This window comes from Halomonas sp. C10-5, from assembly GCF_057169305.1.
In genome coordinates this window covers 3,360,389-3,416,061 of sequence record NZ_CP175665.1, presented here as the reverse complement: position 1 = coordinate 3,416,061, position 55,673 = coordinate 3,360,389, and the positions used below count along the sequence as shown (strand labels likewise).

At 68.1% G+C, this 55,673-nt stretch carries 52 protein-coding genes and 1 tRNA gene (2 of these 53 running past the window's edge); 28 read left to right on the top strand and 25 right to left on the bottom strand.

Translation table 11 applies throughout. The features are described 5' to 3' along the window. Together ACJ7IV_RS16070 and ACJ7IV_RS16065 are read left to right on the top strand one after the other, a co-directional pair. On the top strand, positions 1-261 hold the 3' end of the coding sequence (locus ACJ7IV_RS16070; protein ID WP_483865216.1) for a DUF72 domain-containing protein. The gene continues 567 nt to the left of window position 1, outside the view; the window shows 261 of its 828 coding nt (coding positions 568-828); its start codon lies beyond the left edge, outside the window; it ends in the stop codon at positions 259-261. Positions 262-474: 213 nt separating this feature from the next. Continuing rightward, a complete protein-coding gene (locus ACJ7IV_RS16065) occupies positions 475-1,818 on the top strand; it encodes a sodium-dependent transporter (protein ID WP_232912181.1) in 1,344 nt (447 codons plus the stop codon). A 71-nt stretch (positions 1,819-1,889) separates the two neighbouring features. On the opposite strand, the gene ACJ7IV_RS16060 is transcribed toward ACJ7IV_RS16065, so the two are convergent. Beyond that, positions 1,890-2,105: a PA3496 family putative envelope integrity protein gene (locus tag ACJ7IV_RS16060; protein WP_161431901.1), complete on the bottom strand. Its 216-nt coding sequence runs from the start codon at positions 2,103-2,105 to the stop codon at positions 1,890-1,892. 214 nt (positions 2,106-2,319) lie between these two features. Between ACJ7IV_RS16060 and hexR the strand changes: the two genes are divergently transcribed. The 3 genes from hexR to ACJ7IV_RS16045 all read left to right on the top strand — a co-directional run bounded on the left by hexR (position 2,320) and on the right by ACJ7IV_RS16045 (position 6,829). Continuing rightward, entirely contained in the window at positions 2,320-3,183 is an 864-nt protein-coding gene (hexR, locus tag ACJ7IV_RS16055; RefSeq protein ID WP_483865215.1) for a transcriptional regulator HexR, read from the top strand. A gap of 202 nt (positions 3,184-3,385) precedes the next feature. Next, on the top strand, positions 3,386-5,587 hold the full coding sequence (uvrD, locus tag ACJ7IV_RS16050) for a DNA helicase II (protein ID WP_232912183.1): 2,202 nt from the start codon (positions 3,386-3,388) through the stop codon (positions 5,585-5,587). A gap of 153 nt (positions 5,588-5,740) precedes the next feature. Then, complete coding sequence (locus tag ACJ7IV_RS16045; RefSeq protein ID WP_483865214.1) at positions 5,741-6,829, top strand: TRAP transporter substrate-binding protein; 1,089 nt, start codon at positions 5,741-5,743, stop codon at positions 6,827-6,829. Between the two features lie 92 nt (positions 6,830-6,921). Here the strand turns inward: ACJ7IV_RS16045 and ACJ7IV_RS16040 are convergent, their stop codons facing one another. Continuing rightward, on the bottom strand, positions 6,922-7,329 hold the full coding sequence (locus ACJ7IV_RS16040; RefSeq protein WP_161431894.1) for an acyl-CoA thioesterase: 408 nt from the start codon (positions 7,327-7,329) through the stop codon (positions 6,922-6,924). Between the two features lie 193 nt (positions 7,330-7,522). Here ACJ7IV_RS16040 and ACJ7IV_RS16035 point away from each other — a divergent pair, with 193 nt between their 5' ends. From ACJ7IV_RS16035 to cysZ, 6 genes are all read left to right on the top strand, one after another. Beyond that, positions 7,523-8,446, top strand: coding sequence for a PstS family phosphate ABC transporter substrate-binding protein (locus tag ACJ7IV_RS16035; RefSeq protein WP_483865213.1), 924 nt, complete (start codon positions 7,523-7,525; stop codon positions 8,444-8,446). Between the two features lie 74 nt (positions 8,447-8,520). Then, entirely contained in the window at positions 8,521-9,735 is a 1,215-nt protein-coding gene (locus ACJ7IV_RS16030) for an ABC transporter permease subunit (protein WP_483865212.1), read from the top strand. Further along, on the top strand, positions 9,732-11,276 hold the full coding sequence (gene pstA, locus ACJ7IV_RS16025; RefSeq protein ID WP_483865211.1) for a phosphate ABC transporter permease PstA: 1,545 nt from the start codon (positions 9,732-9,734) through the stop codon (positions 11,274-11,276). The genes ACJ7IV_RS16030 and pstA overlap by 4 nt, the downstream gene beginning before the upstream one ends. Positions 11,277-11,341: 65 nt before the next feature. Beyond that, a complete protein-coding gene (gene pstB / locus ACJ7IV_RS16020) occupies positions 11,342-12,115 on the top strand; it encodes a phosphate ABC transporter ATP-binding protein PstB (protein ID WP_483866608.1) in 774 nt (257 codons plus the stop codon). 25 nt (positions 12,116-12,140) lie between these two features. After that, positions 12,141-12,869 (top strand): phosphate signaling complex protein PhoU, encoded by a 729-nt coding sequence (gene phoU, locus ACJ7IV_RS16015; RefSeq protein WP_161431889.1) that lies wholly within the window; start codon positions 12,141-12,143, stop codon positions 12,867-12,869. Between the two features lie 91 nt (positions 12,870-12,960). Then, the gene (cysZ, locus tag ACJ7IV_RS16010) at positions 12,961-13,689 is read left to right on the top strand and encodes a sulfate transporter CysZ (RefSeq protein WP_483865210.1); all 729 of its coding nucleotides are present in this window, start codon (positions 12,961-12,963) and stop codon (positions 13,687-13,689) included. Positions 13,690-13,693: 4 nt separating this feature from the next. Here the strand turns inward: cysZ and phoR are convergent, their stop codons facing one another. From phoR to ACJ7IV_RS15990, 4 genes are all read right to left on the bottom strand, one after another. Beyond that, the gene (gene phoR, locus ACJ7IV_RS16005; RefSeq protein ID WP_483865209.1) at positions 13,694-14,998 is read right to left on the bottom strand and encodes a phosphate regulon sensor histidine kinase PhoR; all 1,305 of its coding nucleotides are present in this window, start codon (positions 14,996-14,998) and stop codon (positions 13,694-13,696) included. 1 nt (position 14,999) lies between these two features. Beyond that, positions 15,000-15,689, bottom strand: a complete 690-nt coding sequence (gene phoB / locus ACJ7IV_RS16000) for a phosphate regulon transcriptional regulator PhoB (RefSeq protein ID WP_161431886.1) — start codon at positions 15,687-15,689, stop codon at positions 15,000-15,002. 75 nt (positions 15,690-15,764) lie between these two features. Further along, positions 15,765-16,655 (bottom strand): 4-hydroxybenzoate octaprenyltransferase, encoded by an 891-nt coding sequence (gene ubiA / locus ACJ7IV_RS15995; protein WP_483865208.1) that lies wholly within the window; start codon positions 16,653-16,655, stop codon positions 15,765-15,767. Positions 16,656-16,690: 35 nt separating this feature from the next. Further along, a complete protein-coding gene (locus ACJ7IV_RS15990) occupies positions 16,691-17,167 on the bottom strand; it encodes a chorismate--pyruvate lyase family protein (protein WP_483866607.1) in 477 nt (158 codons plus the stop codon). A gap of 148 nt (positions 17,168-17,315) precedes the next feature. Between ACJ7IV_RS15990 and ACJ7IV_RS15985 the strand changes: the two genes are divergently transcribed. The 4 genes from ACJ7IV_RS15985 (at position 17,316) to yccS (ending at position 21,483) form a co-directional block, all read left to right on the top strand. Then, positions 17,316-18,476 carry an FAD-dependent oxidoreductase gene (locus ACJ7IV_RS15985; RefSeq protein WP_483865207.1) on the top strand — a complete coding sequence of 387 codons (1,161 nt, stop codon included), beginning with the start codon at positions 17,316-17,318 and terminating at the stop codon, positions 18,474-18,476. Positions 18,477-18,634: 158 nt separating this feature from the next. Beyond that, positions 18,635-18,910 carry an HU family DNA-binding protein gene (locus tag ACJ7IV_RS15980; RefSeq protein WP_213311644.1) on the top strand — a complete coding sequence of 92 codons (276 nt, stop codon included), beginning with the start codon at positions 18,635-18,637 and terminating at the stop codon, positions 18,908-18,910. Positions 18,911-18,983: 73 nt separating this feature from the next. Beyond that, positions 18,984-19,340 carry a hypothetical protein gene (locus tag ACJ7IV_RS15975; protein WP_213311642.1) on the top strand — a complete coding sequence of 119 codons (357 nt, stop codon included), beginning with the start codon at positions 18,984-18,986 and terminating at the stop codon, positions 19,338-19,340. A gap of 22 nt (positions 19,341-19,362) precedes the next feature. Further along, positions 19,363-21,483, top strand: a complete 2,121-nt coding sequence (gene yccS / locus ACJ7IV_RS15970) for a YccS family putative transporter (RefSeq protein WP_483865206.1) — start codon at positions 19,363-19,365, stop codon at positions 21,481-21,483. Between the two features lie 107 nt (positions 21,484-21,590). Here yccS and recG read toward each other — a convergent pair whose 3' ends face one another. Both recG and ACJ7IV_RS15960 read right to left on the bottom strand, forming a co-directional pair. Then, the gene (gene recG, locus ACJ7IV_RS15965; protein WP_483865205.1) at positions 21,591-23,684 is read right to left on the bottom strand and encodes an ATP-dependent DNA helicase RecG; all 2,094 of its coding nucleotides are present in this window, start codon (positions 23,682-23,684) and stop codon (positions 21,591-21,593) included. Next, a complete protein-coding gene (locus tag ACJ7IV_RS15960; RefSeq protein WP_483865204.1) occupies positions 23,681-24,601 on the bottom strand; it encodes a LysR substrate-binding domain-containing protein in 921 nt (306 codons plus the stop codon). Before ACJ7IV_RS15960 ends, recG begins: the two co-directional genes overlap by 4 nt. A gap of 67 nt (positions 24,602-24,668) precedes the next feature. Here ACJ7IV_RS15960 and ACJ7IV_RS15955 point away from each other — a divergent pair, with 67 nt between their 5' ends. Next, the gene (locus ACJ7IV_RS15955; protein ID WP_483865203.1) at positions 24,669-25,541 is read left to right on the top strand and encodes an SDR family oxidoreductase; all 873 of its coding nucleotides are present in this window, start codon (positions 24,669-24,671) and stop codon (positions 25,539-25,541) included. Positions 25,542-25,561: 20 nt separating this feature from the next. On the opposite strand, the gene thpR is transcribed toward ACJ7IV_RS15955, so the two are convergent. From thpR to ACJ7IV_RS15925, 6 genes are all read right to left on the bottom strand, one after another. Continuing rightward, positions 25,562-26,059, bottom strand: coding sequence for an RNA 2',3'-cyclic phosphodiesterase (gene thpR / locus ACJ7IV_RS15950; protein WP_483865202.1), 498 nt, complete (start codon positions 26,057-26,059; stop codon positions 25,562-25,564). Positions 26,060-26,066: 7 nt separating this feature from the next. After that, positions 26,067-26,456 (bottom strand): RidA family protein, encoded by a 390-nt coding sequence (locus tag ACJ7IV_RS15945; protein ID WP_132044703.1) that lies wholly within the window; start codon positions 26,454-26,456, stop codon positions 26,067-26,069. Between the two features lie 99 nt (positions 26,457-26,555). Further along, on the bottom strand, positions 26,556-28,694 hold the full coding sequence (locus ACJ7IV_RS15940) for a RelA/SpoT family protein (protein WP_483865201.1): 2,139 nt from the start codon (positions 28,692-28,694) through the stop codon (positions 26,556-26,558). A gap of 66 nt (positions 28,695-28,760) precedes the next feature. Further along, positions 28,761-29,018, bottom strand: coding sequence for a DNA-directed RNA polymerase subunit omega (gene rpoZ, locus ACJ7IV_RS15935; protein ID WP_232912199.1), 258 nt, complete (start codon positions 29,016-29,018; stop codon positions 28,761-28,763). 217 nt (positions 29,019-29,235) lie between these two features. After that, positions 29,236-29,850 carry a guanylate kinase gene (gene gmk / locus ACJ7IV_RS15930; protein WP_483865200.1) on the bottom strand — a complete coding sequence of 205 codons (615 nt, stop codon included), beginning with the start codon at positions 29,848-29,850 and terminating at the stop codon, positions 29,236-29,238. 50 nt (positions 29,851-29,900) lie between these two features. Next, positions 29,901-30,764: a YicC/YloC family endoribonuclease gene (locus ACJ7IV_RS15925; protein ID WP_483865199.1), complete on the bottom strand. Its 864-nt coding sequence runs from the start codon at positions 30,762-30,764 to the stop codon at positions 29,901-29,903. A 155-nt stretch (positions 30,765-30,919) separates the two neighbouring features. Here ACJ7IV_RS15925 and rph point away from each other — a divergent pair, with 155 nt between their 5' ends. Beyond that, positions 30,920-31,657: a ribonuclease PH gene (gene rph / locus ACJ7IV_RS15920; protein WP_483865198.1), complete on the top strand. Its 738-nt coding sequence runs from the start codon at positions 30,920-30,922 to the stop codon at positions 31,655-31,657. Between the two features lie 103 nt (positions 31,658-31,760). On the opposite strand, the gene ACJ7IV_RS15915 is transcribed toward rph, so the two are convergent. After that, positions 31,761-32,528 (bottom strand): exodeoxyribonuclease III, encoded by a 768-nt coding sequence (locus ACJ7IV_RS15915; RefSeq protein WP_161431870.1) that lies wholly within the window; start codon positions 32,526-32,528, stop codon positions 31,761-31,763. Positions 32,529-32,634: 106 nt separating this feature from the next. Between ACJ7IV_RS15915 and pyrE the strand changes: the two genes are divergently transcribed. The 4 genes from pyrE to rep all read left to right on the top strand — a co-directional run bounded on the left by pyrE (position 32,635) and on the right by rep (position 36,565). Further along, a complete protein-coding gene (gene pyrE, locus ACJ7IV_RS15910) occupies positions 32,635-33,309 on the top strand; it encodes an orotate phosphoribosyltransferase (protein WP_483866606.1) in 675 nt (224 codons plus the stop codon). 66 nt (positions 33,310-33,375) lie between these two features. Next, a complete protein-coding gene (locus ACJ7IV_RS15905) occupies positions 33,376-33,933 on the top strand; it encodes a YfaZ family outer membrane protein (RefSeq protein ID WP_483865197.1) in 558 nt (185 codons plus the stop codon). A 77-nt stretch (positions 33,934-34,010) separates the two neighbouring features. Beyond that, positions 34,011-34,490, top strand: a complete 480-nt coding sequence (gene trmL / locus ACJ7IV_RS15900; RefSeq protein WP_483865196.1) for a tRNA (uridine(34)/cytosine(34)/5-carboxymethylaminomethyluridine(34)-2'-O)-methyltransferase TrmL — start codon at positions 34,011-34,013, stop codon at positions 34,488-34,490. Continuing rightward, positions 34,487-36,565, top strand: a complete 2,079-nt coding sequence (gene rep / locus ACJ7IV_RS15895) for a DNA helicase Rep (RefSeq protein WP_483865195.1) — start codon at positions 34,487-34,489, stop codon at positions 36,563-36,565. Before trmL ends, rep begins: the two co-directional genes overlap by 4 nt. Positions 36,566-36,691: 126 nt before the next feature. On the opposite strand, the gene ACJ7IV_RS15890 is transcribed toward rep, so the two are convergent. After that, complete coding sequence (locus ACJ7IV_RS15890; protein ID WP_483865194.1) at positions 36,692-37,930, bottom strand: c-type cytochrome; 1,239 nt, start codon at positions 37,928-37,930, stop codon at positions 36,692-36,694. Between the two features lie 247 nt (positions 37,931-38,177). On the opposite strand from ACJ7IV_RS15890, the gene ACJ7IV_RS15885 reads away from it, so the two are divergent. Continuing rightward, a tRNA-Arg gene (locus ACJ7IV_RS15885) sits at positions 38,178-38,254 on the top strand. Between the two features lie 102 nt (positions 38,255-38,356). On the opposite strand, the gene putA is transcribed toward ACJ7IV_RS15885, so the two are convergent. After that, entirely contained in the window at positions 38,357-42,022 is a 3,666-nt protein-coding gene (gene putA, locus ACJ7IV_RS15880; protein ID WP_483865193.1) for a bifunctional proline dehydrogenase/L-glutamate gamma-semialdehyde dehydrogenase PutA, read from the bottom strand. A gap of 438 nt (positions 42,023-42,460) precedes the next feature. On the opposite strand from putA, the gene ACJ7IV_RS15875 reads away from it, so the two are divergent. From ACJ7IV_RS15875 to ahpF, 6 genes are all read left to right on the top strand, one after another. Then, positions 42,461-42,988, top strand: a complete 528-nt coding sequence (locus ACJ7IV_RS15875; RefSeq protein WP_483866605.1) for an HPP family protein — start codon at positions 42,461-42,463, stop codon at positions 42,986-42,988. Between the two features lie 175 nt (positions 42,989-43,163). Beyond that, positions 43,164-44,354 (top strand): alcohol dehydrogenase catalytic domain-containing protein, encoded by a 1,191-nt coding sequence (locus ACJ7IV_RS15870; RefSeq protein WP_483865192.1) that lies wholly within the window; start codon positions 43,164-43,166, stop codon positions 44,352-44,354. After that, positions 44,351-45,391 (top strand): proline racemase family protein, encoded by a 1,041-nt coding sequence (locus ACJ7IV_RS15865; protein WP_483865191.1) that lies wholly within the window; start codon positions 44,351-44,353, stop codon positions 45,389-45,391. The genes ACJ7IV_RS15870 and ACJ7IV_RS15865 overlap by 4 nt, the downstream gene beginning before the upstream one ends. Before the next feature lie 129 nt (positions 45,392-45,520). Next, complete coding sequence (locus ACJ7IV_RS15860) at positions 45,521-45,925, top strand: ribonucleotide reductase subunit alpha (RefSeq protein WP_483865190.1); 405 nt, start codon at positions 45,521-45,523, stop codon at positions 45,923-45,925. 135 nt (positions 45,926-46,060) lie between these two features. Continuing rightward, positions 46,061-46,624 (top strand): alkyl hydroperoxide reductase subunit C, encoded by a 564-nt coding sequence (ahpC, locus tag ACJ7IV_RS15855; RefSeq protein WP_161431864.1) that lies wholly within the window; start codon positions 46,061-46,063, stop codon positions 46,622-46,624. Positions 46,625-46,794: 170 nt separating this feature from the next. Continuing rightward, a complete protein-coding gene (ahpF, locus tag ACJ7IV_RS15850; protein WP_483865189.1) occupies positions 46,795-48,348 on the top strand; it encodes an alkyl hydroperoxide reductase subunit F in 1,554 nt (517 codons plus the stop codon). Positions 48,349-48,437: 89 nt separating this feature from the next. On the opposite strand, the gene ACJ7IV_RS15845 is transcribed toward ahpF, so the two are convergent. The 8 genes from ACJ7IV_RS15845 to nosZ form a co-directional block, all read right to left on the bottom strand. Further along, entirely contained in the window at positions 48,438-48,803 is a 366-nt protein-coding gene (locus tag ACJ7IV_RS15845) for a DUF6164 family protein (protein WP_483865188.1), read from the bottom strand. A gap of 47 nt (positions 48,804-48,850) precedes the next feature. Continuing rightward, positions 48,851-49,444 carry a peptidylprolyl isomerase gene (locus ACJ7IV_RS15840; RefSeq protein ID WP_483865187.1) on the bottom strand — a complete coding sequence of 198 codons (594 nt, stop codon included), beginning with the start codon at positions 49,442-49,444 and terminating at the stop codon, positions 48,851-48,853. 78 nt (positions 49,445-49,522) lie between these two features. Continuing rightward, entirely contained in the window at positions 49,523-50,074 is a 552-nt protein-coding gene (locus ACJ7IV_RS15835; protein ID WP_483865186.1) for a hypothetical protein, read from the bottom strand. A 65-nt stretch (positions 50,075-50,139) separates the two neighbouring features. After that, positions 50,140-50,715, bottom strand: coding sequence for a nitrous oxide reductase accessory protein NosL (locus ACJ7IV_RS15830; RefSeq protein ID WP_483865185.1), 576 nt, complete (start codon positions 50,713-50,715; stop codon positions 50,140-50,142). A gap of 41 nt (positions 50,716-50,756) precedes the next feature. Beyond that, on the bottom strand, positions 50,757-51,581 hold the full coding sequence (locus ACJ7IV_RS15825; protein ID WP_483865184.1) for an ABC transporter permease: 825 nt from the start codon (positions 51,579-51,581) through the stop codon (positions 50,757-50,759). Next, on the bottom strand, positions 51,578-52,522 hold the full coding sequence (locus tag ACJ7IV_RS15820) for an ABC transporter ATP-binding protein (protein ID WP_483865183.1): 945 nt from the start codon (positions 52,520-52,522) through the stop codon (positions 51,578-51,580). The genes ACJ7IV_RS15825 and ACJ7IV_RS15820 overlap by 4 nt, the downstream gene beginning before the upstream one ends. Then, the gene (locus ACJ7IV_RS15815) at positions 52,519-53,850 is read right to left on the bottom strand and encodes a nitrous oxide reductase family maturation protein NosD (protein WP_483865182.1); all 1,332 of its coding nucleotides are present in this window, start codon (positions 53,848-53,850) and stop codon (positions 52,519-52,521) included. The genes ACJ7IV_RS15820 and ACJ7IV_RS15815 overlap by 4 nt, the downstream gene beginning before the upstream one ends. Before the next feature lie 55 nt (positions 53,851-53,905). Continuing rightward, positions 53,906-55,673, bottom strand: partial view of a TAT-dependent nitrous-oxide reductase gene (gene nosZ, locus ACJ7IV_RS15810; protein ID WP_483865181.1) — the 3' portion only. 128 nt of this gene lie beyond the right edge of the window; the window shows 1,768 of its 1,896 coding nt (coding positions 129-1,896); the start codon falls outside the window, past its right edge — the gene reads right to left on this strand; its stop codon occupies positions 53,906-53,908.

Genomic DNA, 55,673 nt, shown 5'->3' with positions numbered 1-55,673 from the left:
TCCACGGGAAATCGACCGCTGGTGCGCTTCATCGGCCATCTCGATGGGGAGATCAACGCGCGCTATTTTGAGGCCTGGATCGAGCGGCTCTGCCTGTGGATAGATCAGGGGAAAACCCCTTTCCTGTTTGTGCATACTCCCGATAATCGCCAGGCTCCCCAGCTGGCCAGGCGCCTCCATGGACGGCTGGCGGCTAGGCTGTCACTGCCGCCGTTGGCCGCCTTTCCCGGCGAGGCCCAGGCCAGCCTGTTCGACCCCTAGGCCGGCTCCCCGGGGGCAAGCGTTGCGCCCCAAAAGACGCTGGCCATCGAGCGTTTGATCGGATAGTTTTAGGCCGCGGCAGCGATCCTGCCTGGATCCCTGCCACTCTTGACGGTGTCCCGTGACCCGGGGCGCCCTGGACGTGGCAATGACAAGCACAAGCCGCCATCGCGCCGGACCGGCCGTTGGCGACACGTACACTCAGGGTGAAACATGTCGAAACTCTCCCACGCACAGTGGTCATCGAAGATGGCCTTCATTCTGGCAGCCACCGGTTCGGCGGTGGGGCTGGGCAATATCTGGCGCTTCTCCTACATGGTGGGCGACAGCGGGGGCGCGGCCTTCGTGCTCGTCTACCTGGCCTGTGTGGCCCTGGTGGGCCTGCCGATCCTGGTCGCCGAGTGGCTGATCGGCCGCCGTGGCCAGGAGAACCCGATCAACTCCATGCTGGACCTGGCCCGCAAGAGTGGTCGAATGCCGGCCTGGGCGGTGGTCGGCGCCAGCGGCGTGCTCGCCGCCTTCCTGATCCTCTCCTTCTACAGCGTCATTGGTGGCTGGTCGCTCTCCTATACCCTGGGCTCGATCACCGGCCAGTTCAGCGGCCAGGATTCCGACGGCATCGGCGCCCTGTTCAGCGGCCTGCTGGCCAACCCCACCGCCCTGACCCTGTGGCACACCGCCTTCATGGCGCTGGTGATCTTCATCGTCGCCCGCGGCGTGACCAAGGGCCTGGAGGGCGCCGTACGCACCCTGATGCCGGCGCTGGTGATCCTGATGGTGATCCTGGTGATCTACGGCATGACCACCGGGCATTTCGGCGAGGCCATGGCCTTCATGTTCAGCCCCGACTGGAGCGCCATCAGCGGCGAGGTGGTGCTGGCCGCCATGGGCCAGGCCTTCTTCACCCTGTCGCTGGGCATGGGCATCATGATGGCCTACGGCTCCTACCTGGGCGAGGACGTCAGCCTGATCGGCACCGCCCGCACCGTGATCATCTTCGATACCGTCATCGCGCTGCTTGCCGGCATGGCGATCTTCCCCATCGTCTTCGCCAACGGCCTGAGCCCGGGCGAGGGGCCGGGATTGATCTTCGTCACCCTGCCGCTGGCCTTCGGCAACATGGCAGGCGGCACCATCCTCGGCCTGATGTTCTTCCTGCTGTTGACCTTCGCCGCCCTGACCTCGGCCATCTCGCTGCTGGAACCGACGGTGGAACTGCTCGAGGAGCGCACCCCGCTCTCCCGCGTGGCCGCCACCCTGGTGGCCGGCGTGGCGGTCTGGGCGCTGGGCATCGCCGCGCTGATGTCATTCAACGTCTGGAGCGAACTGTCGATCGTGGGCCTGAACATCTTCGACTTCCTGGATACCCTGACCAGCAAGTTCATGCTGCCGCTGACCGGCCTGGGAGCGATCCTGTTCGTGGCCTGGCGCCTCGATCGTGACAGCGTGCTGGGTGAACTGGGTCTCTCCGGTGTACAGGCCCAGCTGTGGCAGGTCGTCGCCCGTGTGGTGGCGCCGATCGGCGTGATCGCGGTATTCGTCTACGGCCTGATCTAGCGCGCCGCAGCGATACACGGGTGAATGCCCCGACGAGCCCCGCCCTGGCGGGGCTCGTCGCGTACCGGGGCTCAGTGCATGGCATCCTCGGCGAGTTCGTCTTCGGGCAATTCGGCGATGTCACGCGACAGCCGCTTGAACTCGTCATGCAATTCGATGCCGCGCCGGGCACGCAGGTGGCGCTGGGCGGCGGTGCGGCTGCGCTGTTCGTGTTCCTGGACTTCCATGCTCATGAAGATATCGAGGAGTTCGCTCTTCAGGGAGGTCAACCGTTCGGCCTTGTGCATGATAAACACTCTCCTTGGACGCTACGCGACACTGCATTTATTACTATACCTCACTTGACAGAATGATGACGGTGTGGGCGTTCTTCCACAACGCTGTGCCAACGCTCCCCGCGAAAGGCCGCGCTGCCCATCCTGCATCGCCTTCGGGCATACTGTAGGCAGATACCATGATTGCCCCGTCGCCGCCTTGCGGTGGCCAGCCAAGGAGTTCCGCGTGAGTCGTGCCCTGTTCGATGAGATGAGACGCCGCATGGAGCATTTCCGCCGCTCCGAGCAGAAGGTGGCCCGCTTCGTGCTGCGCAACCCCGAGGAAGTGATCCATATGCGCATCGTCGACCTGGCCACCGAGGCCAAGGTCAGCGAGCCCACGGTGGTGCGTTTCTGCCGGGCACTGGGCTGCAACGGATTCCAGGACTTCAAGCTCCAGCTGGCACAGATGCTGGCCACCGGCAGCCAGTTCGCCCAGTTCTCGATGAACGACAGCGACTCGGTGGCGGAATTTTCCCACAGCATCTTCGACTCCACCGTGGGCACCCTGTTGTCGGTGCGCGATCGCCTCGACAACGAGGCGTTGAGCCGGGCCATCAACGCCCTGGCCATGGCCAACCGGGTGGAGTTCTACGGCTTCGGGGCCTCGGGTGCGGTGGCCTTCGATGCCCAGCACAAGTTCTTCCGTCTGCAGATCTCCACCGCCGCTCATGCCGACCCGCACATGCAGAACATGTCGGCGGTGACCCTCAAGGAGGGTGACGTGGTGGTAGCCATCTCCCAGACCGGCCGTACCCGGGCGCTGGTGGCCAGCGTGCGTCTGGCGAAGGAGGCCGGCGCCACCGTGATCGGGCTCTGCCCCAGCGGCTCGCCGCTGGCCGAGGAGGTCACCCTGCCGCTGTATATCGATGTCCACGAGGACACCGAGATCTACACTCCCATGAGTTCGCGCATCGCCCACCTGGTGTTGATCGATGTGCTCGCCGTGGGTGTGGCCAAGACCCGCGGACCCAAGCTGGCCGAGCAGCTCCGCGAAGTGAAGAAGAGCCTGACTCCGCTGCGCTTCCCGGAGCAGGAAGGGAAGCCCTAGAACAAGGGGCGCCGGGGACAAGCCGAAGAGGAGGTCCTACGCCAGGGATGGCGTCGGTAGCGCCCAGGGATGGGTTCACAGCGCCTCCTCGCAGGCTTGTCGACGGATCAGCCCCGACTCCCTCCGGTTTGTTACGGCTCCGGCTCTGAATGGGCCAGTATGCTAAGCTATCCGCCCATTTTCCGAGCAGCGATGCCTTCCCATGGACGACGTCACGGCGATCCTCGACCACCTGAATGCCGCCCAGCGAGAGGCGGTCAGTGCCCCCCAGGGCAACATGCTGGTACTGGCCGGGGCCGGCTCCGGCAAGACCCGGGTGCTGGTGCATCGCATCGCCTGGCTGATGCAGGCCGAAGGGCTCTCCCCCTACGCGGTGCTGGCCGTGACCTTCACCAACAAGGCGGCCCGCGAGATGCGCACTCGCTTGGAAGCGCTGCTGGGCCTCTCGCTGCGCCACGTCTGGGTGGGCACCTTCCACTCCATCGCCCATCGCCTGCTGCGCACCCACTGGCAGGATGCCCGCCTGCCCCAGCATTTCCAGATCATCGACTCCGATGACCAGCTGCGTCTGGTCAAGCGGCTGATCAAGGAGAACGACGTCGACGACGAGCGCTTCCCGCCGCGGCAGGTGCAGTCGTTCATCTCCGGCTGCAAGGAGGAGGGGCTGCGTCCCCACCAGGTGGACGTCCACGGCGATGCCTACCTGAGTCAGATGGTCGAGCTCTACGAGCGCTACCAGCTCACCTGCGAGCGCGGTGGCCTGGTGGACTTCGGCGAGCTGCTGCTGCGCAGCCTGGAGCTGCTGCGCGACAATCCCGCCCTGCTGGCCCACTACCAGGAACGCTTCGCCCACGTACTGGTGGACGAGTTCCAGGACACCAACACCCTGCAGTACGCCTGGCTCAAGCTGCTCACCGGCATGACCACGCCGATGACGGTGGTGGGGGATGATGACCAGTCGATCTATGGCTGGCGCGGCGCCCGGGTGGAGAATATCCGCCGCTTCGAGCGTGAGTTCACCGCCACGAAGACCGTGCGTCTGGAGCAGAACTACCGCTCCACCAGCGCCATTCTCGAGGCCGCCAACGCCCTGATCAGCCACAACGCCGAGCGCATGGGCAAGACGCTATGGACCGCCGGCGAGCGCGGCGAGCCGATCTCGGTCTACAGCGGCTTCAATGACCTCGACGAGGCGCGCTTCATCGTCGATACCCTGCGTGAACGGGTCGAGGAGGGAACCAATCGCCGCGAGATCGCCATCCTCTACCGCTCCAACGCCCAGTCGCGGGTGATCGAGGAGACCCTGATCCGTCAGGGCGTGCCCTATCGCATCTACGGCGGCCATCGCTTCTACGAGCGCCTGGAGATCAAGAACGCCTTGGCCTACCTGCGCCTGCTGCTCAACCGCGACGACGACGCCTCCCTGGAGCGGGTGATCAACGTGCCGGCCCGGGGTATCGGCACCCGTACCGTGGAGCTGCTGCGCCAGCGTGCCCGGGAGGCCGGCGTCTCGCTGTGGCAGGCGCTTCACGATGGCCTGGCCGATGGCTCCCTCAAGGGGCGTGCCGGCAGCGCCCTGCAGGTCTTCGCCGACCTGATCGACGCCCTGGATAACGACAGCGCAGGGCTCGCCCTGCACGAGATCATCGACCATGTCATCGCCCGTACCGGCCTGCTCGAGCACCACCGCAACGAGCGGGGCGAGAAGGGCCAGGCCCGGGTCGAGAACCTCGAGGAGTTGGTCACCGCGGCCAAGGCCTTCACGCAGGGCGAATCCTTCGACCCGCCCGAGGCCGGCGAGGGCGCGGTGGCGCTGGAGGCCTTCCTCTCCGAGGCGGCGCTCAACGCCGGCGAGCACGAGGCCGACGAGTTCGAGGACAGCGTCCAGCTGATGACCCTGCACTCCGCCAAGGGGCTCGAGTTCCCGGTGGTGTTCATCGCCGGAGTGGAGGAGGGGCTCTTTCCCCATCGCATGTCTGTCGAGGAGCCGGGGCGCCTCGAGGAGGAGCGCCGCCTCTGCTACGTGGGCCTGACCCGCGCCATGCACAAGCTCTACCTGACCCACGCCGAGATTCGCCGGCTGCACGGCAAGGAGACCTTCCAGCGCGCCTCGCGCTTCCTGCGCGAGATTCCCGAGGAGTACCTGGAGGAGGTGCGCCTGCGCGGTCAGGTGTCGCGGCCGGTGACCGCCTCGCGCCCCGCCGGACTGCGCCAGAGCGAGGTCAACGGCGGTGACGACCTGCCTTCCCTCTCCCTGGGCCAGCGGGTGCGCCATCCGGTGTTCGGCGAGGGGGTGATCCTCAACGCCGAGGGCGAGGGGCCCCGAGCGCGGGTGCAGGTCAGCTTCGAGGGCGAGGGGGACAAGTGGCTGGTGCTGGGCTTCGCCAAGCTGACGCCACTCTGATCGCCGCGGCGCCATGACCTTCCGTTGACGTCCACGGCAGGCGGGCAGCTTGTGAGCGGGTTCCGCCCTGGAGCATACTGTCCGACGGACACTACCGCGCGTGCTTTGCGTCCGCGCGGCCTTATATAACAATCCGCACGGAGTCATGCCCGCATGCAACGCCGCAACTTCATCAAGACGCTCGGCGCCGGCGCCGCCGGTATCGCCGCCGCCCCCTTCGTTTCTACCGCCAATGCCCAGGAGACCATCACCTGGGACATGGTCACCTCATGGCCCAAGAACTTCCCGGCCCTGGGCACCGGTGCCAACGACTTCGCCCAACGCATCGAGACGCTGTCGGGCGGACGCATGCGCATTCGTGTGCACGGCGCCGGTGAGCTGGTGCCGCCGCTGGAGGTGTTCGATGCCGTGGCCGCCGGTACCGCCGAGATGGGCCACTCCGCCTCCTACTACTGGCGCGGCAAGGTGGCCGCGGCGCAGTTCTTCACCGCCGTGCCTTTCGGCATGAACACCCAGGAGACCAACGCCTGGCTCTATCACGGTGGCGGCCAGGAGCTGTGGGACGAGGTCTATGCCAAGCACAACCTCAAGCCCTTCCCGGTGGGCAACACCACCACCCAGCCCGGCGGCTGGTTCAAGAAGGAGATCAACTCCCTGGAGGACCTGCAGGGGATCAAGCTGCGCCTGCCCGGCCTGGCCGGCGAGGCGATGAACCGCATCGGCGTCACCACCGTCAACATGCCGGGCTCGGAGATCTTCACCTCCATGCAGACCGGCGTGCTCGACGCCGCTGACTGGGTCAGCCCCTACAACGACCTGGCCTTCGGCCTGCACCAGGTGGCCGACTACTACTACACCTCGGCCTGGAACGAGCCCAGTGCGATCCTCGAGGGCACCGTCAACCTGGACGCCTGGAACGCCCTGCCGGACGATCTCAAGGCGGTGGTCACCGAGGCGGCCCGTGCCGCCAACCTGGCGATGATCAGCGAGTTCACCTTCCGCAACGCCCAGGCCCTGGATACCCTGGTCAACGAGCATGGGGTCGAGCTGCGCACCTTCCCCGAGGATGTGATGAAGGCGTTGTACGAGGCCTCCCAGGAGGTGATCGCTGAGCAGGTCGAGAACGATGCGGACTCGAAGAAGGTCCATGACTCCTACGTCGCCTTCCAGAAGCTGGTGCGGCCCTCCAACGACGCCGGCGAGTTCGCCTACCTCAAGGCTCGCGAGGCGGTCGGTGCCTGAGCGAGTCGTTCATCGCGACCGGGCCGGTCAGGTAACACTCAGCGGGGGCGCCGAATGGCGCCCCCGCTGGTTTGTGATCGTGGCCGGCTGGCTTATGTCTCGCGCCGCACCGCGCGGATGCGCCCCTTGTCATCCATGGCCACCATCACGAAGCGCGCCTCGGTGACCTTGTGAAGCTCGTCGGAGTTGCGTTCATGAGGTTGGCGGATCCACACCTCGACGTCGATCCTTATTGAGCTGTGGCCGATCTCCACCAGGCGGGTGAAGATGTTCACCATGGAACCGACCCGCACCGGGCACAGGAAGTCCATGGCCTCGATGGCCACGGTGGCGGTGCGGCCATTGGCCTCCCGGTCGGCGGCCAGCTCGGCGGCCTGATCCATGCGGGCGACCAGCCATCCGCCGGCGATATCGCCGTGGAGGTTGGTGTCCTGGCGACTGGCCAGCAGCTTGAGGGTGAGCTCGCCCCGCGGGCGGGGGCTGTCGTCGAGGTCTGTCATGAAGGTGTCATCATCCTGGCTTGTTATTGGGGGGCGAGACCGCGGCCCATGGTAAACCCAGCCCGGCTTGCCCTCCAGCCCCGTCCGACCCGTCGGGTGGGGTGGGGTATCATGGGCCGGGAGAGCAACGATCGGCGGAGGTAGCATGGCGGTAAAGGGCAGACCCAGGCGAGAGCACAGGCGAGGGCGCTGGATGGCGCTGCTGCTGGGCGGGCTGCTGACCCTGCTGGCGGTGCGCCTGCCGGCGGATGACGTCGTCGGCCCCCTGGGTGCGGTGGGCTCGGATACCCTGGCGGGGCTGATGCTGCGCTGGGGCGAGCTGCTCACCGAGCGTCACCCGGGCGTGCGCCTGCAGCTCCAGGCCAGCGGTTCGGCCAGTGCCCCCGCGGCCCTGACGGCGGGCACCACGCGCCTGGGGCCCATGTCGCGCCCCATGAACGAGGTCGAACGCGAGGCCTTCAGCGAACGCCATGGCTACCCCCCCATGGAGCTGGAGATCGCCCGCGATGCCCTGGCGGTCATCGTGCATCGCCACAATCCGCTGGCGAGCCTCACCCGGCGGGAGCTGGATGCCATCTTCTCCGAGTCGCGCCGCTGCGGTGCCGAGGAGAGCATCGAGCGCTGGTCGCAGCTGGGAGTCGAGCTGCCGGGCGATCGCATCGTGCTGCATGGGCGCAACGTCGCCTCGGGCACCCATGACCTGTTCCGCCTGCGGGCGCTGTGCGGTGGCAGCTATCGGGTGCATCTCAACGAGCACCCCGGCTCGGCGGCCGTGGTGGCCGCGGTGGCCGCCGAGCCCTCGGCCATCGGCTTCGCCGGTCTCAATCACCTGACCGCAGGCGTCAAGGCGCTGCCGCGTGGCGACGCCGCAGGTGAAGTCGCTGCCCCCACGCCGCAGGCGGTTCGGCGCGGCGACTATTCGCTGTCGCGTTCCCTCTATCTCTACCTGAACCTGCCCCCCGGCGGTGCGCTGCCGGCTCCGGAGCAAGCCTTCCTCGAACTGGTGTTCTCCCCGCTCGGCCAGGCGGTAGTCGAGGAGCAGGGCTTCGTCGTCCTGAGCGAGGAGCGGCTGGCCGAGCAGCGAGAATGGCTGGCCTCGCTGCCGCCTGCCGAATAGCAGTGTCACGCGATTGTCACCCCAGTGTCGTAAAGTGGTGCTCTCGCCCTTTTCCTCAACGCCCATGAGTGGCCATGAACGACCCACGCCCCCACCTCACCCTGCGCCTGCGCCGCCGCCGCGTTCGTGACCGCCTGGCGACCCTGCTGATCACCGCGGGGGGCGTCGGCGTGGTGGTCTCGGTGCTGGCCATCGGGGTGTTCCTGGCCCTGGAAGTGGTGCCGCTGTTCCTGGGGGCAGATGCCCTGGATGCCCGAGAGCTGTGGCGTCCCCAGCCCGTGGAGGGTTTCGCCGAGCCCCAGTATCGCTGGCGGCCCGAACCGCTGGTCGAGGGGGATACCACCCACTTCGGCATGGCGCCGCTCGCCTGGGGCACCCTCAAGGCCGCGCTCTGGGCGATGCTGTTTGCGGTGCCCCTGGCGCTGGGCGCCGCCATTCATTCGGCGCTATACATGCCGCGTCGCCTGCGCGCCCGGCTGAAGCCCACCCTGGAGCTGATGGAGGCGCTGCCCGGGGTGGTGATCGGTTTCGTCGCCGGCATGCTGCTGGCGCCCTGGGTGGAGCGTCATCTGGCCGCCGCCGTGCTGCTGCTGGTGATGATGCCCCTCGGGGCACTGCTGGCAGGAGGAGGCAGGGCACTGCTGCCGGTTCCCCTGAGGGAGCGTTTGCCCCTCGGCTGGGCGGGGCTGTGGCTGATGCCCTGGCTGGTGCTGGTAGGAATCGCCACCCTGTGGCTGGCCCCGGTGGCCGAGGCCACGCTGGTCGGCGGCGACCTGCGCGGCTGGCTCGCCACTACCCTGGGCCTCGACTATGCGGCGCGCAATGCCATGGTCGTCGGCCTGGCCATGGGCTTCGCGGTGATTCCCGGCATCTATGCCCTGGCCGAGGATGCCCTGGCCGGAGTGCCCGACAGCCTCGGTGAGGGGGCCCAGGCGCTGGGGGCCACTCGCTGGCAGACGCTCTGGAAGGTGATGCTGCCCGCCGCGGCGCCGGGTATCTTCAGTGCGATAATGATCGGCGCCGGCCGTGCGGTGGGCGAGACCATGATCGTGCTGATGGCCAGCGGCAACACCGCCCTGATGAGCCTCAACCCGCTGGAGGGATTGCGCTCACTGTCGGCCACCATCGCCATCGAGCTGCCCGAGGCCGCCGCCGGCGGTACCCACTATCGGCTGCTGTTCCTGGCGGCGTTGTTGCTGTTCGCCTTCACCTTCCTGGTCAATACACTCGCCGAGGGGGTACGCACCCGACTGCGTCGTCGCTACCGGCGCCTGGAGGGCGGCGCATGAGGAGCCTGTGGCACCGGCGAGGCGAAGGCCCCTGGCCCTGGCTGGCCGCCGGCAGCGTAGCGCTGTCGCTGCTGATGCTGCTGTCACTGCTGTTGCTGCTGGCCGTCCGTGGCCTGGGCCACTTCTGGCCTGCCGAGGTGGTCCTGGTGACACCCCAGGATGGCCAGCCCTTCGCCGGGGTGGCGGTGCGCGAAGAGCGGCTCCCGGGCGACGAGGCGCGTGAACGGCTCTACTTCACCGGCAACCGCGACCTGGACAGCGATCGCTGGCGCTGGATCGCCCTGGACACCATCGCGGCGGTAGAGGCGCCTGCCGAGCTGGTGATGCTGGAGCGCAGCCGTTGGGGCGAGTTCCTCGGTCGACTGGTTGCCCTCGAAGGCAACGGCGAGCGCCACACCGGCGAAGCCGCCTGGCCCGCCCTGCAGGCGCGACTGGCCGAGCTCGATACCCTGCGCGACGAGCGCGATCGGCTGCGCGACGACGTGGTGGTACCCCTGGTCCGTCGCCTCGAGCATGCCGATGGCAGAGGCGACGCCGAGTCCCGTGCGGCGCTGACCCGGGCCAATGGGCGGATCCGTGAGCTCCAGTCGGCCATGGGCGGTGATACCCTGATAGTGGAGAGCATCGACGGGCGTCGTGTCGAGCAGCCGCTGGATCTCGTGCTGCGTGCCTGGCGCCCCAATGCCATGTCGCCGTTAGACAAGCTCGGCGCCTGGGCAGGGGGCGTATGGCGCTTCCTCTCCGAGGGGCCGCGGGCCGCCAACAGCGCCGGCGGGGTATGGCCGGCGATCTTCGGCACCGTGCTGATGGTGCTGCTGATGTCGCTGGTGGTGACCCCCTTCGGGGTGCTGGCGGGGATCTACCTGAACGAGGTGGCCCATCAGGGGCCTCTCACCCGACTGGTGCGCATCGGGGTGCACAACCTGGCCGGGGTACCCGCCATCGTCTACGGGGTGTTCGGGCTCGGGGTGTTCGTCTATGGCATCGGCGGCACCCTGGACGAGTGGTTCTTCGACGACCGCCTGCCGTCGCCCACCTTCGGCACCGGGGGGCTGCTGTGGGCCTCCCTGACCCTCGCCCTGCTGACCCTGCCGGTGGTGATCGTGGCCACCGAGGAGGGGCTGGCCCGGGTGCCCGACCACCAGCGGGAGGGCGCCCTGGCCCTGGGCGCCACGCGCATGGAGATGCTGACCCGGGTGGTGCTGCCGATGACCCTGCCCGCCATGCTGACCGGGATGATCCTGGCCGTGGCCCGGGCCGCCGGCGAGGTGGCGCCGCTGATGCTGGTGGGGGTGGCCAAGCTGGCACCCCAGGTGCCGGTGGACGGCGACTTTCCCTTCCTGCATCTTGAGCGCAAGTTCATGCATCTGGGCTACCACATCTATGACGCGGCCTTCCACGGCGATGACGTCCAGGCCGCCATGCCGCTGGTCTTCGCCACGGCGTTGCTGCTGGTGCTGGTGATCCTGGTGCTTAACCTGACTGCAATATTCCTGCGTCATCATCTGAGGGCGCGTCATGGGGCGCCGTCGCGCTGGTAGCGCCGGCCCCAGGGAGAGCCTGTTTCGTGTCCGTTTTCACCTCGTCATCCGCCGCCGGCGGGCCGATCATCGATTTCGCGGCCGCCGAGAGCAGCCTGGAGATCGCTGGCCTGAGCCTCGCCTATGGCGAGAAGCCGGCGCTGCGCGATCTCACGCTGCGTATTCCGCGGCATCGGGTGACGGCCTTCATCGGGCCCTCGGGGTGCGGCAAGTCGACCCTGCTGCGCGCCCTCAATCGGCTCCACGACCTCAACGAGGAGGTGGTGCGGCGCGGCGAGATCCGTCTCGAAGGGCAGGATATCCACGCCCCTCAGGTGGACGTGGCGGAGTTGCGGCGTCGGGTGGGCATGGTGTTCCAGGCACCCAACCCCTTCCCCATGTCGATCTATGACAACGTGGCCTTCGGTCTGCGCCTGCAGGGCGGCATGCGCAAGCGCGAGATGGACGATACGGTCGAGTGGGCCCTGCAGTCGGCGGCGCTGTGGGAGGAGGTAAAGGATCGCCTGCGCGCCTCGGCGTGGACCCTCTCCGGCGGCCAGCAGCAGCGCCTGGTCATCGCCCGTACCCTGGCCGTGCAGCCCGAGGTGCTGCTGCTCGACGAGCCGGCCTCGGCGCTGGATCCGATCTCGACCCTGAAGATCGAGGAGCTGATCCGTAACCTGAAGTCGCGGCTCAGCCTGGTACTGGTCACCCACAACATGCAGCAGGCGGCGCGGGTCTCCGACTACACCGCCTTCCTGCAGCAGGGCGAACTGGTGGAGTACGGCCCCACCCGGACGCTGTTCACCAATCCGCGCCTGCGGCGCACCGAGAACTACATCACCGGGCGCATGATCTGAATGGTCCGGCCCCAAGGAGAGTCCCATGGACATCAGCAGCGATATCCACAGCCAGCATATTTCCCGGCAGTTCAACCAGGAGCTCGAGGAGCTCAAGACCCACCTGATGGCGATGGGGGGGCTGGTCGAGAAGCAGGTTCAGGACGCCGTCACTGCCCTGCTCGAGGGCGATTCCGCGCTGGGCCGCCAGGTGGTCGAGAATGACCGCGCGGTCAACGACATGCAGATCAAGATCGACGCGGAGTGCACCCAGGTGCTGGCGCGCCGCCAGCCCACCGCCTCCGACCTGCGCCTGGTGCTGGCGGTGATCCGTGCCGGCTCCGACCTGGAGCGCATCGGCGACGAGGCGAGCAAGATCGCTCGCAACGCCTGTGAGCTGATCGACGGCGACAACGGCAGCCGCGGTTTCGTCGAGGTTCGCATGATCAGCGAGCATGTGCGGCGCATGGTGCGTGACGCCCTGACCTCCTTTGCCCGCTTCGACACCGAGCTGGCGCTCAAGCTGGTCCACGAGGATGAGCAGGTCGACAACGAGTACCAGAGCGCCATGCGTTCGCTGATGACCTTCATGATGGAGGATGCGCGCTCGATCTCGCCGGTGCTCAGCCTGATGTGGATCCTGCGTGCCCTGGAGCGTATCGGTGACCACGCCAACAACCTGGCCGAGTACGTGGTCTACCTGGTCAAGGGCATGGACATCCGCCACACCGACCCCGAGGACCTCGACGCCGAGGCGATCTCGCGCAGGGATTGACCTCGGGCGGCGATTCATCGTCAATAGCGCAGGCCATCGCCACAGGGTGATGGCCTGCTTTCATTGGTCGTCGCTCTCGCAAGGAACTGCAATGCTTGATGCCTTCACGGCCCTGGCCCGTGGCACCCGTCTGGTCTACGGGGCCGGCCTGCGCCGCTACGTGTTTGCTCCCATCGTCGTGAACCTGCTGGTCTATGTCGCCATGCTGTGGTTCGTTCTGGCCAACTTCGGCAGCTGGCTGGATCACTGGATAGCCATGGTGCCCGGCTGGCTCGCCTGGCTGGAGTGGCTGATCTGGCCGCTGTTCGTGCTCAGCCTGGTGCTGGCGGTGTTCTTCACCTTCACCCTGGTGACCCATATCATCGCCGCGCCCTTCTACGGCTTCCTGGCCGAGAAGGTGGAGATCGCCGCCACCGGCAGGGCGCCCCTCGACGACCGTGGCCTGGCCAAGACCGCGGTGGATGCGCTGGGCCGCGAGATGGTCAAGCTCGCCTACATCCTGCCGCGCATGGCGGCGCTGTTCGTGATCAGCTGGATCCCGGTGGTCAACCTGGCAGCACCGCTGCTGTGGGCACTGTTCTCGGCCTGGATGATGGCGATCACCTACCTCGATTACCCCATGGACAACAACAAGGTGAGCTTCGCCGACATGCGGCGCCGCCTGAAGTCCCGCTGGTGGCCGACGCTGAGCTACGGTGGCGGCGTCACCCTGATTACCTGGCTGCCACTGGCCAACCTCTTCCTGCTGCCCGGGGCGGTGGCTGCTGGGGTGCTGATGTGGGATGGCCACTATCGCGACCTGCCGGCGCGCCGCGGCTGAGGCGTCAGCCGGCGTGGGTGCCGGTTGCCAGCCGGGTGGCGGGGAAGACGCAGCGGAAGGTGGCCCCCTGGTGGGGCAGGGAATCGATCTCCAGGCGGGCATCATGGCGCAGCAGCACATGCTTGACGATGGCCAGGCCTAGGCCGGTACCGCCGGTGGCCGCGCTGCGCCCCTTGTCGACCCGGTAGAAGCGCTCGGTAAGGCGCGGGATATGCACCGGATCGATGCCCTCGCCGTCGTCGATCACCTCCAGGCAGGCGCCGTGGTCGGGGCCTGGGCGCCAGCTCAGGGTGACATGGCTGCCTTCGGGGGTATAGCGCACGGCGTTGAAGGCCAGGTTGGAGAGGGCGCTGCGGACCTCCTGCTCGCTGCCCGTCAGGGCCCGTGGCTCCTTGAGCTCCACCGTGATGACATGGCGCCCGCCGGAGAGCGCCTCGGCGTCGCGTCTGACGCTCTCCAGCAGTGCGGCCATGTCCAGTGGTACATGGTCGGCGCCGCCGCGGTCGATCTCTAGCCGCGACAGCAGCAGCAGGTCCTGGACCAGGTTCTGCATGCGCGTGGTCTGCTCCTGCATGCTGGCGAGGCCGCGCCCCAGGCGGGGGGGTAGCAGCTCGGCCTGGTCGGCATAGGTCTCCAGGTAGCCGGCGAGCACCGTGAGCGGCGTGCGCAGCTCATGGGAGACGTTGGCCACGAAGTCGCGGCGCATCTCCTCCAGGCGGTGCAGGCGGGTGATGTCGCGGGCCATCAGCAGGCGCTCGTCGTCGCCGTAGAGGGTGATCTGGAATTGCAGGATCATGCGCTCGTCGATGGGCGAGGGCAGGGTCAGGGGTTCGCGGTAGTCGCGACGGTGGAAGTAGTCGACGAAGCGTGGGTCGCGCAGCAGGTTGGTGATGTGGTGACCGCGATCCAGCGCCGCCTTCAGACCGAGCATCTGTTCCGCGGCGCTGTTCCACCACTCCATGTCACCATGGCGGTCGAGCATCACCACGCTGTCGCGCATCGCCTCGGAAGATTCCTGGATACGCCGCAGGGTGCTGAGCAGCCGCCCCTGGGTGATGCGCTGGCCCTTCTGATAGCGGTAGAGGCGGTCCATCAGGTCGCCCCACAGCCCCGCGGCCGAGGGCGGCTCAGCCTGGGTATCATGGGTCAGCCAACGGTAGAGGCTGCGCAACTGATAGAGGTGGTAGCCGAGACACAGCGCGAGACCCAGGGCCAGGCCGACTCCCGGTGCGCCCAGCGGCCAGCCGGTCAACAGGCCCACTCCCGCCAGCAGGAGCAGGCGCCACAGCTCGCGCTTCCAGAGCCTCACATCAGGCCTTGGCAGAGAACCGGTAGCCGGTGCCGCGCACCGTCTGTACCAGATGCTGGTGGCGTTCGCCCAGCGCCTTGCGCAGGCGGCGGATATGCACGTCGACGGTACGCTCCTCGACGTAGACGTTACCGCCCCACACCTGGTCCAGCAGCTGGCTGCGGGTGTAGGCGCGCTCCTGGTGGGTCATGAAGAACTGCAGCAGGCGGTACTCGGTGGGGCCCATCTCCAGCCCCTGGCCGTCGGCGCTGACCCGGTGGCTGACCGGGTCGAGCAGCAGTCCCTCCACCTCCACCGGATCCTCGACGCCGCGCGGTGTGGCGCGGCGCAGCACGGCCTTGAGGCGCGCCACCAGCTCGCGGGGCGAGAAGGGCTTGGTGATGTAGTCATCGGCGCCGGACTCGAGCCCTTGGATCTTGTTGTCCTCCTCGCCCTTGGCGGTGAGCATGATGATCGGCAGCTCGGCAGTGGTCTCCTCGCGCTTGAGGCGCCTCGCCAGCTCGATGCCGCTGGTGCCGGGCATCATCCAGTCGAGCAGCAGCAGGTCGGGCTGGTGGTCCACCACCATGGCGTGGGCGGTCTGGGCGTTGTCCGCCTCGAGCACACGATAGTCGGCCATTTCCAGCGCCATCGCGATCATCTCGCGGATCGGCGCCTCATCATCGACGATCAGTACGGTCTTGGCGGTCATCCTGAAGCCTCGAGTCAATGACGGGTCGATGTCGATTGCACCACGCCATTATGACACTGGAGTGACAGCGCTGCCCTACTGGATGCCCGGCCACAGGCTTAGGGCGATGCCGGCGAACACCAGCAGCCCCGACCAGTAGTTGTTGAGAAAGGCCCGGAAGCAGGGCTCCCGCTCGCGCTCGCGGATCAGCCAGTGCTGCCAGGCGAAGGTGGCGGCCATGGCCGCCAGGCCCAGCCAGAAGAAGCCGCCCAGGTCGAGCCGTGCCCCGGCCCAGGCCAGCAGCGCCAGCGTCACCAGCTGCAGCAGGCCGATCATGAAGCGGTCGGCCCCGCCGAACAGTACCGCGGTGGACTTGATGCCGATCTTCAGGTCGTCGTCGCGGTCGACCATGGCGTACTGGGTGTCGTAGGCCACGGTCCATACCACATTGGCGGCGAACAGCAGCCACGCCTCGAAGGGCACCTGGCCGAGCACCGCACCGAAGGCCATGGGGATCGCCCAGGAGAAGGCGGCGCCCAGGAAGAGCTGGGGCAGGTGGGTGTAGCGCTTCATGAAGGGGTAGATGAAGGCCAGGACCAGGCCGCCGATCGACAGCAGGAACGTGAACAGGTTGGTGAACAGCACCACCACGAAGGCCGCGAGCACCAGCAGCAGGAACAGCGCCTGGGCCTCACCCTCGCTGATGCGGCCGGTGGCCAGGGGGCGATCCAGGGTACGCTTGACGTGGCCGTCGAAGTGGCGGTCGGCGTAGTCGTTGACCACGCAGCCGGCGGCACGCATCAGGTAGACGCCGGCGACGAAGATCAGCAGCAGGTGGCGCTCCGGCAGGCCCTCGGCGGCTACCCACAGTGCCCACAGGGTGGGCCACATCAGCAGCCAGGTACCGATGGGGCGGTCGAGGCGCATCAGACGCAGGAAGTCGGGTACCCGGGCTAGGCCCGTGGGGCGCATCAGGGAGCGGTCCATCTCTACCTCGTGGAAGTGGGCGGTTGGCCAAGAGCCTAGCGCGAAGGCAGGCCGAGGTCATCCGCCATGGCGTCGAGGAACCACTCCTGCACCAGCACCCGGAAGTCACCGTGGCGAAACACCGAGCGACGCCCCCAGGGCCCGCGGGACGGGTGGAAGCCGGCAGGGGCGCGGGTCACCTCGATCGCGTCGCGCTCGAGGTCCGGCTGGCGGAACAGCCAGCTGCCCAGAGAGCGTTCGCCGAGATGCTCCAGGTCATGGGCGGGCAGCCCCTCCAGAGGGGCCACCGAACGCGCCACCACCCAGGGGGATTCTCCCAGGCAGAGGGCTACCTCGCGCAGCCAGGCCGGGCGTCCCGGCGGCAGGGCGAGGGCACGGGCCTCGTCGTGTCTTGGAATGGCGGTGCGCTGGTCGAGCAGGCGTACCTGGAAGGGGCTCGGCCGCCCCGCCTCGGTGAGGCGAAGGGTCAGCGAGTCCCGGGAGCCCAGCCACTCTCGCCAGGCGGGGCTCATGGCGGGCCGTGCCGCGGGCAGCGGCAACCAACGCGCCGCGCCAGGCAGGGCGTGAGGTGAGGAATCGGGCACCACGGACTCCGTGTCCATCCTGGGGGGCGGGTAGTGTACCATGCGCCATCATTACCCTTCCTCGACGAGGAGACCCATGAGCGCCCCCTTGACCATCCTCGGCAGCGGCATGGCGGGCCTCGGCCTGTTGCGCCAGCTGCGCGCCCTCGACGCCGAGCGACCGGTGACCCTGATCACCGCCGACAGCGGCGATGACTACTCCAAGCCGCTGCTCTCCACCGGCTTCGCCAAGGGGCTGCCGCCCGAGCGGCTGGCCGCCCGCAGCGCCCTGGCGATCGCCGAGTCGCTGAACGCGGTGGTGCGCACCCATACTCGGGTCGAGGCCATCGACACCCGAGCCCATACACTGCGCATCGGCGAGGAGCGGCTGGACTACGGGGAGCTGGTGCTGGCCACCGGGGCGGCACCGATCGCCCCCTTCGACGTGCCCAAGGCCCTGGCCGGACGGGTGATGACGGTCAACGACCTGGACGATTATCGCGCCTTCCACGCCGCAGTGAGCGATCTGGGCCGGCCGGCCCGGGTGGCCATCGTGGGTGCCGGCCTGGTGGGCTGCGAGTTCGCCAACGACCTGCTGGCCGGAGGCCACCGGGTGAGCCTGGTGGCACCGGAGGCCGCGCCGCTGCCGCGCCTGCTTCCCGAGCCGCTGGGGCGTGCGCTGGGCGAGGCCTTCCGGGATGCCGGCATGGGCCTGCACCTGGGCGCGGGTGTCGTGGGACTCCAGGCCGAGGGCGGCGATGCGCTGGTGTGTCTCGAGGACGGCACTGCCGTGGTGGCCGACCTGGTCCTGCTGGCCACCGGCCTCAGGCCGCGCACGGCGCTGGCCGAGGCGGCGGGCCTCGTGGTCAGCGCCGCGGGAATCCACACCGACCGGACCCTCGCCACCTCGGCGCCGGATGTCTACGCGCTGGGCGATGTGGCCTGCGTCGAGGGGGTCAACGCCATGTACGTGCAGCCGCTCCAGGCCTCCGCCCGGGCCCTGGCCCGCACCCTCGCCGGCACGCCCACGGCGGTTCGCTATGGCGCCTGGCCGGTACTGGTCAAGACGCCGTTGCTGCCGGTGGTGGCGCTGCCCCCCACCCAGGCACCGGCACGCTGGCGCATCGAGGGGGAGGCGGGGGATCTCACCGCCCTGGCCGAGGCCAAGGACGGACGTTTGATCGGATTTGCGTTGACAGGGGCCTGCGTGCGTCGGAAAGTCGAACTGGCGCGGGCTGCGCCGGCGTTGCTAGGCTAGGTCAGCGGTGACGGCTCGATGCGGTCGCCGCAGAGTGCCTTTCGACGCCGTTCGCCCGTCGCCCGGCAAGAGACCGGGTGAACGGCGAGCGCCGTCTGCCATGACAACAACATCCCGCGCGATGCGCCGGGATCCAGTGCCAACACCAGGAGGGTTGTATGCGTAAGCCAGAACTCGCGGCGGCGATTGCCGAGCGTGCCGATCTGTCCAAGGACAAGGCGAGCCAGGTGCTCAATGTCATTCTCGACGAGATCACCGGGAGTGTCGCCCAGGGTCAGGATGTCGCGTTGATCGGCTTCGGTACCTTCGCCGTGCGCGAGCGCGCCGCGCGCACCGGCAAGAATCCCCAGACCGGTCAGCCACTGACCATTCCGGCCAGCAAGACTGTGGCCTTCAAGCCGGGCAAGGGCCTCAAGGACGCCGTGGCCAAGTGATGATGGTACGCCTGGCCCGCCTTCGGCGCCGGGCGTCTTCGCTTCCACCCTCCAGGGATCCGGTGGTGATCACATGAAGCTGAAACTGCTGCTCTGGGTGCTGGGCTGGTTGCTCAAGCGCGCCCTGCGTCGCAACCCCCGCTTCCGCGAGCTGCTCGGCGAGATGCGCGGCCTCGACTGGGGCGTGGCCACCGAGGACCTCTCCATCGCTCGCCACTACCGCATGTCGCCGCGTGGCATCGCCCACGGCCGCGGCCTGCCGGTGGACCTCGACCTGGAACTGCGCTTCGAGGACGCGGCCACCGCGTTCGAGGTATTGCGCAAGCCGACCCAGCAGGTCTTCCTCGATGGCATGATGGACGGGCGCGTGCGCCTGGTCGGCGATGCCGCCGACCTCCAGCGACTGCAGAAGCTGCTGCGCCATCTCTGACCGCGGGAGACCCGTGCCCGCCATGACCCCCTCACTGGTCCTGCGACGCTTCTGGACCCTCGAGCCCGCGGCCTACAGCCTGCGCGTCTTCATCGCCCTGGGCGGCATCATGCTGCTGTGCTGGTGGCGTGGCGACATGGCGGGCCTGATCCCGCTGTTCCTGGGCGCCATCGCCAGCGCCCTGGCCGAGACCGATGATGAGTGGTCCGGCCGGCTTGCCGCCCTGCTGGTCACCCTGGTCTGCTTTGCGCTGGCTTCGCTGGCGATGGAGCTGCTCTTCGCCCACCCCTGGCCGCTGGTGGTGACCCTGGGCCTGGCGGCCTTCGGCATGACCATGCTCGGCGCGGTCAGCCAGCGCTACGCCACCATCGCCAACGCCACCCTGATCCTGACCATCTATACCCTGATCAGCCTCGAGCAGCGCGGCAGCCCTGCGCTGGGCGAACTGTGGCGGGAGCCGGCGCTGCTGGTGGCGGGTGCCGCCTGGTACGGCGCGATCTCGGTGGCGTGGTGCGCGCTCTTCTCGCGCCAGCCGCTGCAGCTGGCCATGGCGCGGGTCTACCGCGAGCTGGCCCGCTACCTCGGCCTGAAGGCGGCACTCTTCGAGCCGCTGCGCGGGCTGGACGTGGAGAGTCGGCGCCTTGCGCTGGCGCGCCAGAATGGCCGGGTTGTGGAGGCCCTCAACGATGCCAAGGAGCGTCTCTTCCGGCGCCTGGAGGCGCAGCGTGCCTCGCCGCGGCTGGCGCGCTACCTGCGCCTCTACTTCATCGCCCAGGATATCCACGAGCGGGCCAGCTCCTCCCACTCCCCCTATGCCGAGCTGGCCGAGGCCTTCTTCCATCACGATGTGCTGTTCCGCGTCCAGCGGGTGCTCTCCCTCCAGGGCGAGGCGTGCCGGAGCCTGGCCCGGGGCCTGCTGCTCAAGCGCTCCTTCGACCTGGCCCCCAGCGAGCGGGCGCTGGTCGACCTGGAGGCCTCCCTGGCGCACCTGCGGGGGGCGATGCCCGTCGAGCGCCAGGCGCTGCTGCCCGCCCTGGAGGCCGTGGCCGATAATCTGGCGACCCTGGAGCGGGCCCTGGCCGGGGCGCGCCATCCGGAGCTCGGCGAGGGGGACGATGATGCACTCCATGACCGCACGCCCCGGGGCCTGGGTGACGTGGTCGAACGCCTTCAGGCCCAGCTGACCCCACGCTCGCCGGTGTTTCGTCACGCCGTGCGCCTGGCTGCCACCCTGGTGGCCGGCTATGCGGTCCTGCACCTGATCCATCCCACCCAGGGCTACTGGATCCTGCTCACCAGCCTGTTCGTCTGCCGGCCCAGCTTCGGGGCCACCCGGCGCTTCCTTTGGCAGCGTATCCTCGGGACGGTACTCGGGCTGGTGGCGGGTTGGGCGTTGATCAGCCTGTTCCCGTCACCGGCGCTCCAGGCGGCGATCGCGGTGGTCGCCGGGGTCGCCTTCTTCGCCCTGCGCGGGCGCCACTACACACTGGCCACGGCGGCGATCACCCTGATGGTGTTGAGCTGCTTCAATCAGGTGGGGGACGGCTTCGGTCTGATCTGGCCGCGGCTGATGGATACCCTGCTGGGCGCCGGCATCGCCGGGCTGGCGGTACTGACCATCCTGCCCGACTGGCAGGGCAGGCGGCTGCATCGCCAGGCGGCCGCCACCCTGGCGGCCGGGCGCGACTACCTGGCGGCGCTGATCGAGCAGTACGCCAGCGGCAAGCGCGATGACCTGTCCTATCGGCTGGCGCGACGCAATGCCCACAATGCCGATGCGGAGCTTGCCGCGATGCTGACCAATGTGCAGCAGGAGCCGGGTCCCTTTCGCCGCGACGCCGAGCGCGGGCTGCCCTTCCAGCTCCACGCCCATACCCTGCTCAACTATCTCTCCGCACTGGGCGCCCATCGCGGCGAGAGTCGCGGGGTGACACCGGCGGAGAGTGCGCTGGCCGAGGCGGTCCTCGCCGAACTGGACGGCCTGGCCCGGGCGCTGGAACGGCGGGAACCGATCGATCCGCATGGGTCCCTGGAGGTGACCGAGGCGGAGCCGGACTCCCTGCTGGGCGCCCAGCTGGTGCTGATCGGTCGTCAGCTGGCGCCGCTGCGGGAGGCGGGAGCCGCGCTTTGCGCGGAGCGGTAAGAACTCGGCTTCGCCGAGAGCGATAAGCTGTAAGACAAACCCTTCGCCGCACGTTTCGTTGACTTACGGCTTACGGCTTACGGCTTACGGCTTACGGCTTCCAGCCATCACACCTGCCCGTAGCGGCCGGCCTCCTCGCCCAGCCAGCGGCGGATCAGCGGCTGGCTGGCCTCGGGGTGGCTGGCCAGCAGCGCCTCGGCCAGGGGGGCGACGCGCTCGAGCAGGTCGGCGTCGCGCTCCAGGTCGGCGATTTTCATCTGCGCCAGGCCCGTCTGGCGGGTACCCAGCACCTCGCCGGGACCGCGCAGCTCGAGGTCCTTCTCGGCGATACGGAAGCCGTCGGTGGTCTCGCGCATCACCGCCAGGCGCTCCTTGGAGTGGGCAGAGAGCGGCGGATGGTAGAGCAGCACGCAGAAGCTCTGGGTGGCGCCGCGCCCGACCCGGCCGCGCAGCTGGTGCAGCTGGGAGAGCCCCAGGCGCTCGGGGTTCTCGATGATCATCAGGCTGGCGTTGGGCACGTCGACCCCCACCTCGATCACCGTGGTGGCCACCAGCAGGTCCAGCTCCCCGGCCTTGAAGGCATCCATCACCTCTGCCTTCTCGGCGGCCTTCATGCGCCCGTGGACCAGGCCGATGGCGAGTTCCGGCAGTGCCTCGGTAAGCTCGTCCCGGGTCGCCTCGGCGGCCTGGCACTCCAGCACCTCGGACTCCTCGATCAGGGTGCAGACCCAGTAGGCCTGGCGCCCCTCGGCGCAGGCGTGGCGGATGCGCTCGACCACCTCGGGACGCCGCTCGTCGGGCATCGCCACCGTCTTCACCGGGGTGCGGCCGGGGGGCAGTTCGTCGATCACCGAGACATCCAGGTCGGCATAGGCACTCATCGCCAGGGTGCGCGGGATGGGGGTGGCGGTCATCACCAGCTGGTGGGGCGTGAGGCCGCCGGCCTCGCCCTTCTCGCGCAGCGCCAGGCGCTGGTGGACCCCGAAGCGGTGTTGCTCGTCGACGATCGCCAGTCCCAGGCGCTGGAAGTGCACGTCGCCCTGGAAGAGCGCGTGGGTGCCCACCACCATGCGCGCGCGGCCGTCCTGTATCGCCGCCTTGGTGTCGAGGCGCGCCTTGCCCTTGAGCTTGCCGGCGAGCCACGCCACCTCGATGCCCAGCGGCGCGAACCAGGCCCGGAAGGCGCGGTAGTGCTGCTCGGCCAGTATCTCGGTGGGCGCCATCATCGCCGCCTGGCAGTCGCCGGCGATGGCCGCCAGTGCCGCCATGGCGGCCACCACCGTCTTGCCGGAGCCCACGTCGCCCTGCACCAGTCGCAGCATGGGCACCTCCCGGCCCAGGTCGGCGGCGATCTCGTCGAGCACCCGGCGCTGGGCCGCGGTCAGCGAGAAGGGCAGCTGGGTCAGGAAGCGCGCCTGCAGGCCTCGCCCCGAGGGCAGGACCGGGGCGCCATCCTGCTGGATCTGCAGGCGTACCGCCTGCAGGCTGAGGCGGTGGGCGAGCAGCTCCTCCAGCGCCAGGCGGCGGGTGGCCGGGTGGCGGCCACTCGCCAGCTGCTCGGGGTCGACCTCCGGCGGCGGCTGGTGCAGCACGTGCAGGCAGCGGTGCAGCTCGGGCAGCCGGAAGCGTTGGCGCAGATCCTCGGTGATCCAGTCGGGCAGCGCTTCGGGAGCAGCGTCGAGGCGCGCCAGGGCCTGCTCGATCAGTGCCCGCAGGCGGGTCTGGTGCAACCCCTCGGTGGCGGGGTAGATCGGGGTGAGGTGGTCTTCCACCGGCGGGGCATCGGCCTTGAGCAGGCGATACTCGGGGTGGTAGAGCTCGAGTCCGGTGGCACCGGCGCGGGCCTCGCCGAAGCCGCGCACCCAGGTGCCGGGCTGGAACTGCTGCTGCTGGGCCGGCGAGAAGTGGAAGAAGCGCAGGCTGAGCAGGCCACTGCCGTCACGCAGGCGCACCAGCAGGCTGCGGCGCCGGCCGCGCACCACCTCGGCGGCCACCACCTCGCCCTCCACCACCGCCTCGTGGCCGGCACGCAGGGTGCCGATGGGGGTGATGCGGGTGCGATCCTGATAGCGCAGCGGCAGGTGGAAGAGCAGGTCGGCCACGCTGTCGATGCGCAGCCGGGAGAGTTTCTGGGCCAGTGCCTCGCCGACGCCCTTGAGCGACGTGACCGGCGCGTCGAGAGCCGTCTGGTCGGCACTCATGCCGAGGCGGGGTCGGCCTGGCGGCAGCGGGCGACGGCGTCGGTGATGGCGTCGATTGCCTTGGGCCGCGGGAAGCTGGCTCGCCAGGCGATGGCCACGGTGCGCGTCGGGGCGGGGGCCGCGAAGGGCACGCTTTCGAGCAGGCCACTCTCGTAGTGGACGGTGCCGATGGCCGAGCGTGGCAGCACGGTGATGCCGAGTTTGGAGGCCACCATATGGCGGATGGTCTCCAGCGACCCGCCCTCGGCGGTGAGGGTGTTGTGGGGGCTGTTGAGCTTCTGGCTGATCGCCGGGCAGGCCTCGAGGATCTGGTCGCGGAAGCAGTGGCCCTCGCCGAGCAGCAGCAGGCGCTCCTGGAGCAGCTCCTCCTTGTGCACGCAGTCGCGGCCGGCCCAGGCGTGGTCCGCCGGCACCAGCACCTCGAACTCCTCCTCGTAGAGCGGCTTGGTGAGCACGTCGGTCTCGGTGAAGGGCAGGGCGACGATGATGGCGTCCAGCTCGCCGCTGCGCAGCTTGCGGCGCAGGTTGCCGGTGAAGCCCTCCTCGATATAGAGCGGCATCTGCGGGGCACTGCGCGCCAGCTCCGGCACCAGGTGCGGGAAGAGGTAGGGGCCGATGGTGTAGATGGCGCCGATGCGCAGGGGACTCGCCAGCTGGTCGCGGCCCGCCGTGGCCAGCTCCTTGATCACGCTGGTCTGCTCCAGTACCCGTTGGGCCTGCTCGACGATCTTCTCGCCCAGCGGAGTGACCTGGACCGTGGACTTGGAGCGCTCGAAGAGCGGAACACCGAGCTCCTCCTCGAGCTTCTTCACCGCCACCGACAGGGTCGGCTGGGAGACGAAGCAGCGTTCGGCGGCACGACCAAAGTGGCGTTCCTGGGCCAGTGTCACGATGTAGCGGAGTTCTGTTAGAGTCATCTGGGTTGCCTGGACGGCATCCTCGTGGATTTCCAATAGGGACTTTTTATCAGGGGGCGAGGCAAAGGTGAAGACAACAACACTGATTCTGGGCTGCGGTGACATCGGCACGGCGCTGGGCCAACGCCTCCAGGCACAAGGCCAGCGCGTGATCGGCGCCCGGCGCAGCGCCGAGTCGCTCAGGGACTCTGGCCTGGAGGCGGTCGCCGCCGACCTTACCGACCCGGCCAGCCTGGCCGCGCTGCCCGACGCCGATATCCTGGTCTACGTGGCCAGCGCCGACCGCTTCGAGGAGGCCGCCTATCGTGCCGCCTACCCCGAGGGGCTGGCGGCCGCCCTGGCCGAGTTCGGCGCGCGCGAGAAGGCGCCGCGGCATGTCTTCTTCGTCTCCTCCACCAGCGTCTATGCCCAGCGTGACGGCGAGACGGTGGACGAGGCGAGCCCCACCGATCCCACCGGCTTCTCGGGCCAGCTGATGTGCGAGGCCGAGCGGGCACTGCTCGACCACGCCCTGCCCGGCAGCGTGGTGCGCTTCTCGGGAATCTATGGCCCCGGCCGCGATCGCCTGATCCGCCAGGTGGGCGAGGGGCGTATCGCCCCGCCGAGCCCCGCCATGTACACCAACCGCATCCACCGCGACGACTGCGCCGGGGTGCTGGCCCACCTGATCGGCCGGGTGCTGGAGGGCGAGAGCGTAGAGGAGCTCTATCTGGCCACCGACTGCGAGCCGGCACCGCTCCACGATGTCATGGCCTGGCTGGCCAAGCAGCTCAAGGTGGAGGCCACGGAGACCATCCAGTCGCCGCTGCGCCGCCGCGCCAGCAAGCGCTGCAGCAACGCCCGTCTGCTGGAGAGCGGCTACCAGTTCCGCTATCCCAGCTTTCGCGAGGGCTATGCGCAGGTGCTGCGGGAGGGCGGATTCCTGCCGGAGAAGGCCTGACTCCTGGCCGTTCAGGCCGTTCAGGCCGAGCGGGCCAGAACCTCGTAACGTGGCCCGTCATCCAGGGTAAAGGAGCGCAGCAGCGTCAGGCGCCGCCAGCGCCAGGTGAGGTCGACCGGCGGCAGCGCCTCGATGGAGAGGCGCCGCGCCCGGCGCAGCAGGGTGACGTGGGGCACGAAACGCGTCGGCCGCCCGCCGTGGCCGAGGGCCTCCAGCCCGTCCCACAGTCGCGCCTGCAGTGCGCCGAGTGTGCTTCCGCCGACCCAGACGATGCCTGGCCGGCGGAAGCTTCCCCAGCGATCCAGACGCCATTCACCGCCTTCGGGCGCCTCGCCCTGTAGCCACTCGATCAGTGTCTCGGCCCGTGCGGTCTCCACCTCGCCGAGGAAGGCCAGGGTCAGGTGCAGGCTCTCGTCCGGCACCCGCCGCCCGCCGCAGTGCGTCCGGGCGAGGTCGGCCAGCGCCCCCAGCCGCGCGCGCAGCTCGGGGGGCGGTTCCAGTGCCAGAAATAGACGCACGGCTCGGTCAGTCGCCGATGACCATGACACCTTCGGCCTCGAACTGTGCGCCTTTGGGGAGCGCCTTGACGCCGATGGCCGCACGCGCCGGATAGGGCTTCTCGAAGAACTCCTCCATCATGGCGTTGACCACGGCGAACTGGCCCAGGTCGACCAGATAGAGGTTGAGCTTGACGATGTCCTGAAGGGAGCCGGCGGCCTCCTCGCAGACGGCGCGCAGATTGGTGAAGACCTGGCGGGCCTGGGCCTCGAAGTCGTCTGAGACCAGCTCCATGGTGGCCGGGTCCAGGGGGATCTGGCCGGAGAGGTAAACGGTGTTGCCGGCCTTGATGGCCTGGGAGTAGGGGCCGATGGCGGCGGGGGCCTTCTCGGTGTTGATCACGGCCTTGTTGCTCATGGTGTGCTCCATCATGTTGTGGATCGTGTCGACGGTGTTCGTCAATGAAAGACGGCCCGCTCGCCCCCTCGGGGCGCCGCCGGGCCGGTCGGTAAAGGCTCAGTTGCCGAGGCGGCCGATGCGCTCGACGTGGGAGAGGTTGCGCAGCCGCTTGATGATGCGCGCCAGATGCACGCGATCGCGCACCGCCAGGGTCAGGTTGACCGTGGCCAGGCGGGCGTCGCGCTCCTCGATGCCGATGCGCTCGATGTTGGCGTCGGCGTCGGTGACCACGCCGGCGAGTTCGGCCACCAGGCCACGGCGGCTCTCCACCTCGAGGCGCAGCGCCACCGGAAAGTCCTGGTCGATGCTCTCCGCCCACTCCAGGGGGAAGAGCTTCTCGGGGTCGTCCTTCAGCTCGCCGAGGTTACGGCACTCGGCGCGGTGCACCACGATGCCCTTGCCCACCGAGAGGTGGCCCACCACCGGGTCGCCGGGCAGCGGGTGGCAGCAGCGGGCGAACTTGATGACCATGCCCTCGGCGCCGCTGATCACGATGGGGCCGTGCTGGCGACTGCCGGGAAGGGTGGAGCCTGCCGTCGCCTCGCCGTGCTGCAGGTCCATCAGGCGCCGGGCGATCACGTGGGCGACCCGTGAGCCGAGGCCGATGGATTCGAGCAGGGCGTCCTCGTTCTTCAGGCCCAGCTCGTCGAGCAGGCCGGGAAGCAGTCCGTCGGGCAGCTCCTCCAGGCTGGTCTCGAATGCCGCCAGTGCCTTGTTGAGCAGGCGCCGCCCCAGCTGGACCGCCTCGGTGTGCTGCTGGTGCTTGAGCGCATGGCGGATCGCCGAACGCGCTTTGGCGGTGGCCACGAAGTTGAGCCAGGAGAGGTTGGGACGCGCCCCGGGCGCGGTGATGATCTCCAGGGTCTGGCCGCTCTCCAGGCGGGTCGAGAGGGGTGCCAGGTGGCGGTCGATGCGGCAGGCGATGGTGCTGTTGCCGATATCGGTGTGCACGCTGTAGGCGAAGTCGATCACCGTGGCACCCTGGGGCAGCTCCATGATGTCGCCCTTGGGCGTGAAGACATAGATATCGTCGGGGAACAGGTCGTTCTTGACGTGCTCGATGAACTCCAGCGAGTCGCCGGCGTGGCGCTGCATCTCCAGCAGCCCCTTGATCCAGGAGCGGGCCCGGGCGTGGCTGCCTTCGGCGATGGGATGGTCGGTCTGGCCCGCCTTGTAGAGCCAGTGGGCGGCGATGCCGTTGTTGGCCATGGCCTCCATCTCGCGGGTACGGATCTGCACCTCGATGGGCATGCCCCCCGAGCCGAACAGGGTGGTGTGCAGGCTCTGGTAGCCGTTGGCCTTGGGAATGGCGATGTAGTCCTTGAAGCGTCCGGGGACCGGCTTGTAGAGGTTGTGCACCACGCCGAGGATTCGATAGCAGCTGTCGACGTCATCGGTGAGGATGCGGAAGCCGAACACATCCATGATCTCGTTGAACGCCTTGCGCTGGTCGCGCATCTTCCGGTAGATCGACAGCAGGTGCTTCTGGCGCCCCACCACGGTGCTGGGCAGCCCCTCGTCGTCGAGACTCTTCTGCAGGGTGTTCTGGATCTGGCGGATCGTCGAGCGGCGGTGGCCGCGGGCGCTGGAGACGGCGCGCTTGATGCGCTCGGCGCGCATCGGGTGCAGGGCGTGGAAGGAGAGGTCCTCCAGCTCCACGCGGATGGTGTTGATGCCCAGGCGGCTGGCGATGCGGGCGTAGATCTCCAGGGTCTCGCGGGCGATGCGGCGCTTCTTCTCGGGGCGCAGGGCGCCCAGGGTGCGCATGTTGTGCAGGCGGTCGGCGAGCTTGACGATGATCACCCGGATATCCCGGGACATCGCCAGCACCATCTTCTGGAAGTTCTCCGCCTGGGCCACCGCCTTGTCCTCGAAGGCGATCTGGGTCAGCTTGGAGACGCCGTCCACCAGCTCCGCCACCGGGGCGCCGAACTGGCGGGCCAGGGCTTCCTTGCCGACGCCGGTATCCTCGATCACGTCATGCAGCATGGCCGCCATCAGGCTCTGATGGTCCATGTGCATGTTGGCCAGGATATTGGCGACGGCCAGCGGATGGGTAACGTAGGGCTCGCCGGAGCGTCGGCGCTGGCCGTCGTGGGCCTGCTCGGCATAGTAGAAGGCGCGCTTGACCTGCTGGATCTCGCCCTGGGGAAGGTAGCCGCCGAGACGGTCGGCCAGGTCATCGATGGTGAACATGCGGCGCGCCCTGACTCCTGCGTGAGTGTCCGGAAGGGGAGGACGGCGCCCGGGCGCCGTCATGGATCACTCCTCGGTGAAGCTACCGTACTGGGGCTGGGGCGGACGCACCAGGGCCTCGACGGGCTCGTCGAGCACGCTGGCGTCGACCAGGCCGGCGGCGATCTCGCGCAGGGCCATCACGGTGGGCTTGTCGTTCTCCCACGGCAGCATGGCGTCGCGGGAGCCGCGGGCCAGCTGGCGGGCGCGGTGAGTGGAGATCATCACCAGCTTGAAGCGGTTTTCGACATTTTCCAGACAATCTTCGACTGTGACTCGCGCCATGGGTGCCTTCCTGAAGAGCTGACGGGACCCCGGCGTCGGACACGCAGTGGGTGCGTGGACGGGAGTCCGTTATGGATAGACCTGATAGGTTACTCGACGCCCGGCAGCGCTGACAAGCGCCACGGTGCGGGGGCTGGGGCTTATTCGTGCGTATGTATTCGAGGCTGTTCCGGCGCCAGGCCCCAGCGCCTCTCGCGATCCGTAACAGTCAGAATGCCTAGGCAAGCAGCGCCTGGAGCAGGGCGGCGTGGGTGGTGCCGGCGCGCTCGCGGGTCAGGCGGCATGACACCACCAGTGCGCGCAGCTCGTCCAGTGCGGTAGTGAAGTCGTCGTTGATCACCAGGTAGTCATACTCGTCGTGGTGGGCCATCTCGCTCACCGCGTCGCGCATGCGCCGTTCGATCACCGCGTGCTCGTCGGTGCCGCGCCCGGCGAGGCGCCGTTCCAGCTCCTCCCGGGAGGGCGGCAGGATGAACACCGACACCGCGTCGGGTAGCTGCTGGCGGACCTGGCGGGCACCCTGCCAGTCGATCTCCAGGATCACGTCCTGGCCGGCGGAGAGGGCGGCCTGCACCGCCGGGCGTGAGGTGCCGTAGTAGTTGTCGAATACCCGGGCGTACTCGAAGAACTCGCCACGCTCGATCATCGCCTCGAAGTCGGGCACATCCACGAAGTGGTAGTTGACGCCGTCCACCTCGCCCTCGCGGCGGGGGCGGGTGGTGTGGGAGACCGAGACCTGGATGCCGTCGAGGCTCTCGACCAGCTCGCGCACCAGGCTGGTCTTGCCGGCGCCGGAGGGGGCGGAAACGACGAACAGCGTACCTTGCGACATACGCATCTCCATGGTGATTGGGTAGTAGGCCGGTAATGGCGGCCATCATATCACTCGATGTTCTGCACCTGCTCGCGCATCTGCTCGATCAGCACCTTGAGCTCCACGGCGCAGCGGGTGGTGCTGGCGACCACCGACTTCGACGACAGGGTGTTGGCCTCGCGGTTGAGCTCCTGCATCAGGAAGTCCAGGCGCCGGCCCACCGGGCCCTTCTGCTTCAGCTGGCGCTCCACCTCGGCGACGTGGGTGGCCAGGCGGTCGAGCTCCTCGTCGACGTCGGCCTTGTGGGCGAGCAGGGTGAGTTCGGCCTCCAGGCGCTGGGGGTCCAGCTCGCTCTTCACCTCCTCCAGGCGCTCGAGCAACTGGGAACGCTGGCGCTCGAGGATCTGCGGCATCAGGCGGCGCACCTCGGCCACCTGGGCCTCGATGCCGGCGAGCCGTTCGCGGATCAGGGCGGCGAGCTTGTCACCCTCCCGGGCGCGGCCGTCGACCAGGTCGTCCAGGGCGCGCTCGAACAGCGCCAGGGCCTCGGCCTTGACCGTCTCGGGCTCGGGGCCGCGATTCTCGAGCACGCCTGGGTAGTCGAGCAGGGCCAGGGCATCGGGCGGGGTGGTGTCTTCCACGGCCTGACGCACCTCGTCCAGGGCTCGGGAGAGTTCGGCGAGCCGCGTCGGATTCACGGCGAGGCCGGCGCTGTCGCCGGCGGCCTCGAAGCGCAGGCTGACCTCCACCTTGCCACGCGCCAGGCGGGCGCGCAGGGCTTCGCGGAAGTGGGGCTCCAGGTCGCGCAGGCTCTCCGGCAGGCGGAAGTGAGGCTCCAGGTAGCGCTGGTTCACCGAGCGCAGCTCGAGTTGCAGGGTGCCCCAGGGCGCGGCGCGCTCCTGGCGGGCGAAGGCGGTCATGCTGTGCACCATGGCGAGGCTCCCGGGGAAAGCTTGGGTGAGTGGAATAGTGTGGTGAGTCATGAGTGGTGGCCAGGCCGCAGTGTAACCGATTCGCCGTCACCGCCGGGCCAAGCGTGTAGAATGGCGGCCAGCCGATCCCCAACCGACTCCGATCACGAGGTGCCATGTCTACCGAATTCCGTCGCCCCAGCGGGCGCGCTCCCGAACAACCCCGCGAGATCCGACTGACCCGCGACTACACCCGTCATGCCGAAGGCTCGGTACTGGTCGAGTTCGGCGATACCAAGGTGTTGTGCAACGCCAGTGTCGAGCCCGGCGTGCCGCGCTGGCTGCGAGGAAAGGGCCAGGGCTGGGTCACCGCCGAGTACGGCATGTTGCCCCGTGCCACCCACACCCGTGGCGGCCGCGAGGCGACCCGCGGCAAGCAGGGTGGCCGCACCCTGGAGATCCAGCGCCTGATCGGCCGCTCGTTGCGTGCTACGGTCAATCTCAAGAAGCTGGGTGAATTCACCATCACCGTGGATTGCGACGTGATCCAGGCCGACGGTGGCACCCGTACCGCCTCCATCACCGGCGGCTGCGTGGCGCTGGTGGATGCCATCCGCTACCTGCAGCGCAACAAGCTGATCAAGGGTGATCCCTTCAAGCAGCTGGTCAGCTCGGTGTCGGTGGGCATCTTCAGGGGGGTGCCGGTGGTGGATCTGGACTACCCCGAGGACAGCGGTGCCGATACCGACATGAACGTGGTGATGGCCGAGGATGGCAGCCTGATCGAGGTACAGGGCACCGCCGAGAAGGGTACCTTCAGCCGCGGCGAGCTCAACGCCATGCTCGAGCTGGCCGAGAACGCCGGCGTGCAGCTGTTCGACCATCAGCGCGAGTCGCTGGGCATTCCGCGCTAGGTAGGAATGCGAAGGCCGCCGGGCAAGCGCCCCAACGCATCACGCCGGCCATGATGGCCGGCGTGATGCGTTTCGGTACCCCGGAACGGCGACGGAGGGAGGTTCAGAGCGGCAGGTCGTACTCGACGATCAGCGGCGCGAACTCCGAGAAGGTAGCGTCGTAGTCGATCCAGGCGTCCACCACGTGGCGGCGGAAGTTGGGGCCCACCACCTGGTAGTCGATGCGCCAGCCCTCCTGGCGGGAGCGCGGCACCTCCTGGTCGAGCTTGGGCCACCAGGTATATTCACCGGCGTCGCGGTTGATCTCGCGAAAGGTATCGATGAAGCCGGTGGGACCGAACACCTGATCCATCCAGGCGCGCTCCTCGGGGGTGAAGCCGGGGGTCTCCTGGTTGTCGGCCCAGTTCTCCAGGTCGATGGTCTTGTGGGCGATGTGCCAGGTGCCGCAGATGATGTACTCGCGACGCTTGCGAGCCATCTTGCTCAGGTACTCCTGGTACTGGGCCATGAAGGACTGCTTGGCGGCCGGGTCGCTACCGTCGGGCATCAGGAAGCTGGCGATGCTGAAGCGGTCGTAGTCGGCCTGCAGGAAGCGCGCCTCGTGGTCGCACTGCGGGAAGCCCAGCCCGTACATGATCGCCTTGGGGATCTTCCGGCAGTAGAGCCCCACCCCGGAGAAGCCGTCCTGCTCGGCATCGAGAAAGTAGCCCTCGTAGCCTTCCGGATAGAGGATACTGTCGTCCAGCTCGAAGCTCTTGGCCTTGAGATTCTGGACACAGACGACATCGGCGTCCTGGTTGGCCAGCCAGTCGAGAAAGCCTCGCCCGACGGCCTCGCGGATGCCGTTGACGTTGATGGTTGCTATTTTCATACGTGGTCCCTTTACCGTCGCGCGTGTATGATACCCGACGTTTCGACGTTTGGGTAAATGGCCAAGGCCAATAAACGTGATAGGAGGCCCCGTGGCGGATCGACGCATGCAGCCCTACCAGCGTGAGTTCATCGAGTTTGCCATCGAGCAGGGCGTGCTGCGTTTCGGCGAGTTCACTCTCAAGTCCGGCCGCGTCAGCCCCTACTTCTTCAATGCCGGGCTGTTTCGTACCGGCGGCGCCCTGGCCCGCCTGGGGCGTTTCTATGCCCGCGCCATCGCCGACCAGGCGCCGGCCTTCGACGTGCTCTTCGGCCCTGCCTACAAGGGCATTCCCCTGGCCACCACCACCGCCGTGGCGCTGGCCGACCACCACGGCCGCGACCTGCCCTATGCGTTCAACCGCAAGGAGGCCAAGGCCCATGGCGAAGGCGGCACCATCGTCGGTGCCGAACTGGCCGGGGATATCCTGATCATCGACGACGTGATCACCGCCGGCACCGCCATCCGCGAGGTGATGACGCTGATCGAAGGGGCCGGTGCCCGCGCCGCGGGGGTGGTGATCGCCCTGGATCGCCAGGAGCGCGGCAGCGCCGAGGTCGAAGGCGAGGCCCTCAGCGCCATCCAGGAGGTGGAGGCGCGCTACGCCATGCCGGTGATCAGCATCGTGACGCTGGACATGGTCCTGACCTATCTTGAAGAGCATGCCGGCGATTCGCTGCGTGGCCACGCCGCCGCCATTCGCGACTATCGTGCCCGGTACGGCGTTTCCACTGTGGCGTGACGGCCGATTGCGCTAAGCTGTACAAGAACCATACAGGATTTGCCGACGGCACAGGATAGGGAGAGCATGATGAGATCGATAAAGACGCTGCTGGCGGGCCTGGTACTGCTGGGCGGTGCCGGCCTCGCCCAGGCCGCCAGCCTGGACCTCAACCTGGGGTCGGATGCGGTGCAGTTCGAGGCGGCCGGCGAGCTCGTGGAGGGCATCCAGCTCGGCGGCGGGGTGGTGGACAGCGACTACCGCGAGGACGCCACCGTCTACCACGCCCAGCTGATGGGCAGCCAGCACACCTCGCGTCGCGAGGTGGGCATCGGTGCCCGCTGGACCCAGTATGACACCGACGTAGGCGATGGCGGCGGCCTGGGGCTCGGCGGTTACGGCTACGTCTACCTGCCCAACCTGCCGGCGGTCTCGCTGGGTGGCTACGGCTACTATACCCCCGATGCGGTGACCACCAGTGAGCTCGAAGAGGGCTACGAGGTCGGCCTGCGTGCACGCTATGCCTTTACTCCCAACGTGGATGGCTATCTGGGCGTGCGCCAGCTGGATGCCGACTTCGACGAAGAGCGCGGCAGCCGCACCCTGGATCGCGGCGCCCAGGTCGGCGTGCGCCTGCGCTTCTGAGCGTCCCCTGCGTCGATGATTGCGGGCCCCGTCACGGGGCCCGCCTGCGTTCCACCGGGCCCCACCGCGGATAAGCCATGCTCGATGTCGTCCTCTACCAGCCCGAGATACCCCCCAACACCGGCAACCTGATCCGGCTGTGTGCCAACACCGGGTTCCACCTGCACCTGATCGAACCGCTGGGCTTCGAGCTCGACGACAGGCGCCTGCGCCGTGCCGGCCTCGACTATCACGAGTGGGCGGCGGTGCGCGTGCACCGCGACTGGCCGGCCTACCTCCAGGCGGCCAGCCCTCGGCGGGTCTTCGCGGTATCGACCCGCGGGCGGACGGGCTACCATGAGCCGAGCTACCGGGCCGGCGATGCCCTGGTGTTCGGCCCCGAGACCCGTGGCCTGCCCGGGGCGATGCTCGAGGCCCTGCCCGAGGCGCAGCGGCTGCGCATTCCCATGCGCGAGGACAGTCGCAGCCTCAATCTCTCCAACGCCTGTGCGGTGCTGGTCTATGAAGCCTGGCGACAGCTGGACTTCGCCGGTGCCGCCGGAGTCGACAGCCGATGAACTCGCCCCCCTCCATCCAGCAGCGCCTCGCCGGCTTGAACCCCCGCCAGCAGGAGGCGGTGCGCTATATCGACGGCCCCTGCCTGGTGCTGGCCGGGGCCGGTTCGGGCAAGACCAGCGTGATCACCACCAAGATCGCCTACCTGGTGCAGGTGTGCGGCATGAGCGCCCGCCGCATCGCCGCGGTGACCTTCACCAACAAGGCCGCCCGGGAGATGAAGGAGCGCGTGGGCAGCATGCTAAAGGGCAAGGAGGGGCATGGCCTGACTGTCTCCACCTTCCACACCCTGGGGCTCAACATCATCCGCCGCGAGCTCAAGGCGCTGGGCTATCGCCCCGGCTTCTCGCTGTTCGACCCCGAGGACGCCAAGGCGCTGCTGCGCGACCTGATGCACAAGGATGCCCAGGTCGATGCCGACCAGATCAACGCCGTGCAGCACCGCATCTCCGAGTGGAAGAACGACCTGGTGCTGCCGGGCCAGGCGATGTCCCACGCAGCGGACGAGGACGAGCTGTTCGCCGCCCGGGTCTACGAAGCCTACAACCGCCACCTGAAGGCCTACAACGCGGTGGACTTCGACGACCTCATCCTGCTTCCGGTGGTGCTGCTGCGCGACGACCCCGAGGCCCTGGCGCGCTGGCGCAAGCGCATCCACTACATGCTGGTGGACGAGTACCAGGACACCAACGTCAGCCAGTACCAGCTGGTCAAGCTGCTGATGGGGGAGCGCAAGACCTTCACCGTGGTGGGTGACGATGACCAGTCGATCTACGCCTGGCGCGGGGCGCGCCCCGAGAACCTGGTGACCCTGGGCGAGGACTTTCCGCGCCTGGACGTCATCAAGCTGGAGCAGAACTACCGCTCCACCGGCACCATCCTGCGCGCCGCCAATACCTTGATCAGCAACAACCCCCACGTCTACGAGAAGACCCTGTGGTCGGACATGGGCGAGGGGGCGCCGATCCGCGTGGTGGTCAACCGTCACGAGGAGGCCGAGGCGGATCGCGTGGCCAGCGAGATCCTCACCCGGCGCATCAAGGAGCGTGCCGAGTGGCGCGATTTCGCGGTGCTCTACCGCGGCAACTTCCAGGCCCGGCTGCTGGAGCTAAAGCTGCAGCACTACCAGATCCCCTACAAGCTCTCCGGGGGCACCTCCTTCTTCTCGCGCAACGAGATCAAGGACGCCATGGCCTACCTGCGGTTGCTGATCAACCCGGCCGACGACAACGCCTTCCTGCGCATTGTCAACGTGCCGCGCCGCGAGATCGGCCCGGGTACCCTGGAGAAGCTGGCCAACTACGCCAACGAGCGGGGTATCGCGCTGTTCGCCGCCTGCCACGAGCTGGGCCTGGCCGAGCAGCTGCCGGTCAGGGCGGTGGAGCGGCTGGGGCGCTTCACCCACTTTATCGACGCGGTGCGCCGGCGCATGGATGGCGGCGATGCCATCGCCGCCATCCGCGACATGCTGCGCGAGATGGACTACGAGGCCTGGCTCTACCAGAACGCCAGTGCCCCGACCATCGCCGAGCGGCGCATGGCCAATGTCTGGATCCTGATCGACCAACTGGAGAAGTCGATGCAGGCCTCCCCCGAGGACGAGGGGCCGGACGAAAGCACCGCCTCCGAGGAGACCGAGACCGACGGCGTGGAGGCGGCCATCTCGCGACTGGTGCTGCGCGATATCCTCGAGCAGCAGGCCGAGGAGGACGACTCCGACCGGGTCCAGCTGCTGACCATGCACGCCTCCAAGGGGCTGGAGTTCCCGCACGTCTACCTGATGGGGCTGGAGGAGGAGCTGCTGCCCCACCGCAACGCCATCGAGGCGGGCACGGTGGAGGAAGAGCGTCGCCTGGCCTACGTGGGAATCACCCGGGCGCGGCGCACCCTGACCCTGACCCTGGCCCGCCAGCGCAAGACCTATGGCGAACTGATGGACTGTGCGCCGAGCCGCTTCCTGGACGAGCTGCCCGAGGCCGACCTGGAGTGGGAGGGGCGTCCGGATCGCGAGGACCCGGAGAAGAAGCAGGCCCGCGGCCAGGATGCCATCGCCGGACTGCGCTCTCTACTGGGCTGAAGGCACCTTCAGCGCAATCGAGGGGCGCAGTGGGCTGCTCGACCGGGGGCTCTCTGGCGTGACGCTATCGCCATATGCAAGCGGGGCGCCCTAAGGCGCCCCGCTGGCTTTGCCGTGGCCGGATGCTTACTGCACCGGCTCGACCAGGTAGTCGGTGGCGGCCTTGACCTCGTCATCGGAGAGGTTGGGGTTGCCACCCTTGGCGGGCATGGCGTTGAAGCCGTTGATGGAGTGGTCGTAGAGGGTCTGGATGCCCTGCTCCATGCGTGCACTCCACTGGTCGGCTTCGCCGCGAATCGGTGCCCCAGCGGCGCCGGTCATGTGGCAGGCCATGCAGACCTGGTTGTAGATCGCCTCACCGTCGATGCCGGCGTGGGCGGGCTCGTCGCCAGCGGAAGCCCCGTCGGTGGCGGCCTCTTCCTCAGTTGCCTGCTCGCTAGCGGCTTCTTCTTCGCTGGCGGCCTCATCCGTCGCTCCGTCGGTAGTGGCCTCTTCCTCGGTCGCCTCTTCGCTGGCGGCCTCTTCCTCGCTGGCAGCCTCCTCGGCACCACCCTGCTCCGTGGCATCCATCACCGGCTCGACCAGATAGTCGGTGGCGGCCTTGACCTCGTCATCGGAGAGGTTGGGATTACCACCCTTGGCGGGCATGGCGTTGAAGCCGTTGATGGAGTGGTCGTAGAGGGTCTCGATGCCCTGCTCGGTGCGCGCGGCCCACTGGTCGGCGTTGCCGCGCACCGGAGCGCCGGCGGCACCGGTCTCGTGGCAGGCCATGCAGACCTGGTTGTAGATCGCCTCGCCGTCGATACCGGCGGTCTCGGCAGCGTCTGCCGCCGCATCACCGCTGGGCTCCTCGGTGGGTGCCTCCTCCTCGGCGGCGGCATCGTCACCACCGCCCAGCTCGGGAACGTCCATCACCGGCTCGACCATGTAGGCGGTGGCGGCCTCCATCTCGGCATCGGAGAGGTTGGGGTTGCCACCACGCGCCGGCATGGCGTTGAAGCCGTTGATCGAGTGATCCAGCAGAGTGGCGAAGCCTTGCTCCACGCGGTCGGCCCAGGCCGCCTCGTCGCCGCGGATCGGGGCACCGGCGGCGCCGGTCTCGTGACAGGCCATGCACACATTGTTGTAGATGCCGGCGCCGTCGATATCGTCACCGCCACCGCTGGAGGCGCTGCCGCTATCGCCGCCGCCACTGGCGGTGGCAGCGGTGCCGCAGTCTTCGCCCTGCACGCAGAGCTCGCCAACCGGCTTCAGGCGCTCGGCGATGGCTTCGCGCTCGGCATCGTCCTGGGCCAGGGCGATACCGGCGCTGGCGGTCAGGCCCAGGGTGGCCAGGCACCCCATGATCAGCTTGCTGGATTTCACTCTCACCACCTCTTCACGGTCCTTTAGGAAGTTATTCGTGGCAGCGCCCGGCGGAAACGGTTTCGGCAACGCAGCCGAGGGAGATGCCATCATGCAGTCGCCCGACAGTATACCGGCAACCCTGGCGCCAGGAAAATGGCGCGCCCCCCGCCGTTGGGCTGGCGCACAGGCATCCACGGCGCCCCGTGCTGGACAGTGGCGGGCCTGGCAGTTAGGATGTCGTCCGCTCGGCGCCATGCCGGGTGATGCGCCCGTAGCTCAGTTGGATAGAGTATCGGCCTCCGAAGCCGAGGGTCGCAGGTTCGAATCCTGCCGGGCGCGCCACGAATTCAAGGGCTTACAGCGATGCTGTAGGCCCTTTTTCGTAGCTGTGCCCAGATCGTGCCCCCACCGCGTGGCGGGTCCCTCCCGGCGGGGGCCGCGCGCCTACTCTGCGGTCGCCAGCAGGCTGGCGTTGCCACCTGCGGCGGTGGTGTCGATGCACAGATGGCGCTCCACCACATAGCGCTCCGGGGCGATGGTCTGGGTCTCCAGGGGTACGATGGCCCCCTCGCGGGAGGCCAGCGCCAGGCGCAGCTTGCGGGTCCAGTCGCTGGCGCCGGCCGCGGCCACCGCCTCGACACCCGTGATCGCGGTCAGCATATCCGCCTCGATACTGCCGTCGAGGGCGGCCACGGGCGCACCGGCATCGATCAGAGGCTGCAAGGCCTGCGCCGCGCCCGGGGCGACAAGCAGCGCCGGGCAGCCCGCCCCGAGTGCCTGCACCGCCTGGGCCATGGCGATGTCCAGCGTCGGCCCGAGGCAGAGTACCGGGCCCTTGGGGTACATCGCCAGACGGTTACTCTCCCCCGTGGGTCCCGGTAGGGTCTGCGGCGTCATGTCTAGGGCCGCCGTCTCGGCGAGCGCCTTGCGGATCACGCCGCCCTTGCCGGAGAGCGCGCGTCGCAGCACCTCGACCCGATCGGGCCGCGCCGCCCAGTTGCGTGCATCCAGCCCGTCGAGGGCTGCCTGGAGATCGCCGAGTGTCACGGCACTCCCCTGCGGGGCGGCGTGGCTCTCCGGGTCGGCGGTGCGCCGGAAGCGGGTGACATACAGTGGACCGCCGGCCTTGGGCCCGGTGCCCGAGAGGCCCTCGCCCCCGAAGGGCTGGGAGCCGACGATGGCGCCGATCTGGTTGCGATTGACGTAGATATTGCCGACATGGATGCGTTCGACGATCTGTTGCACGCGGTCGTCGATGCGGGTATGTAGGCCGAAGGTCAGTCCATATCCCCGGTCGTTGATGGCGTCGACCACCTTGTCGATGTCGCGCGCCTTGAAGGTGGCCACATGGAGCACCGGGCCGAAGATCTCGCGCTCGAGGTCCTCGATGCCCCCCACCTCGACCACCGCGGGGGTGACGAAGGTGCCGACGTCCGGTGCGGCCAGTTTCTTCAGTACCTTGCCGGCCTTCTCCTGGGTTGCGACATAGTCGTTGATGTCGGCCTGAGCCTCGGCGTCGATCACCGGCGAGACGTCGGTGTCGGTATTCCAGGGGTCGCCGATGGTAAGGGCGTCCATGGCGCCATCGAGCATATGGAGCAGGCGCTCGCGCGCCTCCTCCTGGACGTAGAGCATTCTGAGTGCCGAGCAGCGCTGACCGGCCGACTGGAAGGAGGAGATCAGGATGTCGCGCACCGCCTGCTCGGTCAGCGCCGTGGAGTCCACGATCATGGCGTTCAGCCCGCCGGTTTCGGCGATCAGCACCGCATCCGGCCCCGCATTCTGGGCGAGTGCCTTGTGGATGATCTGCGCTACGGGAGTCGAGCCGGTGAAACAGACGCCGGCGATGCGGGCATCGCTGGTCAGCGGGCCGCCCACCGTCGGACCGTCACCGGGGAGCAGCTGCAGCGCCGCCTCGGGCAGGCCCGCCTCGCGCATCAGCTCGATGGCACGGGCGGCGATCAGCGGCGTCTGTTCGGCAGGCTTGGCGAGTACGGCGTTACCAGCCGCCAGCGCTGCGGCGATCTGGCCGGTGAAGATGGCCAGCGGAAAGTTCCACGGGCTGATGCAGACGAAGATGCCGCGAGCCTTGCCGGGCTCCTCGGCCTCCAGCCGCTCGCCCTCGTTGGCGTAGTAGCGCAGGAAATCCACCGCCTCACGTACCTCGGCGATGCCGTCGAAGAGCATCTTCCCCGCCTCGCGGGTGCAGATCACCGTCAGCTCGGCGATGTGTTTCTCGTAGAGGTCGGCGGTGCGCCGCAGCACCTCGGCCCGCTCGGCCACCGGCCGTGCCGACCACTCGCGGAAGCCCTCCTCGGCGGCGTCCAGCGCGGCCGCGACCTCCTCCGGAGTCGCTTCAGACACCTTGCCGGCCACCCGTGAGCCGTCGGCGGGGGAGACGACTTCCCTGGCCTCGCCACGGGGTGCCGGGTTGCCCGCCAGCATGGGACCGGCGCTCCAGGTGGCATCGGCGAACTTCTCGCGCGCTGCCAGCAGCGGCAGGATCGAGGCGGGCTCGTTGATCCGGTAGCCGCGGGAGTTCTGGCGTTCGGGAGCGAAGAGCTCCCCGGGCTGGCGGATCAGGGGGCTGGCGATGGCCTCACCCAGCTGCTGCATCCCCGCCACCGGGTCCTTGGCGACCTCGCTGGCGGGAATCGAGTCGTCCACCACCTGGTTCACGAACGAGGAGTTCGCGCCATTCTCGAGCAGGCGGCGTACCAGGTAGGCCAGCAGGTCGCGGTGAGCACCCACCGGGGCGTAGAGCCGACAATGCGTGCCTTCCGACTGCTTGACGATATGGTGCAGCGATTCGCCCATGCCGTGGAGGCGCTGGAACTCGTAGCTGTCCTTGTCCTCACCCGCCATGGCCACGATGGCGGCGCAGGTATGGGCGTTGTGGGTCGCGAACTGCGGGTAGATGCGATCACGCCGGTCGAGCAGCATCTGCGCGCAGGCCATGTAGCTGACGTCGGTGTTGACCTTGCGGGTGAAGACGGGAAAGGTCTCGACCCCCATCTCCTGGGAGAGCTTGATCTCGGTGTCCCAGTAGGCGCCCTTGACCAGTCGCACCATGATCCGCCGGTCGAATCGTTCGGCGAGGTCGTAGAGCGCCTCGATCACCGGCGCGGCGCGGCGCCCGTAGGCCTGCACCACGACCCCGAAGCCATCCCAGCCGGCGAGCTCGGGGTCAGCCAGCAGCGCCTCGATGACGTCGAGGGACAGGTCGAGCCGGTCCTGCTCCTCGGCATCGATATTGAAGCCGATATTGGCCCGGGCCGCCTGCTGTGCCAGTTCCAGCGCGCGCGGCACGAGTTCCGCCATGACCGTGTCGCGGTGGGTATATTCATAGCGCGGGTGTAGCGCCGAGAGCTTCACCGAGATGCCGGGGCTGCCGCGCACGTCGCCCTTGGCCTGCTTGGCAATGGCGGTGATCGCCCTGGCGTAGGCCTGGTGATAGCGGACCGCGTCGGCATCGGTGCGGGCCGCCTCGCCCAGCATGTCGTAGGAGTAGGTATAGCCCTGCTTCTCGAGCTCGCGGGCATTCTTCATGCCCTCCTCGATGGTCTGGCCGAGCACGAACTGGCGACCCAGGATCTTCATCGACTGGCCGACCGCGGTACGCACCACCGGTTCACCCATGCGGCGCACCAGGCCGCGCAGCGCCCGCACCGGCCCCTTGGGGTCGTCGTCCAGCACCTTGCCGGTCAGCATCAGCGCCCAGGTCGAGGCGTTGACCATCGATGACGACGACTTGCCCAGGTGTGCGCCCCAGTCGGAGGGCTCGATCTTGTCATGAATGAGGTCGTCGATGGTCTCGGCATCGGGCACGCGCAGCAGCGCCTCGGCCAGGCACATCAGGCCGACCCCCTCGGCGGTCGAGAGCCCGTACTCTGCCAGGAACGCCTCCATCATCGAGGGAGAGGTCTCCCTGCGCACGCGCTCCACATAGTTCGCGCCGGCATCGGCCACCCGGCGGCGCTCCCCCTCCGACAGCTTGATCTGTCCGACGAGTTCTCTCAGGACCGCTGCCTCATCGGCCGCGTAGTTGGCGCGGATGCGTGCCCGATGCTCGTTCACGGCGTCATGCGGGTGAAGGTTGGCTTCGTTCATGTTCGATTACCCTTTCGCTACTCGAAACGCATCGTGGATGCACAGGCACGGATGCCTTCGCATGGAAGAAGGCATTCACTCAGCGTAGGCGTCGGCAGTGGAGTTGCGCCGCTTGGCTATGGACACTTTGTCAACGGACGCTGGCAGGGCACCCGAGTGGCCAGCGATCATCGGCCGGGAAGCGGAAAGAGGCTATAGGATGCCGCGCCCGGATGTCGGGGAGTACCGGGCCAGGAGTCGCGAGTCGGAGCCTGGCGGGCCATGTTTCTTGCTTTCCTGGAGACTTGATCGAGATCATGATTTCCGTCTGTAGCCCTTGAGGGCAAGGGTGTAATGATCTGGATCAAAAACCATTCATGTTGTTATAAAAAATATTGTCTTTTATATCGTTGTATGTCTTGGCAGACTCCTCCGCTCACGCTCAACGATTCAGGGATGATGAAGACTTATCTGGGAAAGATGCGCGGTGAGCGCCTGCAACGCGATAGGCTCGATCTCGGTGATGCCCTCTGGTCATGGCTGGGGGCCGTGGTCGGCATGGGGGCGATCTGCTGGCTCAGCGCCCACTGGCTCTCCCAGCACCTGCTGATCGTGGCGTCCTTCGGCGCCACCTCGGTGCTGCTCTATGCGGCCCCGGAGAGTCCCTTCGCCCAGCCGCGCAACGTGCTGCTGGGTAGCCTGCTCTCGGCGGTGGCGGGGGTCGCCTGCTTCCAACTGCTGGGTGCCACGCCGCTCGCCGTGACCCTGGCGGTATCGCTCTCCATCCTGCTGATGCAGCTGACCCACAGCGTCCACCCGCCCGGTGCCGCGGCAGCCCTGGTGGCGGTGATCGGCGGCCCGGAGATCACCGGGCTGGGCTGGTGGTATCCGCTGATGCCCATCGGCATCGGCTGCGCCATCATGCTGGCGGTGGCCGTGCTGGTGAACAACCTGGCCCGCCATCGCCGCTATCCGCTGCACTGGTAGGGGGTCAGGAAAGCAGAGCAGGAAAAACCGCAACTTTCTCCCCGCGAAAACGGAAAGGATTTCTCCCCGATTCGGCCCCGCAGGGGCTCGGTAGCGCCGGGGGGCTTCTGCTATCGTCTCGTGCACAATCCACGCCGCCGGCACGCCGCCGGCGGCCCCACACAGGAGGCAGCAGATGGCGAATCCCCCAGACGCGACCGTTCCCGCCACCATGTCGGCCATGCTGCTGACCGGCCATGGCGACGTCGACAAGCTGGTCTATCGTGACGACGTGCCGACCCCGCAACCGGGGCCCGGCGAGGTGCTGGTGCGGGTCACGGCCACCGCCAAGAACAACACCGACCGCAAGGCCCGCGAGGGGCTCTACCCGGTGAAGAAGGGCGAGGTGACCTCCTTCGCCATGGGCGGCGAGCCGACCCTGACCTTCCCGCGCATCCAGGGCGCCGACATCGCCGGTCGGGTGGTGGCGGTGGGCGAGGGGGTCGATCCGGCCCGCCTCGGCGAGCGCGGCCTGCTCGACTTCAACCTCTACCCGGACGCTCGCCGTGACATCAACCTGACCCCGGACTACTACGGCCACGGTGCCGACGGCGGCTTCGCCGAGTACGTCGCCGTGCCCTCCGATCAGTTCCACCACGTGCCCAACCCCGAGCTCAGCGATGCCGAGCTCGCTGCCCTGGGCATGTGCTCCTACCAGACCGCCTACCATATGATGACCTCGGCGGGAGTGGCCGCCGGTGAGCGGGTACTGGTCAGCGGCGCCAGTGGCGGGGTCGGCACCGCACTGATCCAGCTGTGTCGCATCGTCGGCGCGATTCCCTACGCGGTGAGCCAGCCGGAGAAGGCCGCAGCGCTCAAGGCGCTGGGCGCCGAGGCGGTGATCGACCGGGGTGACCTCGACGGCTTCGCCGAGCGGGTGCTCGCGGCCACCGGCGGCGCGCCCATTGACGCGGTGATGGACCTGGTCGGCGGCGAGATGACCGACTGCTTCATCGACACCATGATCCAGGACATGAAGGCGCGCACCAGCTACCCGCGGCTCTCCATCGCCGGCGCCAGCGGCGGCAACATCTCGGAGATCCTGTGGACGCGCATCTATCTCTACCAGGTGCAGATCTTCGGCGTCTCCCACGGCACCCGCGAGGAGGCCGAGCAGCTGATCGCCTGGATCCGTTCCGGCGAGCTCAGGCCGGTGCTGCATGCCGCCTTCCCGCTCTCCGACCTGCACGCCGCCGAGCGCTACTTCGTCAGCCGCGGCAGCAACTTCCTGGGCAAGATCGTGATCGTGCCCGACAGCCAGTGGGACGAGCACGGTGCGCCCTTCGCCCTGGCCTCTTCCTCCGCCAGCCAGGAGCCGCGCCCATGAGCCAGCTGCTGACCTTCAGGATGATGGATACCCACGCCGGCGGCGACGTCAGCCGCATCGTGGTCGGCGGCATCGAGCCCCTCCCCGGCGCCACGGTGCGTGACCAGATGCACTACCTGCGCGATGACGCCGACGGCCTGCGCAAACTGCTGCTGTTCGAGCCCTACGGCGTGCCGGAGATGTCGGTGGACCTCATCGTGCCCACCACCGACCCCGAGGCCGCGGCCGGCTACATCATCATGGAGGTGATGGGCTACCCCATCTACTCCGGCTCCAACACCATCTGCACCGCCACCGCGGTCCTCGAGGCGGGCATCGTGCCCAAGCAGGAGGGCGTCCAGCGCTTCACGCTCGAGGCCCCGGCGGGGCGGGTCAACATCGAGGCGCGGGTGGAGAACGGTGTGGTGGAGGCGATCACCTGCGAGGGGCTGCCCAGCTACATCGACACCTACCGCGCGACGATCCATGTGCCGGGGCTGGGCGAGGTCACCTACAGCGTGGCCTACAGCGGCGGCTTCTATGCCCTGGTGGACGCCACCGAACTCGGCTTCCACCTCAACCGCGACGAGGAGCGCGAGCTCGCCGAGTGCGCCCACCGCATCGTCGAGGCGATCCAGGCCGAGCGCGGCTTCTCCCACTACACCCTGGGTGACGTGGGCCCGCTGCCCTTCCTGCACTTCATGGGGCCGGTGGAGCAGGTCGCCGACGACTTCTACCGATCGCGTTCGGCCACCTACGTGCATCCCGGGGTGATCTGCCGCAGCACTACCGGCACCGGTACCTCGGCGCGCCTGGCGCTGATGCGCCACGAGGGCACTATCAAGCCCGGCGACAGGCTGGAGACCATCTCCCTGCGCGAGACCGGTTTCATCGGCACCTTTACCGGCACCCACGCGGAGGGGCCCCACACGGTGGTGGAGAACACCATCACCGGCAAGGCCTACGTGCTGGGCCACACCGAGGTGGTGGTCAACTGCGACGACCCCCTGGTGGAGTGCGGCGGCCTGCACCATATCCTCAGCGCCCGCCACGGCTGAGTCTTGCTCCCACCATCTTGACCGAGACGATTCGCCCGCCTGCCCCTTGAGCGTCGCCGCCAAAGGGGGCAGGCTGGCGCTCATTCTTCTTTTGACTCACCCTCTTTCGACCGACCCTGGAGGCTAACCGTGGCCATTACCAACTTTTCCGACCTGCTGGGCGAGGCGCGCCTGCAGCCCGATGCCCAGCGCCTGCTGTTCGTCTTCACCCGCGCCGAACTGCCGGACAACCCCTCCGCCGAGCAGCGTGCTCGCTTCGAGCAGGGCGAGGGCGGCGTGCTCACCCCGGTGCTGTGCGTCGACAAGATTCCCGAGGAGCTTAGCGACATGGCCGCCCTGGTGGCGGAGTCGCGCAACACCGGCGTCGAGTGGGACATCGTCTTCGTCGGCGCCCTCTCCGGTCGCGGCAGCGAGGCGCCGGCTTCCGAGCAGGCCGAGGCGCAGCTCGAGCGCATGGTGGAGTCGCTGAAGATGGGTAATGTCGATCAGTTCCTGGCGCTGGACCGCCAGGGCGAGGCGGTGCGCATCGGCTGACATGGAAGCGTCATCGCCATAGGGTTGAATTATCAGGGTGATGACACCATTCAATTTACGCTATCAGTCGATGCGGGCTACCATGCCCCCGTACTCGAGACATCCCCATACTTAAGACGAAAGGAGCATTACCGAATGTCCCTGCTGAACACCGAAGTCAAGCCGTTCAAGGCCACCGCATACCACAACGGCGAGTTCGTCGAGCTGAACGAAGAGCAGCTGAAGGGCCAGTGGAGCATCTTCTTCTTCTACCCGGCCGACTTCACCTTCGTCTGCCCCACCGAGCTGGGCGACCTGCAGGACAACTACGAAGAGTTCAAGAAGCTGGGCGTCGAGATCTACAGCGTCTCCACCGACACCCACTTCACCCACAAGGCGTGGCACGACAGCTCCGAGACCATCGGCAAGCTGACCTACCCGATGCTGGCCGACCCGACCCACACCATCTCGCGCAACTTCGAGGTGCTGATCGAGGAAGACGGCATCGCCGAGCGTGGCACCTTCGTGGTCGACCCCGACGGCAAGATCCAGATCGTCGAGCTGAACGCCGGCAACATCGGCCGTAACGCCGAGGAGCTGCTGCGCAAGGTCAAGGCCGCCCAGTACGTGCGTGCCAACCCCAACGAGGTCTGCCCGGCCAAGTGGGAAGAAGGCGAAGAGACCCTGTCTCCGTCCCTGGACCTGGTCGGCAAGATCTAAGCCGGTCCCTGCCGCGAGGCCCCGCCCCCGGGCCTCGCTGCCCCTGCCCCGGGCACCTTCCCCCGCCCGGGGCCCCTATTCCGACGCACGAGCCCCTCCCGCGCTGCCCGACCGGCAGGGCGCGGCTGCCTCGTGACCCCGAATCCCGAACATGAAAGGAACACGCTGTCATGTTGGACGACAATCTGAAAACTCAGCTCAAGGCCTACCTGGCCAAGGTCACCCAGCCCTTCGAGATCGTTGCGTCCCTCGATGACGGCGCCAAGTCGAAGGAACTGCACGGCCTGCTGACCGATATCGTCGGCCTGACCGATAAGATCACCCTCAAGCTCGATGGCCAGGACGCGCGCCGCCCCTCCTTCGCTATCAATCGCCCCGGTGAGGAGACCGGCGTGGTCTTCGCCGGCCTGCCCATGGGCCACGAGTTCACCTCCCTGGTGCTGGCGCTGCTGCAGGTGGGTGGCCATCCGCCCAAGGCCTCCGATGAGGTGATCGAGCAGATCAAGGGCCTCGAGGGCGAGCTCCACTTCGAGACCTACTTCTCGCTCTCCTGCCAGAACTGCCCGGACGTGGTCCAGGCGCTCAACCTGATGGCGATCCTCAACCCCGATGTCCACCACGTCGCCATCGATGGCGCGCTGTTCAAGGACGAGGTGGAGGAGCGCCAGGTGATGTCGGTGCCCAGCATCTACCTCAACGGCGAGCCCTTCGACCAGGGCCGCATGAGTCTGGAGCAGATACTCGCCAAGGTGGATACCGGCGCCGCCGAGCGCGAGGCCGCCAAGCTCAGCGAGAAGCCGACCTTCGACACCCTGATGATCGGCGGTGGCCCAGCCGGTGCCGCGGCGGCGGTCTATGCCGCACGCAAGGGCATCCGCACGGGTGTTGCCGCCGAGCGCTTCGGCGGCCAGGTACTCGACACCATGGCCATCGAGAACCTCATCTCCGTGCCCCACACCGAGGGCCCCAAGTTGGCCGCGGCGCTGGAGGAGCACGTCAAGGAGTACGAGGTCGACATCATGAACCTGCAGCGGGCGGTCAAGCTGCTGCCCGGCCGGCCCGGCGAGGAGCACGAGGTGCAGTTCGAGTCCGGTGCCAGCCTCAAGGCGAAGACCCTGGTGCTGGCCACCGGCGCCCGCTGGCGCGAGATGGGCGTGCCCGGTGAGGCCGACTACCGCAACAAGGGCGTGGCCTATTGCCCCCACTGCGACGGTCCGCTGTTCAAGGGCAAGCACGTGGCGGTGATCGGCGGCGGCAACTCCGGCGTAGAGGCGGCCATCGACCTGGCCGGCATCGTCGGCCATGTGACCCTGATCGAGTTCATGGACGAGATGCGCGCCGATGCCGTGCTGCAGAAGAAGCTGCGCAGCCTGCCCAATGTCGACATCATCCTCGGTGCCCGCACCACCGAGGTGAACGGCGACGGCAAGCGCGTCACCGGCCTCACCTATGAGGAGCGGGCCAGCGGCGAGGTCAAGAAGATCGATCTGCAGGGCGTCTTCGTGCAGATCGGCCTGGTGCCCAATACCGAGTGGCTCAAGGAGTCGCCCATCGAGCTCTCCGAGCGCGGCGAGATCGTGGTCGATGCCCGCAGCATGACCAGCGTGCCGGGCATCTTCGCCGCCGGCGACGTGACCACCGTGCCCTACAAGCAGATCGTCATCGCCATGGGCGAGGGTTCCAAGGCCGCCCTGGGCGCCTTCGACCACCTGATCCGCAGCTGAGTCGTGTTCGAGTGATCCTGGGCGCCGAGGCGCCCCGACTGACAGCGCCCCCGCCGGTCTTCCCGGCGGGGGCGCTGCAGTGTGTGGGGTCAGTCGATCAGGCCCAGGAAGGGCAGCAGGGTAAGGATCAGGATCAACGCCACCGCCATGGCCACCAGCAGCACGCGCACGGGGTGCTGTCGCAGGCGGCTCCACAGGGTCGGTGCGGCTCCGCGCTCGGCCAGCGCATCGCGCTCCTCACGCATCCGCTCGGCGAGCTCCTGCTGGTAGGCATCCAGCGCCTCCCTGGCCGCCAGGTACTCGTCCGGGTTGCGCAGCCAGATGGCCGCCACCCCCAGGCCCCAGAAGCCGGCCCGACTCTCGAAGATGTCGAAGCCGCGCTCCTCGAGCAGGCGGCGAACCTCCTCGGCCTCTTCCTCGGGTACGTTGCCCAGTCCGAACAGCAGTGTCGCCAAGTCGCTTCCCTCTCTATCTCAGCCGGTGGCGCCGACGCCCGGCCCGCTCAGCGCGACTCGCTGCGGACTTCGGCGCGCTCGATCACCACTGCGCTCTCGGGCACGTTCTGCATCGGGCCGCGATTGCCGGTGGGCACGCGCTTGATGGCGTCCACCACCTCCATGCCCTCGACGACCTGGCCGAACACCGCATAGCCCCAGGTCTGGCCCGACTGCTTGCTGACATGGTCGAGGAAGCCGTTGTCGGCGACGTTGATGAAGAACTGGGCGGTGGCCGAGTGGGGGGCGCCGGTCCGCGCCATGGCCAGGGTGCCGCGGCGGTTCTTGAGGCCATTGTCGGCCTCGTTCTGGATTGGCTCGCGGGTGGATTTCTGGCTGAAGTCGCTATCGAAGCCGCCGCCCTGGATCATGAAGTCGTCGATCACCCGGTGGAAGAGGGTGCCGTCGTAGTGGCCGGACTCGGCGTAGGCGAGGAAGTTCTCGACACTCAGTGGGGCCTGCTCCTCGAAGAGCTCGATGCCGATGGCACCCTCACTGGTATGCAGCACCACATCGGGTTCGGTGGACTGGGCCCAGGTGGGGCTTGCCAGGGTGGCGATCAGCGGGGTGGCGGTGAGCAGGGCAAGGGCGAGACGTCGCATGGGCAGTCCTTCCGGGCAGGTCAGTGGAGTCAGCGCCCAGCATACGGCGCCGGGCGGCGGCTGTCAGCGGGTGCTCGTTTATCCTGAGCTCGAGGAGCGGCAGGCCTTTCGGGCGCGCGCCATCGCCTCGACGGCACCGTCGAGGGCGAAGACCATGAACCAGGGATCGTCGGGACCACGCATCAGGCGCAGCCGCAGCAGCTCGCCCTGGCGCATCTCGTCGAGCAGCAGCGGCTGTTCCGGCAGGTCGAACTGCACATAGAAACCGCTGTCGCCACGTTCGGTGCGAAACTCGGCCTGACCCGAGTGGATCGTGGCCTCGTCGACCCGCAGGTCGGCGGGCACGCGGTTGGCCAGGCGACTCTCGGCCTGGCGTTCGCCGAGGTCGACCCGCATCTCCAGCCAGGGTGCCTCGCAGGCGCCGGGGGTGAAGGTGACGCTGAAGTGGGCGTCGGCGTAGGTGCTGCCCTCCAGGGCGCGGTAGAGGCGCTGCTCGCCGAGGTTCAGAGTCATCGACTGCCAGGCGCCGTGGCGCTCGACCTCGGCGACGTTGAACTGCACCGCGGCAACCGGCCAGGCCAGGGCCAGGCCGACCAGGGCGGCAACGAGATGGGGAAGGCGAGCTGGCATCCTGGGCTCCTGAGGGGACGATGCGCCCGAGGCTAGCATGCCGCCCCCCGTCGCGCAGCTAGGGGCTACTGGGAATGCTGCATACCTTCCATGTCGTCGCCCATCTCCATGGGCATGCCCCCACCGATATCCCCACCCAGCTCGCCGCGGCCCAGGCGACCCAGCAGGTCGATGTCGATCTCGGCGAAGGTGACCAGCTCCCCGCCATGCTCCTCGCGGAACGCCTCGGCATCGGCCTGTTCGGCAAACGAGGCCAGGGTGTGGCCCATGGCACCGCGCTGGTCGTGACCCACCACGTAGATCGCTTCGCTGGCCAGCACGAAGGCCTCGTCGTCGGGGGTGGCCCAGGGCGCGGCGGCGACGTCATGCACATAGGCGTGGGAGACCTGGGCCTCGTTCTCGGGCTGCTTGAGGAAGGCGAACAGGTCCATGGTAGAGCAGAACTTCAGCGCCTCGCCCTGAGCCTCCATGAAGGCCTCGCCCTTGGGGCCGGGGTGCTCACTGATCAGCATGCCGCAGACGTGGCAGCTGTCGCCGGCCTCGATGGGCTGGGCGGCGGCCAGCGCCTCGGGCTCGGACTCGCCGCAGGCGGCGAGCAGCAGGGTGGACATCAGCAGCAGCGGTAGGAGCAGTCGTTTCATGGGGTCTCTCTACGGGAGTGGCTAGGAAAATCGGCAGCGGGTCAGGCGGCGCGGCGTCGGAAGCGCAGCAGCGCCAGGCCCAGGGGCACCAGGATCCAGGCTACCAGGATGGCGGTGACCATGACGGGGCGGAAGGCACTGCCCTCGGCGATGGAGGTCAGCCCGGTATAGCTGCGGGCGGCCTCGAAGCCGGTCAGGTTGATCAGGCGGAAGCATTCGGTGGGGTTGAGCAGCAGCAGCCAGGGCAGCCAGTCGCCGCCCCGCTCGACGCTGACCAGTAAGGCCAGCAGCCCCAGGTCGAAGACCAGCACGAACAGGAACCACACCACCAGCGCCAGGCCGGCGGCGCGGGCCTTCTCGGTGACCCAGACGCTGATCAGATAGGCGAAGGCGATGAACACCCAGCCGAGCAGGATGCTGCTGCCGATCAGCAGGCCCATGCCGGCGGCCAGCTCGGTCAGCGCCACGCCCTCGGCACCCACCGCGATCACCGCGCCGGCGATGCCGAAACCCAGCGCCGTGGCGGCGGCCAGGATCAGGCCGTGGCCGAGGAACTTGCCGAGCAGCAGCTGGGTGCGGCTGATGGGGTAGGTGAGCAGCAGCAGCAGGGTACCCGCCTCCTGTTCGCCGACCACGGCATCGTAGGCCAGCAGCAGGGCGATCAGCGGGATCAGGAATACCGCGAGTGTGGCTAGGCTGACCACGGTGGTGGCCAGCGACGTGAAGCCGAGGCCGCCGCTGGCGGCGGCGCCGAACCAGGCGATACCCACCGCGAGGAAGGCGAGCACCAGGGCGATGGCCAGCACCCAGCGGTTGCGCAGGCCGTCGCGGAACTCCTTGCCGGCGATGGTCAGGATGGCGTTCATTCGGCGTCTCCTCGTTGCGCGGGCGAGAGGCTGGCGGAGAAGTGGGTGTAGAGGTGCTCCAGGGTCGGCGGCAGCAGCTCGATGTCCTCGACCCCGGCGGTGTCGGTGAGTCGGCGCAATACGGCGAGCTTGGCATCCGGCGGTACCGTCAGTGCCACCTCATGGCCGTTGAGGGCGGCGGTCGCGATACGCGGGTCATCCCAGCCGGCCAGGCGCTTGGCGAGGTCGCGATCGCCGGCGTGGCTCCGGGCGCGCACGGTGATCGGCAGCGCGGCCTCCTCGCGCAGCTCCGCCAGGCTGCCTAGCGCCAGGCGCTTGCCGCCGCCGAGAATCAGCGCGCGGTCGATATAGGGCTCCACCCCGGGCAGCACATGGGAGGAGAGCAGCACCGTGCAGCCGCGCTCGCGCAGGCCGCGCACGGTGTCGTAGAAGTCGCGGGTGGCGGCCGGGTCGAGGCCGGTGGTGGGCTCGTCGAGCAGCAGCAGGCGAGGGTCGCCGAGCAGCGCCTGGGCCAGGCCCAGGCGCTGGCGCATGCCCTTGGAGTAGGTCTTCACCCGGCGGTGGGCGGCATGGCCGAGGCCGACCCGCTCCAGCAGCTCGCCCACCTGGCCGTGGTCGACTCGCTTGAGGCGGGCGAAGTAGTCGAGCACCTCCCGGCCGCTCAACTGCTCGTAGAAGCTGACGTTCTCGGGCAGGTAGCCCAGGCGGCGGCGCAGCGTCTCGGCATGGGTGCCGTCGGGGGCGCCGCCGAGGACCGCCACACGCCCTTCGCTTGGCGAGAGCAGCCCGAGGATCAGGTGCATGGTGGTGGTCTTGCCGGCGCCGTTGTGGCCCAGCAGGGCCAGTACCTCGCCCTCGTTCACTCGAAGGTCGAGGGTATCGAGGCGCACCAGGCCGCCGTCGCGGCGGGTGACGCCCTGGAAATCGATTACCGCGGTCATGCGTCGGCGTCTCCCATGTCGGGTCGGTTCAGGTCGGGTTCGTTCATCAGCGGATGGCTGTCCTTGACCCCCTGGGGGCGGAAGACCGGGAACTGGCGCTGCACCCAGCGCAGTGCCAGCACCGCGGGGCTGTGCATCAGCAGCCGCGCCACCGGGTAGCGCCACAGCAGGCGATCCATGGCATCGTTGGGTTCATAGGGAGTGTCGCCCACGCCGTCGCCGTCGAGGTCCCAGCCCAGGTAGTCGCTCCAGTAGTTGCCGCGTCCCGCCTCGGACCACTCCTGGGCCCGGGTGGCCACGTACATCACCTGCTGGCGGTTGTCGACGAAGGCGTTGCCCACCAGCTCGTTGTCCTCGGAGCCGGCGGTGAGATGGATGCCGATATCGCTCCCGGTCAGGCGGTTGGCCTCGAAGCGATTGTACTGGGCGTTGTAGACGAACAGCGCCTTGCCCTCCGCGCCGCTGACCAGCCCCTTGCCCTGGGCATCGCGGCGCTGATAGGCCCCGCTGATGTGGTTGCCGCGCAGCGTCGAGTCGGTGATGTTGTTCATCAGGATGCCGTAGTTGCGATCACCTTCCGAGCGGTTGCCGATCACCTCGAGGCGCTTGGACTGCATCAGCGCGTAGCCGGTGCGGGTATCGCGGGTGGTGTTGCCCTCCACGCGGTTGTCGTAGGCGTACATGTAGTGCACGCCGTAGCGCAGCGCCTGCATATGGTTGCCGCGCAGCAGGCTCTGGCTGGTGGTGTCGATATAGATGCCGTCGCGGGTGTGACGGATGTCGTTGCCCTCTACCCGCACATTGCGGGAGTTGAACAGGTGCACGCCGTTGCCGCGATCCTGGGAGCGCAGCGTGGTGTCGCCGCGGATCACGTTGTCGAGCACCTGGACGTCGCTGACGGCGTCGAGCCAGATGCCGAAGCCGGGGCCTTCGAGGCGTGAGTCGCGGATCACGCTGCCGGCGGCGCTCTCCTCGACGAAGAGGCCGGCATCCATGTCGGTGAGGTTGGTGCCCCAGTTCTCGATGGTCACGCCCTCGATCACGATGTCCGGGGCATCCAGCACCACGGCGTGGCCCTCGCCGCCGCCGTCGATCACTGCACCGCCTTCGCCCGAGAGGGTGAGGGTGCGGTCGATGACCAGGGGGCCGGGGTAGCGTCCTTCAGGCAGGATCAGGCGGTCGCCGCCCTCGGCCCGCTCGATCAGCGGCTGCAGCGGCTCGCCGGGCGTGGCCGTCAGGTCGGCGGCCAGCAGGCCGCCCGGCAGCCACAGGAGCAGCCAGGCGGCAGGAATCAGTCGGGGGACGACGCGAGGCTGTCGTCGGGTCATGCATCTCTCCAGAAAGAAGCGGGGCCGAGCGTCTGCCCGGCCCCGATGGGTGCTATCAGGCCTTCTCGACCAGCATGCGGCCGGTCATCTCCATGTGCATGGCATGACAGAACCACTGGCAGTAGTACCAGTGCACCCCGGGCTTGTCGGCGGTGAAGGTGACGCTGGCGGTCTGCTGCGGGCTGACCTCCATGGCCACGCCGTGGTTGGTCATGGTGAAGCCGTGGGTGACGTCCTCCACCTGGTCGAGGTTGGTGACCACCACCGTGACCTCGTCGCCCTGCTTGACCTTGAACTCGGTGATCCCGAACTGCGGTGCCACCGAGGTCATGTAGACGCGTACCTGGTTACCGTCACGCACGATCTTGTTGTCGGTCTCCAGGGTGACGCCGTCCTCCTTGGCCATGGCCACGGTCTCGGCGAAGAAGGGGTCATCGCGGTCCCAGACCTTCTTGGGGTTGATCTGGTCGGCGCGCACCAGGATGCAATCGTGGGGCTCGGCGAAGGCGGGGCCGTCGTGGACCAGCTTCATCTCCTCGCCGGAGATATCGATCAGCTGGTCGTTCTCCGGGCGCAGCGGGCCCACCGGCAGGAAGCGGTCCTTGGAGAACTTGGAGAGCACCACCAGCCACTTGCCGTCGGCATCCTTGGTCTCGGTGAGACTGGCGTGGTTGTGCCCCGGCTGGTAGTGGACGTCGAGCTTCTGGCGCAGGTAGTTCACCTCCTCGCCGTTGTAGGCGCGGATGGCGTCCTCGATGTTCCACTTGGCGATCTGGCTGTCGATGAACAGGGTGGTGTAGGCATTGCCGCGGCCGTCGAAGGTGGTGTGCAGCGGCCCCAGGCCCAGCTCCGGCTCACCGACCACGGCGTCACGCGGCTCGATGGAATCATCGAACACCTCGGGCAGCTTGTCGATGGCGATGATCGAGCAGGTCGGGGAGAGCTTGCCGTTGGCGATGAAATACTTGCCGTCCGGCGAGGTGTTGAGGCCGTGGGGGTTCTTGGGCACCGGGATGTAGCGGGTCAGCTTGGAGCCCTTGCGGCCGTCGACCACCGGCACTTCGCTGTCGCCCAGAGTCTTGAAGTCGCCGGCTTCCACGGCGGCCTCGATCGCCTCGACGTCGAACACTACCACCCAGTCGCGCTCGGCGCGCATGGTGTCGGCCAGGGTCATGCCCTTCTCGGAGTTGTAGCAGGTCGAGGCCACGAAGCGCCCGGTGTAGTCGGCATCGGTGTTGTCGAGGTTGCCGTCGACGATCACCTGCCAGGCCACCTCCATGCTCTCGGCGTCGATGCCGTTGAACATGGTGTAGTAGCCCTCCGGGTTCTCCATGCCGCGGCCGTCGTTGACGATGTCGTCGTCGTGATGGGGGATGGGGAACTCGGCGTTGGCGAACACGTACTTGGTGTGCGGCACCTTCTGCAGGCGCAGGCCGTGGATCGCCTGGACGTTAGGCACGGTGGTGATCTTGTCCGTCTTCATGATGTCGAGACGGATGCGCGCCACCCGGGTGTTGGCCTTGTCGTTGATGAACAGATACTTGCCGTCGTAGCTGCCATCGGTCATGGAGATGTGCGGGTGGTGGGAGTCACCGTTGAGAAACTTGACCGAGTCGCCGAGGATGCGCCTGGACTCGTTGGTGATCCCCCAGCCGGTGGCCCCCTCCTGGTTGAACACCGGGATGCGCATCAGCTCGCGCATGGAGGGGATGCCCAGTACGCGTACCTCGCCGGACTGGCCGCCGCTCCAGAAGCCGTAGTACTCGTCGAGCTCGCCCGGGGCGACCTCGATGCCGCTCTCGCCGGCGGCCTGGGCCTTGCCG

What these genes read in the sequence shown, in the direction of transcription:
- ACJ7IV_RS16065 (WP_232912181.1), top strand. Translation starts at nt 475, where the DNA reads ATGTCGAAACTCTCCCACGCACAGTGGTCATCGAAGATGGCCTTCATT.
- ACJ7IV_RS16060 (WP_161431901.1), bottom strand. Translation starts at nt 2,105, where the DNA reads ATGCACAAGGCCGAACGGTTGACCTCCCTGAAGAGCGAACTCCTCGAT.
- uvrD (WP_232912183.1), top strand. Translation starts at nt 3,386, where the DNA reads ATGGACGACGTCACGGCGATCCTCGACCACCTGAATGCCGCCCAGCGA.
- ACJ7IV_RS16045 (WP_483865214.1), top strand. Translation starts at nt 5,741, where the DNA reads ATGCAACGCCGCAACTTCATCAAGACGCTCGGCGCCGGCGCCGCCGGT.
- ACJ7IV_RS16040 (WP_161431894.1), bottom strand. Translation starts at nt 7,329, where the DNA reads ATGACAGACCTCGACGACAGCCCCCGCCCGCGGGGCGAGCTCACCCTC.
- ACJ7IV_RS16035 (WP_483865213.1), top strand. Translation starts at nt 7,523, where the DNA reads ATGGCGCTGCTGCTGGGCGGGCTGCTGACCCTGCTGGCGGTGCGCCTG.
- ACJ7IV_RS16030 (WP_483865212.1), top strand. Translation starts at nt 8,521, where the DNA reads ATGAACGACCCACGCCCCCACCTCACCCTGCGCCTGCGCCGCCGCCGC.
- pstA (WP_483865211.1), top strand. Translation starts at nt 9,732, where the DNA reads ATGAGGAGCCTGTGGCACCGGCGAGGCGAAGGCCCCTGGCCCTGGCTG.
- phoU (WP_161431889.1), top strand. Translation starts at nt 12,141, where the DNA reads ATGGACATCAGCAGCGATATCCACAGCCAGCATATTTCCCGGCAGTTC.
- cysZ (WP_483865210.1), top strand. Translation starts at nt 12,961, where the DNA reads ATGCTTGATGCCTTCACGGCCCTGGCCCGTGGCACCCGTCTGGTCTAC.
- phoB (WP_161431886.1), bottom strand. Translation starts at nt 15,689, where the DNA reads ATGACCGCCAAGACCGTACTGATCGTCGATGATGAGGCGCCGATCCGC.
- ubiA (WP_483865208.1), bottom strand. Translation starts at nt 16,655, where the DNA reads ATGGACCGCTCCCTGATGCGCCCCACGGGCCTAGCCCGGGTACCCGAC.
- ACJ7IV_RS15990 (WP_483866607.1), bottom strand. Translation starts at nt 17,167, where the DNA reads ATGAGCCCCGCCTGGCGAGAGTGGCTGGGCTCCCGGGACTCGCTGACC.
- ACJ7IV_RS15985 (WP_483865207.1), top strand. Translation starts at nt 17,316, where the DNA reads ATGAGCGCCCCCTTGACCATCCTCGGCAGCGGCATGGCGGGCCTCGGC.
- ACJ7IV_RS15980 (WP_213311644.1), top strand. Translation starts at nt 18,635, where the DNA reads ATGCGTAAGCCAGAACTCGCGGCGGCGATTGCCGAGCGTGCCGATCTG.
- ACJ7IV_RS15975 (WP_213311642.1), top strand. Translation starts at nt 18,984, where the DNA reads ATGAAGCTGAAACTGCTGCTCTGGGTGCTGGGCTGGTTGCTCAAGCGC.
- yccS (WP_483865206.1), top strand. Translation starts at nt 19,363, where the DNA reads ATGACCCCCTCACTGGTCCTGCGACGCTTCTGGACCCTCGAGCCCGCG.
- recG (WP_483865205.1), bottom strand. Translation starts at nt 23,684, where the DNA reads ATGAGTGCCGACCAGACGGCTCTCGACGCGCCGGTCACGTCGCTCAAG.
- ACJ7IV_RS15960 (WP_483865204.1), bottom strand. Translation starts at nt 24,601, where the DNA reads ATGACTCTAACAGAACTCCGCTACATCGTGACACTGGCCCAGGAACGC.
- ACJ7IV_RS15945 (WP_132044703.1), bottom strand. Translation starts at nt 26,456, where the DNA reads ATGAGCAACAAGGCCGTGATCAACACCGAGAAGGCCCCCGCCGCCATC.
- ACJ7IV_RS15940 (WP_483865201.1), bottom strand. Translation starts at nt 28,694, where the DNA reads ATGTTCACCATCGATGACCTGGCCGACCGTCTCGGCGGCTACCTTCCC.
- rpoZ (WP_232912199.1), bottom strand. Translation starts at nt 29,018, where the DNA reads ATGGCGCGAGTCACAGTCGAAGATTGTCTGGAAAATGTCGAAAACCGC.
- gmk (WP_483865200.1), bottom strand. Translation starts at nt 29,850, where the DNA reads ATGTCGCAAGGTACGCTGTTCGTCGTTTCCGCCCCCTCCGGCGCCGGC.
- ACJ7IV_RS15925 (WP_483865199.1), bottom strand. Translation starts at nt 30,764, where the DNA reads ATGGTGCACAGCATGACCGCCTTCGCCCGCCAGGAGCGCGCCGCGCCC.
- rph (WP_483865198.1), top strand. Translation starts at nt 30,920, where the DNA reads ATGTCTACCGAATTCCGTCGCCCCAGCGGGCGCGCTCCCGAACAACCC.
- ACJ7IV_RS15915 (WP_161431870.1), bottom strand. Translation starts at nt 32,528, where the DNA reads ATGAAAATAGCAACCATCAACGTCAACGGCATCCGCGAGGCCGTCGGG.
- pyrE (WP_483866606.1), top strand. Translation starts at nt 32,635, where the DNA reads ATGCAGCCCTACCAGCGTGAGTTCATCGAGTTTGCCATCGAGCAGGGC.
- ACJ7IV_RS15905 (WP_483865197.1), top strand. Translation starts at nt 33,376, where the DNA reads ATGATGAGATCGATAAAGACGCTGCTGGCGGGCCTGGTACTGCTGGGC.
- trmL (WP_483865196.1), top strand. Translation starts at nt 34,011, where the DNA reads ATGCTCGATGTCGTCCTCTACCAGCCCGAGATACCCCCCAACACCGGC.
- rep (WP_483865195.1), top strand. Translation starts at nt 34,487, where the DNA reads ATGAACTCGCCCCCCTCCATCCAGCAGCGCCTCGCCGGCTTGAACCCC.
- putA (WP_483865193.1), bottom strand. Translation starts at nt 42,022, where the DNA reads ATGAACGAAGCCAACCTTCACCCGCATGACGCCGTGAACGAGCATCGG.
- ACJ7IV_RS15875 (WP_483866605.1), top strand. Translation starts at nt 42,461, where the DNA reads ATGAAGACTTATCTGGGAAAGATGCGCGGTGAGCGCCTGCAACGCGAT.
- ACJ7IV_RS15870 (WP_483865192.1), top strand. Translation starts at nt 43,164, where the DNA reads ATGGCGAATCCCCCAGACGCGACCGTTCCCGCCACCATGTCGGCCATG.
- ACJ7IV_RS15865 (WP_483865191.1), top strand. Translation starts at nt 44,351, where the DNA reads ATGAGCCAGCTGCTGACCTTCAGGATGATGGATACCCACGCCGGCGGC.
- ahpC (WP_161431864.1), top strand. Translation starts at nt 46,061, where the DNA reads ATGTCCCTGCTGAACACCGAAGTCAAGCCGTTCAAGGCCACCGCATAC.
- ahpF (WP_483865189.1), top strand. Translation starts at nt 46,795, where the DNA reads ATGTTGGACGACAATCTGAAAACTCAGCTCAAGGCCTACCTGGCCAAG.
- ACJ7IV_RS15840 (WP_483865187.1), bottom strand. Translation starts at nt 49,444, where the DNA reads ATGCGACGTCTCGCCCTTGCCCTGCTCACCGCCACCCCGCTGATCGCC.
- ACJ7IV_RS15835 (WP_483865186.1), bottom strand. Translation starts at nt 50,074, where the DNA reads ATGCCAGCTCGCCTTCCCCATCTCGTTGCCGCCCTGGTCGGCCTGGCC.
- ACJ7IV_RS15830 (WP_483865185.1), bottom strand. Translation starts at nt 50,715, where the DNA reads ATGAAACGACTGCTCCTACCGCTGCTGCTGATGTCCACCCTGCTGCTC.
- ACJ7IV_RS15825 (WP_483865184.1), bottom strand. Translation starts at nt 51,581, where the DNA reads ATGAACGCCATCCTGACCATCGCCGGCAAGGAGTTCCGCGACGGCCTG.
- ACJ7IV_RS15820 (WP_483865183.1), bottom strand. Translation starts at nt 52,522, where the DNA reads ATGACCGCGGTAATCGATTTCCAGGGCGTCACCCGCCGCGACGGCGGC.
- ACJ7IV_RS15815 (WP_483865182.1), bottom strand. Translation starts at nt 53,850, where the DNA reads ATGACCCGACGACAGCCTCGCGTCGTCCCCCGACTGATTCCTGCCGCC.